This is a genomic window from Mesorhizobium sp. CA12, assembly GCF_020165255.1.
Lineage (GTDB): Bacteria > Pseudomonadota > Alphaproteobacteria > Rhizobiales > Rhizobiaceae > Mesorhizobium.
This window is the reverse complement of record NZ_JAIUHT010000003.1, coordinates 389646-445758: the sequence shown is the minus strand read 5'-3', so window position 1 is coordinate 445758 and position 56113 is coordinate 389646. Positions and strand designations below refer to the sequence as shown.

Here is a 56113-nt window from a genome sequence, read left to right as displayed (position 1 = left end):
TCGATCGGACGGCCAGCGCGCAGATGCTGGGGTAGGTTCTGTCGATATTCAGGTGAGGCCGGCCTGCGAAGGACGGCCTCCTGCGCTTCCGGTGCTCACGTACTTTAAGCACGCTCCGATCCGGTTCTCGGAAGCCGCCCTTCTCGACTCGGCTGACCCGAATCTCAACAGACCCTGCGCTGCGCCATGTTTCACCGGAGCCGCTGACCCGCTTCGGCACAGTTCGATTGTGCCGAAGAGAGAACGACCGCGACAGTCTTCAAGACTATGGTAAGCGCTTCATGAAGGTCGCGTTTCCAAGGCATTTTCGTTTACTTCCGGTTCACCTTCAGATTTGCCGAAAGTCAGCAAAAACAACGGATTAACCTCTTGTTAATCGCCTTACGGCGGCTTCTGGCCGAAATCCTGCAACGCCTCTGCCGAGCGGCACGGTGCCGCGGACAGTGGAGGCGGAAGGGATGCGGCAGTTCAGAGGTGTCGTTCGTGGGGTGGACGGCTTTGCCCGCAACCGCGAAGGCAATTTCGCGGTACTGTTCGGAGCTGCCGCATCGGTCCTCGCGCTGGGGGTGGGATTCGCGGTCAACATCTCGCAACTCTACAATGCGAGATCGAGCCTGCAGGGCGTCGTCGACGCCGCCGTGACCTCGACGGCCCGCGATCTCACCCTCGGCGTCATCACGGAAACCGATGCCAACAAAACGGTGCAGGCGTTTCTCGACGCCAACAGCACGGCCGGCATCCTGCAGGCCAACCAGATCGTGCTCGACAGGCTCACGGTCAACAGGACGGCCAACACCGTACAGGCCGATGCGCATGTCGATGTCGGCCTCTATTTTCCGCTGTTCAGCACCAGCACCATGCGCCGCGTGACTGCCTCGACCTCGGCGCTCTATTCCGACAAGACCGTCGAGGTGGCGATGATGCTCGACGTCACCGGTTCCATGCGGGCCAGAAGATCAAGGACCTGAGGACGGCGGCGAGCAACGCGGTCAATTCCTTCCTTACCGGCCAGAACGCCGCCAATCCTCGGGTGCGGGTGGCGATTGTGCCTTATGCGAATTCCGTCAATGCCGGATCGCTTGCCGCAGGTTCGGTCTTCGTCGAGACCAAGGCCAGCGAGCGCAAGCAGGCGCCGGGCAATGACGATCCGCAGTATGTTTCGGCGTCGACGCGGCCGGACAATTGCGCGACCGAGCGCAAAGGCGCCTATCAATATTCGGATGCTGGCCCCGAGGTCAGCATGGTCAACCGCGATCTCTTTTTGTCCGACTTCGCCAGGCAGAGCCGCACTCGGGCCTGTCCGGTCGCGACAATTCAGCCGCTGACCACGGATGCCTCGGCTCTGAACAACGTGATCAAAGACCTCGATGCCTCCGGCGGCACGGCGGGCCATATCGGCGTGCAGTGGGCCTGGTACATGCTGTCGGAAAACTGGGGCGGGGTGATGAAGGCCTCGGAGCGGCCGGCGAAGATGGATCCGAAGAAGGTGGCGAAATACGCGATCCTGATGACGGATGGCGAATTCAACCTGTCCTATTTCGACGCCAACGACCCGGATCAGGTCTACAACGATGCCGGCAAGGTACAGACACGCACCGCCGCGACGACACTGTGCGCGGCGATGCAAGACCAGGGCATCGAGATATTCACCATCGGCTTTGCGCTCACCGAGAAAAACGCCAAGTCGACGCTGCAGGCCTGCGCCAGTCCGGATACCGGAAACACCAAACATTTCTATCAGGCGGCCAACGGCGCCGAGCTCGATCAGGCGTTTCAGGATATCGTGCGCAACATCGACAAGCTGACGGTAACCAGATAGCGGCCGCGAGAAAATCGTACAACGAGGGTGTTCAAACGGAAAAGGCCGCCGCTTCTTGACGAAGCCGGCGGCCTTCCGTGTTTCCGTCCATGACGCGGCTTCCGGCGGCAGCCCCATCGGGCTACCTGCCGCGCGTCTCGCGCCTTAACGGGAAGACTGCTTCCCGAAAGTGCAATCCGCTGAGCTCACGTTATGGAAAACGAAATCACTCGACATCGGATCACCTCCTTTCAGTTCGTTGAACACACACAGATGATGGGGTGCGTCGCGGCAAATGGCAAGGTGCCGCAACGGAATGGCAGGCGGGAAATCCCTGCCCGCGGTGTTTTTGGGCAACAGATCGGGATTGCGCTACGCAGGCCAGTTGGATGACAGTGGCGCCCGGGAGGGCCCGCATTCGACGCATCGGGAGGTGAGAATGGACGCCGCCGACAAAGCCGCGCGGATCGCACGAACGGTCGTCGAGACGCTGAAACCGGGTTTCGCGGTCAAGCTCTGGACCGGCGAGCGCATCGGTCCCGCCGGCGGTCCGGTGCTCACCATCAACGACCAGGATATCGTCTGGCAATTGCTTCGCCGGCCGCGCTTCTCGACGCTGGTCGAGATGTGGATTTCCAAGACCATCGACATCGAAGAAGGCACGCTGTTCGATTTCTACGCGCTGCCTTCGCAAGGCAAGCTCAAGACGAAGCTCAGATCGTTGCCGAAGCTGACGATTTTGCGCGACCTGCCGGCGGTGCTTTTCTCGCGCAAACAAATGACGGCGCGCAGCGATCTTTCCGGCCGCAACCCTTATGTCAGCGGGTCGAACAAGGAGGCGATCCGGCACCATTACGACATTTCGAACGCCTTCTATCGGCTCTTCCTCGACGAGCGCATGGTCTACAGCTGCGGTTATTTCAGGGATTTCGCCAACGGCATCGATCAGGCGCAGATCGACAAGCTCGACCATATCTGCCGCAAGCTCAGGCTCAAGCCGGGCGAAACGTTGCTCGACATCGGCTGCGGCTGGGGCGCGATGCTGATCCACGCGGCGAAACATTACGGCGTCGTCGGCCACGGCGTCTCGCTGTCGCAGGCCCAGACCGAGCTTGCCCGCGAGCGCATTCGCGCCGAGGGGCTGCAGGACCGCATCACCATCGAAATAAAGTCCTATGCCGAGCTCTCTGGCAGCTTCGACAAGATCTCGTCGATCGGTATGTTTGAGCATTTGGGGATCGCCAACCACGCTGCCTATTTCTCGACTGTCCACCGCCTGCTGAAACCCGGCGGCATCTATCTGCACCACGCCATCACCCGGCGCAGCAAGGGCGACCTGAAGAAGACCCTGCGCAAGGGGCCGGAATACAAGGCCCTGATCAAATACATCTTTCCCGGCGGCGAGCTCGACACGATCGGCATGACGCTCGGCAATCTCGAGGCGCATGGCTTCCTGGTCTATGACGTGGAAAACCTGCGCGAGCATTATGCGCAAACCTGCCGCCTGTGGGCGGAGCGCCTCAGTGCACGCTTCGACGAGGCGGTCGCCGAGGTCGGCGAGCCCAAGGCGCGGCTGTGGCTGCTCTATCTGACGGGTTGCTCGATCACCTTCGAGCGCGCCTCGGCGCAGATTTTCCAGACCGTCGCCACCAGGCGCGCCCGCGGCCCGAGCGGCCTGCCGCCGACACGGGCGGATTTGTACCGGTAGACCCGACCCGCTTCAGTCCATCAAGCGCATCGGCGCGCCGAGCTCGATCCGTGCCGGCCGGTCGACCGTGCAGTAGACGCCGAGATTATGGGCATTGTGGCGTACCAAATTGCGCAGGATGCCGGGATCGGTGTCGAAACCGTCCTGGGCGATGATGGTGAAGCCGCAGCGGCGGCACGGTTCGGAGACGGTGAGCAGCAGATCGCCGACCGCGAGCTTCCTGCCGATCCATTGCGTCTCCGGAAAGGCGCTTTCGACCGGGTCCATCTCGACGACGATGTTGGGCCGGAAGCGGCGCGGATCGGGCACGCCTTCGGGATGCAGCGCCTTCAGTCTGGCCAGCGAGGCGGTGGTGAGCAGATGGATCGGCGCCTTGGCATAGCGGGCCTCGGTCAACGGGCCGGTGTAGCCGGGCGCCGCGTTCTCCGCGCCGAACGGCCGGATCGAGGCCTCGAAGCCGAGAAAGGCCGATACCGTGCGGTCGCTTTCAGGATCCGGCGCCGGCAGCCATTCGCCGCCGGGCACCGCCACTTCGAGCCGCCATTCCTTGTTCATCGGGGCCTCGCTCAGCCGGGTGCGAATCAGCGGCACCTTGTGCCACTTGGCCTCGCGGTCGGGCCTGGCGATCTCGCCGTCGGAAGCATCAACCAGTCCGAACAGCCGGTCGCCGTCGACGGTCTTCAGCCCGACGGAGATGGCGTCACGCCGCTCGCCGGCGAGCGAGCTCGCCGGATAGCGCCAGAGCTGGCTGACCGTGCCGAGGATTGCCTCGCCGGCCATCAGCCCTTCTTGTTCTGCCGGTTGGCGACGAGATCGTCGACCACGGCCGGATCGGCCAGCGTCGAGGTGTCGCCGAGCGCGCCGAAATCGTCCTCGGCGATCTTGCGCAGGATGCGCCGCATGATCTTGCCCGAACGGGTCTTCGGCAGGCCCGGCGCGAACTGGATCTTGTCGGGCGTGGCGATGGCGCCGATCTCCTTGCGGACATGCGCGACCAGCTCCTTGCGCAATTCCTCGCTCGATTGGGTGCCGGCCATCAGCGTGACATAGCAATAGATGCCCTGGCCCTTGATGTCGTGTGGGTAGCCGACGACGGCGGCTTCCGACACCTTGTCATGGCTGACCAGGGCCGATTCCACCTCGGCCGTGCCCATGCGGTGGCCGGAAACGTTGATGACATCGTCGACGCGGCCGGTGATCCAGTAATAGCCGTCGGCGTCGCGCCGGCAGCCGTCACCGGTGAAGTATTTGCCCTTGTACGTCGAGAAATAGGTCTGCACGAAGCGGTCGTGGTCACCATACACGGTGCGCATCTGGCCGGGCCAGGAATCGGCGATGCAGAGATTGCCGTCGGTGGCGCCGTCCAGCACCTTGCCTTCGCCGTCGACCAGCTGCGGCTGGACGCCGAAGAAGGGCCGCGTGGCGGAACCCGCCTTGAGGTCGGTGGCGCCGGGCAGCGGCGTGATCATGATGCCGCCGGTCTCGGTCTGCCACCAGGTGTCGACGATCGGCACCTTGGCGTTGCCGACGACGTTGTAATACCACTCCCAGGCTTCCGGATTGATCGGCTCGCCGACCGAACCCAGCACGCGCAGCGACTTGCGCGAGGTCTTCTTCACATGGCTGTCGCCGGCGCCCATCAGCGCGCGCAGCGCCGTCGGCGCGGTGTAAAAGATGTTGACCTGGTGCTTGTCGATCACCTCCCAAAAGCGCGACTGCGAGGGATAGTTCGGCACGCCCTCGAACATCAGCGTCGTGGCGCCATTGGCCAAAGGCCCGTAGACGATGTAGCTGTGGCCGGTGACCCAGCCGACATCGGCGGTGCACCAGTAGATGTCGCCGTCATGGTAGTCGAAGACATATTGGTGCGTCATCGAGACATAGACGAGATAGCCGGCGGTGGTGTGCAGCACGCCCTTCGGCTTGCCAGTCGAGCCGGAGGTGTAGAGGATGAAAAGCGGGTCTTCCGCCTTCATCTTTTCCGGCTTGCAGTCGGCCTTAACGGTCTGCGCCTCTTCATGGTACCAGACGTCGCGTCCCGGCACCCAGCCGGTCTTGCCGCCGGTGCGGCGCACCACCACGACCTTTTCGACCTTGGTGCCGGCCTTGGCGGCGATGTCGATCGCCTTGTCGGTGTTGTCCTTGAGCGGGATCGGCTTGCCGCCGCGCAGGCCCTCGTCAGCGGTGATCACGATGGTCGATTTACAGTCGTCGATACGGCCGGCCAGCGCATCGGGCGAGAAGCCGCCGAACACGACCGAGTGGATCGCGCCGATACGCGTGCAGGCGAGCATGGCATAGGCCGCTTCCGGAATCATCGGCATGTAGATGGTGACGCGGTCGCCCTTCTTGATGCCATGCTTCTTCAGCACGTTGGCGAAGCGGCAGACATGCGCGTAGAGCTCGTTATAGGTGACCTTGCGGTCGTCATAGGGGTTGTCGCCTTCCCAGATGATGGCGGTCTGGTCACCGCGCTTCTTCAAATGCCGGTCGATGCAATTATAGGAAACGTTGGTCTGGCCGTCCTCGAACCACTTGATCGAGACCTTGCCGTCGAAGGAGGTGTTCTTGACCTTGGTAAAAGGCTTGAACCAATCGATGCGCTTGCCGTGCTTGCCCCAGAACTTATCCGGATTTTTCACGCTGTCGGCATACCATTTGAGATAGGTGTCGTTGTCGATCAACGCGTTCTTCTTCCACGCCGGCTGGACGCGGTGGACATGCACATCGGACATTTCTTTGCTTTCCTCCCAAACCATCCACCGGCTTGCGCCGCCGGCGCCATCGCAGCGAAGCGGCCGCGAATTCGCGGGCATTATTAACAGTTCCGCGGTGACGGCAACATTAGACGTTGGATTCGCGTGGCGGGATGACGCAGGGGCAATTGGGCCAGCCATTAGCACTCTCGCTTCGCGGCTGCTAACCGCCTGTTTTAACGACAAAAATTTTGCAGAGTCGCGAAGAAATCCATAGACAGTTAAGCAACCGTGGGCACAATTCAGCGTTGGGAGGAAGGAGAATCAACCAAGGAAACGCAATGCGCGACAATTCCGAAATGGATCTGATGCTCAGGGGATACGGGCTGACTACGGCTAAGATCCTTTATCATTATCCCGATCACCCGCACCTGCTGCAAAGCTATGTCTGGCAGGACTATGACCTAGCTCCGGAATTCCCGGTGCTGATCCGCTTCATCGAGTTCTGGAAGACCAAGCTCGACGGCCCGCTGCATTCGGTCACCTACACGCATCAGAAGCTGATCGCGCCGAACGAGTGGCGGAAGGTGGATGGGGAGTTTCGGGTGCACTGAGGCGGCGGGTACAGCTGATCTCCCCCGCAAGGGGGGAGATTGGCAGTTTCAGCGCTGGCTTCACACCGCCGGCGGGTTCAACCGGGCGAAGCCTTCCTGGCGGCGATAGGGGAAGTACGGATAAGGCGCCGTCACCGCGCTTGCTTCATCGAGCGCCGCGATCTGCTCCGCCGTCAACGCCCAGCCGACGGCGCCGAGATTCTGGCGCAGCTGCTCCTCGTTGCGCGCGCCGATGATCACCGATGACACGGTCGGCCGCTGCAGGAGCCAGTTGATGGCGATTTGCGGCACGGTCTTGCCGGTCTCGGCGGCGACCGCCTCCAGCGCGTCGACCACCTTGAAAAGCTGCTCGTCCTCGACCGGCGGGCCGAAATCGGCGGTGCCGTGCAGCCGGCTCCTTTCCGGCAAAGGCTGGCCGCGGCGGATCTTGCCGGTGAGCCGGCCCCAACCGAGCGGGCTCCATACCAAGGCGCCGACGCCCTGGTCGAGGCCGAGCGGCATCAGCTCCCATTCATAGTCGCGCCCGATCAGCGAATAATAGACCTGATGCGCGACATAGCGCGGATAGCCGTGCCTGTCGGCCAGGCCGAGCGACTTCATCACCTGCCAGCCGGAGAAATTGGAGACGCCGACATAGCGCAGTTTGCCGGAGCGCACGAGGTGATCCAGCGTCGACAGCACCTCCTCGATCGGCGTCGAGGCGTCGAAGGCGTGGAGCTGAAGCAAGTCGATATAATCGGTGCCGAGGCGCTTCAGCGCCGCATCGACGGAGCGGATCAGGCGCGAGCGGGACGAGCCCCAGTCGGCCGGGCCATCGCCCATCGGCAGCGCGGTCTTGGTCGAGATCAGCACCGCGTCGCGGCGGCCCTTGATGGCCTCGCCCAGCACCTCCTCCGAAGCGCCGTTCGAATAGACATCGGCCGTGTCGAAGAGGTTGACGCCCGCCTCCAGGCAGATGTCGACCAGCCGGCGCGCTTCCTTCGCGTCGCTGTTGCCCCAGTGGCCGAACAGCGGGCCAGAGCCACCAAAAGTTCCAGCGCCGAAGGAAAGGGCGGGCACTTTCAGGCCGGAGGCCCCGAGAGGTCGATAATCCATGTTTTTTCTCTCCTGATTGGATGTCGAAGGATCAGCGCTCAGCACTGCGCGGTGACCGGCTTGCCGATCGCCCGGCCGCGTTCGAGACGCAGCGCCATGAACACGACGCCGAGCGCGGCGAGCGGCACCAAGCCGGCGACAAGGGGGACGGCGCCGAGGCCGGGGCCGTGGTCGATGACGAAGCCGCCAAGCCAGGCGCCGATGGCGTTGCCGAGATTGAAGGCGGCGATGTTGAAGGAGGAGGCCAGGCCCTGGCCGGCGCCCTTGGCCTTCTCCAGCACCCACATCTGCAGCGGCGCGACGGTGGCGAAGGCGGCGGCACCGAGCAGACCGACGGCGACAATCGCTGCTACCGGCTGGTGGATCGCCGCGGCCATGACGAACAGCATCGCCGATAGTGCGACCAGCGTGCCGATAACCGTCGGCACCAGATGGCGGTCGGCAAGGCGCCCGCCAAGCAGATTGCCCCCCACCAGGCCACCGCCGAAGACCAGCAGGATCGGCGACACGGCTCCCTCGGAAAAGCCGGTGACGCGGGTGAGGATGGGCGCCAGATAGGTAAAGGCCGCAAAGACGCCGACCCAGCTCAGCACCGTGGTCAACAGGCCGAGCAGCACCGGCCGGCGGCCGAGCACGGCGAGCGTGCCTTCGGAGGTCTCCTCTTCCTCCATGGTTGCGGGCTGGTCGCGCGGCACCAGCAGCGCGATCACGGCAAAGGCGATGACGCCGATAAGCGTGACGGCCAGGAAGCTCGAACGCCAGCCATAGGCCTGGCCAAGCCAGGTGCCGAAGGGCACGCCGAGGATGTTGGCGACGGTAAGGCCGGTGAACATCAGCGCGATGGCCGAGGCCTTCCGGTTGGGCGCGACAAGGCTGGTGGCCACGACGGAGCCGACACCGAAGAAGGAGGCATGGGCGAAGGCGGTCAGCACACGCGCCGCCATCAGCGTCCAGTAGTCGGGCGCCAGCGCACAGGCGAGGTTGCCGACGGTGAAGACCACCATCAGGGCAAGCAGCAAGGTCTTGCGCGGCAGGCGTCCGGTCAAGGCGCCAAGCAGCGGCGCGCCGACGACGACGCCCAGCGCATAGCCGGTAATGAGCAGGCCCGCGACCGAGATCGAGACGCCGAGATCGGCGCTGACGTCGAGCAGCAGGCCCATGATGACGAATTCGGTGACGCCGATGCCGAAGGCGCCGGCGGTGAGGGCATATAAAGCAAGAGGCATGGCTGCGGTCCGGTTGATCGGGAAGGGAACGCTCAGTCCCGCGCCCCGACACGCAAGATCGTGATCCGCCAAGCTATGAACCAGCCTTGCACCGGGCATATTTTCTGTGAAATAGATTCACGAATGGCGAGACCGGACATCAACCGCTCCGGCGAGGTCGAAGTGTTCGTCCGCGTCGTCGAGGCGGGCAGCTTCTCGGCCGCGGCGCGGGCGCTGCGCATGACGCCGTCGGCGGTGAGCAAGCTGATCGCGCGGCTGGAGGCGCGGCTTGGCGCGCGGCTGATCAGCCGCTCGACGCGCAAGCTGCAGTTGACGCCGGAAGGGGCTGCCTTCCATGGCAGCGGCCTGCGCATCCTCGCCGATCTCGACGCGGCCGAGCGCGAAGCGGCGGCGGGCGCGGCGCCGCGCGGCAGGCTGAGGGTCAACTCCTATGTGCCGTTCGGCCAGCACCGGCTGATGCCGCTCTTGCCGCTCTTCCTGGAAAAATATCCCGAGATTTTCGTCGAAGCCGTGCTGACCGACAGTGTCATCGACCTTCTGGAAGAGCGCGCCGATGTCGCCATCCGCGCCGGGCCGCTGCGCGAGTCACGCCTGGTTGCGCGCAAGCTCGGCCAGAGCCGGATGGTCCTGGTCGCGTCGCCTGCGTATCTTGCAGCGCGCGGCAGGCCACGCGCATTGTCCGACCTCGCTCGCCACAACATGCTGGCCTTCGGCTTCGCCAGGCACATAGAGGGCTGGCCGTTTGTCGATGCGACAGGCAAATCGATCATCATGCCGATTATCGGAAACATGTCGCTGACCGACGGCGAAGCGATGCGGCGAACGACGCTGGCAGGAGCCGGCATAGCGCGGCTGGCGCGTTGGCATGTCGAACCCGACATCGCCGCCGGGCTGCTCGTGCCGTTGCTTGAGGAGTTCAATCCAGGCGACGAGGAGCCGACGCATGCCGTCTATGTCGGCCAGGGCAAGCATCTGCCGGCCCGCGTCCGAGCGTTCCTCGATTTTCTCGCGGAAACCGTTCGTCTCTGAATGAGGAAAGAGCCGCGCGCCAATGGCACGCGGCTCCGACCTGTCTGCCCGAGCGGAATTACGCCTTCGGCACGAACGGCGCGGGACGCCGGCCGGCGCCTTGCCGCTCCAGCATCCAGCCGGGATACTCGGCAGGCAGCGCGCTTACCTCGTCGAGCCTCGCGAGGTCGTCGGCATCGAGCTTCACGCCGGTCGCGGCGAGGTTCTGCTCGAGCTGGTCCATGCGGCTGGCGCCGATGAGGACGCTCATGACAAAAGGTTTGGCCAGCACATAGCCCAACGCCACCGTGGCGACGCTGACATCGTGCTTCCTGGCGACCTCGCGCATGACCGCAACCGCCGCCCAGGCGCGGTCCTCATTGACCGGCGGGAAATTGAAGGAAGCACGACGGCCTTCGCCATTGCCGGGTGCGCCTGGACCGTATTTGCCGGAAAGCAGGCCGCCGGCCATCGGCGACCAGACCATCAGGCCGAGCTTTTCCTCGTTGATCAGCGGCACGATCTCACGCTCGAGATCGCGGCCGGCGATCGAGTAGTAGGATTGGATAGTCTCGAAGCGGGCATAACCATTGCGCTCCGCGATGCCCAGCGCCTTGGCGATGCGCCAGGCCTGCCAGTTGGAGACGCCGACGTAACGGACCTTGCCGCTGGCGACGAGGTCGTCGAGCGCGCGCAACGTCTCGTCGATCGGCGTGACCGTGTCGGTGCCGTGCAGCTGGTATAGATCGATATGGTCGAGCTGCAGTCGCTTAAGGCTGCCGTCCACCGAATCCATGATGTGGCCGCGCGAGGAGCCGCGCTCGTTCGGCCCGTTGCCCATGGCGCCATGCACCTTGGTGGCGATGATAACATCCGAACGTTTCACGCCGAGGTCCTTGAGCGACTGTCCCAGCAACTGCTCGGACTGGCCGAAGGAATAGACATCCGCGGTGTCGAAGAAATTGACGCCGGCGGCGATCGAGCGGCCGACGATCTCGTTGACGCCCTTCTGGTCGAGACTGGCGATCAGGCCCCATTGGGCATTCTCGCCGGCGGCGCCGAATGTCATGGTGCCGAGGCAGAGTTCGGAAACGAATAGGCCGGTGTTGCCGAGCTGATTGTAACGCATGGTGAGATTCCCCGAGAAAGGAGTGAATGTGCACCAAGCAAAATAGGAACGGTCCGTTTCGTTTCAAGTTCTGGCGCAAGCGCGGTGGTCAACTTGATGTGAAGTTGCCAATCAGCGGATCTTGAAACGTCAGACTTCCCAGGGATTGACGACCGTCACGCCCATGCCTTCGAAGTCGGCCACGTTTCGAGTGACCAGGATCAGGTCGTGCACGAGGGCGGTTGCCGCAATGAGGGTGTCGGCGTTCCCTCGCGTACGTCCGGCCGTGATACGGCCCCACGCGAGGGCGACCTCTTCCGTGATCGCCAGGATGCGGTCCGCATTGTCTCGGCGCAGTTCCCGCAGCCAGACGTCAAGCCGCGCTGCCCTGTCGGGGTCGGTCTTGCGCTGCTTGACGATCCCACGTTCGATCTCACCAATGGTGATCACACTGAGACTGATCGAGGTCGGATCAACCGAAGCCAGCCAGGCGGTTGGTTTCGGCAGTCGCCTCTGCGCGTCTGAAACAACGTTCGTATCGAGCAGATACATCAGAGGTCGACGTCCCGGATCATCGTATCCGAGCGGCGGGTGATTTCCTTATGAAACTCATCGTCCCAGCCGGGGCCGGTCAGAAGATATTCAGCGAGCGATTTCTTCTTCCCGGCCAAGCGGTCGTAGTCCTCGGCGGACAGCACGACCGCAGCCCGTTCGCCGCGAAGCGTCACGGTCTGCGGCCCTTCTGTTCGCGCGCGCTGGACCACTTTTGAAAAATTGTTCTTCGCGTCCTGAAGATGCCAGTTCATCCGCCGCTCCTAGCTAGCTTGGCTAGATATAGCGCGATGGCAGCGGATCATCAATCAACCCCAGGGAAAGATAGCGGGTGACGGCGTCACCGGTTGCCGAAGATTGCCGACCCGACCCTGACGCTGGTCGCGCCGAAGGCGATGGCGGTCTCGTAGTCGCCGGACATGCCCATCGAGAGCTTCGCGACACCGGCCTCGCGGGCGAGCTTTTCCAGCAGCGCGAAATGCGGGCCGGGGTTCTCATCGGCCGGCGGGATGCACATCAGGCCTTCGATGGCGAGACCATGCATCTCGCGGCAGCGTTTGACGAAGGCGACCGCCTCGCGCGGCTCGATGCCGGCCTTTTGCGGCTCGGAGCCGGTGTTGACCTGGACATAGAGTTTCGGCGCCCGGCCCTGCCGCGCCGTTTCTTTTGAAAGCTCGGCGGCGATCTTCTCACGGTCGACCGTCTCGATGATATCGAAAAGCGCCACCGCTTCCTTGGCCTTGTTGGATTGCAGCGGGCCAATCAGGTGCAGCTCGATACCGGCAAATGCCGCCTTCAGCGCCGGCCATTTGCCTTGCGCTTCCTGCACGCGGTTCTCGCCGAAGACGTGCTGGCCTGCCTCGATGACGGGGCGGATGTCCTCGGCCGCGAAGGTCTTCGACACCGCCACAAGCGTGACGGCGCCGGGCGCTCGCTTCGCCTCGCGCTCGGCGTTCGCGATCTTCGCCCTGACCGCGTGAAGCTGCTCTACGGCGTTCGTCATGCCACTATCCTGCCTATAGTTTTCATGGTCGGCCGGCTCGCCGCAGTTGACGGGTCCGGCAATCCATGGTGAACACCGCGACGACATTGTCTCGGCTGCCGGCCCAGGCGTGTCGATATTCAGGTGATGCCGGCCTGCAAATGCCGGTTTCCTGCGCTTCCGGTGCTCACGTACTTAAGTACGCTTCGCTCCGGTTCTCGGAACCCGCCATTTTCGGCTCGGCCTGACCTGAATATCGACACGCCTTAATCCAGCACCGCGCACCTGCTTTTTAAGTGAAAAACATCCGATGGCAACCGAACGATACAATCCGCGCACGTCAGAGCCCAAATGGCAGAAGGCCTGGGCCGAAAAGAAGCTGTTCGAGGCCCGCAACGACGACCCGAAGCCGAAATACTACGTGCTCGAGATGTTCCCCTATCCATCGGGCAAGATCCATATCGGCCACACCCGCAACTACACGATGGGCGACGTGGTGGCGCGCTATAAGCGCGCCAAGGGTTTCAACGTGCTGCACCCGATGGGCTGGGACGCGTTCGGCATGCCGGCCGAAAACGCCGCCATGCAGAACAAGGTTCATCCCAAGGACTGGACCTACGAAAACATCGCGGTCATGCGTGAGCAGCTCAAGATGATGGGCCTGTCGCTCGACTGGGCGCGCGAGTTCGCGACCTGCGACGTCGACTATTACCACCGCCAGCAGATGCTGTTCCTCGACTTCGTCGAGAAGGGCTTGGTGACGCGCAAATCCTCCAAGGTCAACTGGGACCCGGAGGACATGACGGTGCTCGCCAACGAGCAGGTCATCGACGGCCGCGGCTGGCGCTCGGGCGCGCTGGTCGAGCAGCGCGAGCTGACGCAGTGGTTCTTCAAGATCACCGACTTCGCGCAGGACCTGCTGGACTCGCTCAACGGACTCGAAGAGTGGCCGGAAAAGGTCAAGCTGATGCAGCACAACTGGATCGGCCGCTCGGAAGGGCTGCTGATCCGCTGGCCGCTGGCGGCACCGGTTGGCGACACACATGAGCTGGAAGTCTACACGACAAGGCCGGACACCATCTTCGGCGCCTCCTTCATGGCGGTCGCCGCCGACCATCCGCTGGCGAGAAAAGCCGCCGAGAGCAATGTCGAGCTGGCGAAGTTCATCGAGGAGGTCCGCCACATGGGCACCTCGGTGGCGGCGCTCGAGACGGCCGAGAAGAAGGGCTTCGACACCGGCATCCGCGTCGTTCATCCGTTCGACGAGAATTGGACGCTGCCGGTCTATGTCGCCAATTTCGTGCTGATGGAATACGGCACCGGCGCTATTTTCGGCTGCCCGTCGGGCGACCAGCGCGACCTCGACTTCGCGAACAAATACGGCCTGCCGGTGATTCCGGTGGTGATGCCGGAAGGCGAAAACCAGGGGAGCTTCCAGATCATCGAGGAGGCCTATGACGGCGACGGCGTGATGATCAATTCGCGCTTCCTTGACGGCATGAAGCCCGAGAGGGCGTTCGATGAAGTGGCGAAGCTCCTGGAGCAGAAAAGCATCGGCGGCCGGCCGATGGCGGAGCGCAAGGTGAATTTCCGCCTGCGCGACTGGGGCATTTCGCGCCAGCGCTATTGGGGCTGCCCGATCCCGATGATCCATTGCGAGGCCTGCGGCGTCGTGCCGGTGCCGAAGGCCGACCTGCCGGTCAAGCTGCCCGACGACATCGAGTTCGACCGCCCGGGCAACCCGCTCGACCGTCATCCGACCTGGCGGCATGTGAAATGCCCGCAATGCGGCCGCGATGCGCGGCGCGAGACCGACACGATGGACACCTTCGTCGATTCGTCCTGGTATTTCGCGCGCTTCACCGCGCCGTGGGCAAACGAGCCGACCGAGCCGAAAGCGGCCGACGAATGGCTGGCGGTCGACCAGTATATCGGCGGTATCGAGCACGCGATCCTGCACCTGCTCTATTCGCGCTTCTTCACCCGCGCCATGCGCGAGACCGGTCATCTCAATCTGGCCGAGCCGTTCAAGGGGCTGTTCACGCAGGGCATGGTGGTGCACGAGACCTACCGCGTCGGCGGCCCGTCCAACAATGGGCGCTGGCTGTCGCCGAGCGAGGTCAGGATCGAGGACGTGGGCGGCAAGCGCCGTGCCGTCGAGATCGCCACTGGCGAGGAGGCGACGGTCGGCGCGCTGGAGAAAATGTCGAAGTCGAAGAAGAACACGGTGAGCCCGGAAGAGATCACCGACGGTTACGGCGCCGACACGGCACGCTGGTTCATGCTGTCGGACTCGCCGCCGGAGCGCGACGTCGAATGGACCGACGAGGGTGCGGCCGGCGCGCACCGCTTCGTGCAGCGCATCTGGCGCCTGGTGCAGATCGCGGCCGAATCTCTGCCCGGCATCAAGCCCGCGGCGGCGAAGGATGGCGAGGCGGGCGTGGTTTCCAAGGCCGCGCACAAGATCCTGAAGGCGGTTGGCGAGGACATCGAGAAGCTCGGCTTCAACCGCGCGATCGCCCGCATCTATGAGCTCGCCAATGTGCTGGCTGCACCGCTCAACGACGTTACCGAGGGCAAGGCCGACCCCGCGCTGAAGGGCGCCTGCCGCGAGGCGGTGCAGATCCTGGTGCACATCATCGCCCCGGTCATGCCGCATCTGGCGGAGGAATGCTGGCAGGCGCTGGGCGGCACGGAGATGGTCGCCGAGCGGCCTTGGCCGGTCTACGATCCGGCGCTGGTGGTCGACACCGAGATCGTGCTGCCGGTGCAGGTCAACGGCAAGAAGCGCGGGGATTTGACAATTGCCCGCGACGCGGATCAAGGTGCCGTCGAAAAAGCGGTGCTGGCTCTCGACTTCGTGCAAAAAGCACTGGAAGGTAAGGCTCCGCGCAAGGTGATCATCGTCCCGCAGAGGATCGTCAATGTCGTTGCCTGATCCGGTGAAGTCACAACCGGTCCGCCTGCGCGGACGCCTGGCGCTCTGCGGCATGGCCGCCGCGCTGGCGCTGGTCTCGGCCTGCACCGTGCGGCCGCTCTATTCCAGCCAGCCGCTGTCGCCCGGATCGCTCAGCGCCTCCGCCGAGCTCGGCTCGATCTCGATCAAGCCGGTCAACACCCGCTACGCGCAGCAGGTACGCAACAATCTGATCTTCGCCTTCGGGCAGGGCTCGGGCGAGCCGGCCTCGCCGGCCTACACGCTCGATCTCGGCGTCACCGAGCTCGTCGAATCAGCGGCCATCGTGCAGGTGCAGACTCAGGAAGACGAGCCGACGGCGGGCACGGTCACGCTGACCGCCAACTACGTGCTCAGGGACACCGCGACCAACACGGTGATTGCCGTCGGCAAGCGCTCGATCCCCTCGTCCTTCGACCGCCCGCGCCAGGAATTCGCGGCCTACCGGGCGCAGATCGACGCCGAGAACCGCGCTGCGCGTGAGTTGGCCGACCTGCTGCGGCTTTCGATCGCCCAGGATTTGGCCAGGCACGGCAAAAAGGCCTAGTTCCTCGCCGGAGATTGGCTGAAGCCTTCCGAACTTCGTCATCCTAGGGCGGAGCAGCCGCGAAGCGGCGTCGCGTAGACCCTAGGATCCATTCCGTTACCTCGGCCTGAAGGTGCGGCGGAGCAGAATTCTGCACCGTTGCGACGCTCGTACGTCACGGAGTGGATCCTCGGGTCTGCGCGCGTCGCTTCGCTCCTTGCTCCGCCCTGGATGACGATCGCGATGGGCGTTCCGGCCAATCGCCAAGGCAGGTGACCTGGCAAGGCATAGGCACTTTGCCACGAAAAAAGGCCGGTGCCCGGCCTTCTTTCCTACTCAATTGCTTTTTGCCTTGCGCAATTCCCGGACGGAAAATTGTTACACTTTTCCTGGAATTGCTCCGGCCTCAGCCGATCTTCTGGCCGGTCTTCGCCCAGTCGGCGAGGAAGGCGGCGAGGCCCTTATCGGTCAGCGGATGATTGACCAGCGCCTTCAGCGTCGCCGGCGGCGCGGTGACGATATCGGCGCCGATGAGCGCGGCCTGCTTGACGTGGTTCACCGTGCGCACCGAAGCAGTCAGGATCTCGGTCTTGAAATCGTAATTGTCGTAGATGGTGCGGATTTCCGAGATCAGCTCCATGCCGTCCGAGCCGGTATCGTCGATGCGGCCGACGAAGGGCGAGATGAAGGAGGCGCCGGCCTTGGCGGCCAGCAACGCCTGGTTGGCCGAGAAGCAGAGCGTCACGTTGACCATGCGGTTCATCTCGGTGCGGATGGTCTTGCAGGCCTTCAGGCCGTCCAGCGTCAGCGGCACCTTGATGGCCACGTTCGGCGCGATCTTGGCCAACACCTCGGCCTCGGCCATCATGTCCTTGTATTCGGTGGCCACCACCTCGGCCGAGACCGGCCCTTCGACGATGTCGCAGATCTGCTTGGTGACTTCGGAAATCTTGCCGCCCGATTTCAAAATCAGCGACGGGTTGGTGGTGACGCCGTCCAGCAGCCCCAGATCGTGCAGCTCCTTAATTTCCTTGATGTCAGCGGTGTCGACAAAAAACTTCATGGCTGTCTCCTTGGGGATCGCCTGGCGCCCGCCAGGCACATGCGAGGGTCCCCTTTGATCTAGAGCAAAGTCGGGGCAAGGTCACGCCCGATGATCGAAGATTCGCCCTTTGTCGCAGCCGCGCCCGTGCTGGTGCCAATGCCCGCCGAACGGCCCTATACCTATGCCGTGCCGCCCGGCATGCGCGTGGTGCCGGGCTCGATCGTGCGCGTGCCGCTCGGGCCGCGCCAGGTCGCGGGCATCGTCTGGGACGGCGCCGTCGAAACCGTCGATACGAAGAAATTGCGGCCGATCGAGGAGGTGTTCGACTGCCCGCCGATCGACAGGGCGATGCGCCGCTTCGTCGACTGGATCGCGCAATACACGCTCTCTGCCCCCGGCATGGTGGCGCGCATGCTGCTCAGAGCTCCCGAGGCTTTCGACCCGGAGCCGTGGATCGAAGGGCTGCAGCGCACGCTGGCCGAACCGGACCGGTTGACCGACGCGCGGCGGCGCGTGTTGGAGACGGCCGAAGGCGGCCTTGCCTGGACGCGCTCGGGGCTGGCGCACGCCGCGGGCGTCTCCTCAACCGTCATCGACGGGTTGCGGGCACAGGGCGTGTTCGAGACGGTGATGATCCCGCCGCGTCCGGTGGTGGCGGCGCCCGATCCCTCTCATGCCGTGCCGGAATTGATGCCTGACCAGAAAGCGGCGGCGGACAAGCTGCGCGCCGCGGTCGCCGCCGATAGCTTTAATGTCACGCTGCTCGACGGCGTCACCGGCTCCGGCAAAACGGAAGTCTATTTCGAAGCGGTGGCAGCTGCGCTCGACCAGGGCAGACAAGTGCTGATCCTGTTGCCGGAAATCGCGCTGACGCACGCCTTCCTGGAACGTTTCCAGGACCGGTTCGGCGCCAAGCCGGCGGAGTGGCATTCCGACCTGCCGCCGCGGATGCGCGAACGCGTCTGGCGCCAGATCGCGGAGGGCGGCGTGCGCGTCGTCGCCGGCGCGCGTTCGGCGCTGTTCCTGCCGTTCAAGGAACTCGGCCTGATCGTCGTCGACGAGGAGCACGATCCCGCCTACAAGCAGGAAGACCGCGTCTTCTACAATGCGCGCGACATGGCCGTGGTGCGCGGCCATATCGGTGCTTTCCCGGTCGTGCTCGCTTCGGCGACGCCCTCGGTGGAAAGCCGGGTCAATGCCAGCCAGGGCCGCTACGATCGGGCCGTGCTGTCGTCGCGTTTCGCCGAGGCAGCGCTTCCCGACCTCAAGTCGATCGACATGCGGCGTTCCCCGCCGGCGCGGGGCGGCTTCCTGTCGCCGGTCTTGCTGGAGCAGATGCAGCGCACGCTGGAGAGGAACGAGCAGTCGCTGCTCTTCCTCAACAGGCGCGGTTATGCGCCGCTGACGCTCTGCCGCGTCTGCGGCCACCGCTTCGGCTGCCCGGTCTGCTCAGCCTGGCTGGTCGAGCACCGGTTTCGCGGCCAGCTCGTCTGCCATCATTGCGGCCATAATGAGCGGCGGCCGGAAGCCTGTCCGGAATGCGGCACGCTCGACCATCTGGTGGCCTGCGGCCCAGGCGTCGAGCGCATCGCAGAGGAAGTGGTCGGGCATTTCCCCGATGCCCGCATCATCGTGCTGTCGTCCGACCTTCTGGGCGGCGTGCGCCGGCTCAGGCTCGAACTCGAGGCGGTCGCCAATGGCGAGGCCGATATCGTCATCGGCACGCAGCTGGTCGCCAAGGGTCATAATTTTCCCGGCATGACGCTGGTCGGCGTGGTCGATGCGGATTTGGGATTGGCCAATGGCGATCCGCGCGCCGCCGAGCGCACTTTCCAACTGCTCAGCCAGGTGACGGGCCGCGCCGGCCGCACCGGCAAGAAGAGCCTCGGCCTCCTGCAGACCTACCAGCCGGACCATCCGGTGATGCGGGCGATCGTCTCGGGCGATTCGGAAGCGTTTTACGAGCGCGAGATCGCCGAGCGCGAACGGGCGGCGCTGCCGCCCTTCGGCCGGCTCGCCGGCATCATCGTCAGCGCCGCGACGCGCGGCGAGGCGGAAAGCCATGCGCGAGGGTTAAGGCGCGCGGCGCCGCAGGCTACCGATCTCTTCGTGCTCGGTCCGGCAGAGGCGCCATTGTCGCTGATCGGCGGGCGGCACCGCTTCCGGCTGCTGGTGCAAGGCGAACGGCGCGCGGACATGCAGGGTTTTATTCGGGCCATGCTGGCGGAAGGACCGAAGCTGCGCGGCTCGGTCAGGGTGCAGGTCGACATCGACCCGCAGAGCTTCTTATAACCGGGAGAGACAGTCCCAACGGAGTGTTCGTTTGTGAAAACCCTCGGCCTGATCGGCGGCATGAGTTGGGACTCGACGGCGATCTATTACCGCCTGCTCAACGAGATCGTGCGCGAGCAGCTGGGCGGGCTGCATTCGGCCAAGCTGTTGCTGTGGTCGTTCGATTTCGCCGAGATCGCCGAACGCCAGCATGCCGGCGACTGGGAAGGCGCCGGCGCTCTTCTGGTGGAAGCCGCGCGCAAGCTGGAGGCGGGCGGGGCCGAGGGCTTGGTGATCTGTACCAACACCATGCACAAGCTCGCCGACACGGTGCAGGCGGCCATATCGATCCCGCTCATCCATATCGCCGACGCCACGGCGCAGGCTGTCCTCGATGCCAGAGTGAAGCGGCCGGCGCTGCTGGCGACACGCTTCACCATGGAACAGGATTTCTACAAGGGACGGCTCGCGGAGAAATACGGGCTGCAGCCGATCGTGCCCGACCAGGGCGGCCGCGACATGGTGCATCAGGTGATCTATGACGAGCTCTGCCAGGGCATCGTCAGGTCCGAATCGAAATCCGCCTATCTCGACGAGATCGGCCGGATGCGGCGCACCGACCGGGTGGACGGCGTCATCATGGGATGCACCGAGATCACCATGTTGATCGGCCAGGGCGATTTCGACATTCCGGTCTTCGACACGACGCGCATCCATGCCGCGGCCGCGGTCGATTTCGCGCTCGCCTGATGCGCTGTACCTAATGTGCCCGCCGTCCTCTGGCGCGCCTTCATTCCCTGGCTAGAATGCCGCTGTTTCAGAACAAGAAATAAGAGGGGGATTTTATGGACTTCGCGTTTCCGTGGCCCGCCAGCCAGGGTGAGTGGCTGGCTTGGTCGAGCGCCGTCGTGACCTTGGCGCTCGGCCTATTCCTGTTCCTGGCGCCCGGGCTTGCGTTTCGCGCGCTGCGCCTGCAGCCGAGGCCCGAGAAAGCGGCGGCGATCGCCGAGGGGCGCGGCCGCATGTCGGGCTTTTATCTCGGCGTCAGCCTGTGCTGCATTCTTCTGGCGCAGCCGCTGCTTTACATGGCGCTGGGCTTCTCTTGGCTGTTCACCGCCTTCGGCCGGCTTCTGTCGATGATGTCGGACGGCGCCAACACCCCTTTCAACTGGGTGTCGATCGTGGTTGAATTGGCGCTGGCGGCGCTGCCGCTGGCCTTTGCCTTCGGCTTTGTACCGTGAATCCGGCGCTTGGGATCGGCGCCAGCCGCCTGATGCGACAAAAGTGCCTGAAAACCATGCCGGACGATGCATTGCGGTCTTAAAAAGCCTGTGCTAGACGGCAATCGACTTTCGACCGGGGATAGCGGAAGCCGCGCCTCCGTGCTTGGAAAAATGCAGTAAGGTCAAAGATTTAGCCAGAGTTCTCGCTCGCGCCAACAATCTGCGGCCTGTCAGACAAGAGAAAAGACGGTCCGTGGCCCAATCGTCATCGCCAATCTCAGCTGTCGCCGAACGCTATGCAGGCTCGCTGTTCGAGCTTGCGCTGCAGGACAATTCAGTCGCCAAGGTCGAGGCCGACCTGGCCAGCTTCGAGGCAATGCTCAACAGCAGCGACGATCTCGCGCGGCTGATCAACAGCCCGGTGTTTTCCGGCGAGGACCAGGCAAGGGCCATCGCCGCCATCGCCGACAAGGCCCAGATCACCGGCCTGGTGGGCAATTTCCTGCGCGTCGTCGCCAAGAACCGCCGCCTGTTCGCGGTACCCGGCATGATCAAGGCATTTCGCCAGATCGCAGCCGACCATCGCGGCGAGGCATCGGCCGAGGTCACCTCGGCGCATGCGCTGACGGCGGCGCAGCAGGCTGAACTCCAGGCGACGCTGAAGGGCATCGCCGGCAAGGACGTAGCCATTGCCATGACCGTCGATCCGTCACTGCTCGGCGGCCTGATCGTCAAGATGGGCTCGCGCCAGATCGATACGTCGCTCAAAACCAAACTCAATTCGCTCAAGCTTGCACTGAAAGAGGTCGGCTGATGGACATCCGCGCCGCGGAAATTTCCGCAATTCTGAAAGACCAGATCAAGAATTTCGGCAGGGAGGCCGAGGTCTCCGAAGTCGGCCAGGTTCTGTCCGTCGGTGACGGCATCGCCCGCGTCTACGGCCTCGATAACGTCCAGGCCGGCGAGATGGTCGAATTCCCGGGCGGCATCCGCGGCATGGCGCTGAACCTCGAAGCCGACAATGTCGGCGTCGTCATCTTCGGTGCCGACCGCGACATCAAGGAAGGCGACACCGTCAAGCGCACGGGCGCCATCGTCGACGCGCCTGTCGGCATGGGCCTGCTCGGCCGCGTCGTCGACGCGCTGGGCAATCCGATCGACGGCAAGGGCCCGATCAAGGCGACCGAACGCAAGCGTGTCGACGTCAAGGCGCCCGGCATCATCCCGCGCAAGTCGGTGCATGAGCCGATGTCGACCGGCCTCAAGGCCATCGATGCGCTGATCCCGGTCGGCCGCGGCCAGCGCGAGCTGGTCATCGGCGATCGCCAGACCGGCAAGACCGCCATCATCCTCGACACGATGCTGAACCAGAAGTCGGTGCACGACAACGGCCCCGAGAAGGAAAAGCTCTACTGCGTCTACGTCGCCGTCGGCCAGAAGCGCTCGACCGTCGCGCAGTTCGTCAAGGTGCTGGAAGAGCGCGGCGCGCTCGAATATTCGATCATCGTCGCCGCCACCGCGTCCGATCCGGCGCCGATGCAGTTCCTGGCGCCGTTCACCGCCTGCACCATGGGCGAATATTTCCGCGACAACGGCATGCATGCGCTGATCAGCTATGACGATCTGTCGAAGCAGGCCGTCGCCTACCGCCAGATGTCGCTCCTGCTGCGCCGTCCGCCGGGCCGCGAAGCTTATCCGGGCGACGTCTTCTACCTGCACTCGCGCCTGCTCGAGCGTGCCGCAAAGCTCAATGACGACAACGGCAACGGGTCACTGACCGCGCTGCCGATCATCGAGACGCAGGCCAACGACGTGTCCGCCTACATTCCGACCAACGTGATCTCGATCACCGACGGCCAGATCTTCCTCGAAACCAACCTGTTCTTCCAGGGCATCCGCCCTGCAGTGAACGTCGGCCTGTCTGTGTCGCGTGTCGGCTCTTCGGCGCAGATCAAGGCGATGAAGCAGGTCGCCGGCTCGATCAAGGGCGAGCTCGCGCAGTATCGCGAAATGGCTGCCTTCGCGCAGTTCGGCTCCGACCTCGACGCGGCAACGCAGCGTCTGCTCAATCGCGGTTCGCGCCTGACGGAGCTGCTCAAGCAGCCGCAATTCTCGCCGCTCAAGGTCGAGGAGCAGGTCGCGGTGATCTTCGCCGGCGTCAACGGCTATCTCGACAAGCTGGCGTTGAACCAGGTCGGCAAATTCGAGCATGGGCTGCTCAGCCACATGCGCTCGGCCGGCAAGGACGTGCTCGATGCTATCCGCAAGGAGAAGGCGCTGTCGGACGATTTGCGCGCCAAGCTCAAGGCCGAGATCGACGCCTTCGCCAAGACCTTCGCTTGAACGAAGCTGGACGGGATCAGGTTTGAAGCATGGCTTCGTTAAAAGACCTTCGTAACCGTATCGCCTCGGTCAAGGCGACGCAGAAGATCACCAAGGCGATGCAGATGGTCGCCGCGGCGAAGCTGCGTCGCGCGCAGGAAGCGGCGGAAGCAGCCAGACCCTATTCCGAGCGCATGGGCGCGGTTCTGGCCAACATCACCCAGGCGATCGGCGGCGGCGGCGATGCCCCGGCGCTGATGACGGGCACCGGCCGGGACGATGTGCATCTGCTTATCGTCTGCACGGCCGAGCGCGGCCTGTGCGGCGGCTTCAACTCGCAGATCGCGCGTCTCGCCCGCGACCACATCCGCAGGCTGCTGGCCGACGGCAAGCAGGTGAAGATCATCTGCGTCGGCAAGAAGGGCTATGACATCCTGCGCCGCGAATACGCTTCGATGATCCTCGAGCGCGTCGACCTGCGCGAAGTGAAGACGCTCGGCTTCGCCAATGCCGATGCGATCGCGCGCAAGGTCATCCATCTCTTCAACGATGGCGGCTTCGACATCTGCACGCTGTTTTATTCGCAGTTCAAGTCGGTGATCAGCCAAATCCCGACGGCGCAGCAGATCATTCCGGCGGCCGCCGGATCGACCGCTTCCGAGGTTACCAATGGCGGCAATGCCGTCTACGAATACGAGCCGGAGCCGGGCGAGATCCTCTCCGACCTCATTCCGCGCAACATCGCCGTGCAGATCTTCCGCGCGCTGCTGGAGAACGCGGCCGGCGAGATGGGCGCCAAGATGAGCGCGATGGACAATGCGACGCGCAATGCCGGCGACATGATCAACAAGCTGTCGATCACCTACAACCGCCAGCGGCAGGCGCAGATCACCAAGGAACTGATCGAGATCATATCGGGCGCCGAGGCGCTCTAGGCACGCGCGGGCGGGGTCCGAGACCTCGCAGCGGCGTGAACAACGGATAGACGAAAAGGGCAAAGACGATGGCGAAAGCAGCTACCCCGAAGACCGCGGCCAAGGAGGCACCGGCCCCGAAAGCGGCAAAGGCCCCCGCAGCAGCCGCGAAGGCCGCCGCTCCGGCGAAGAAGGCGGCCGCTCCGGCCAAGGCCGCGGCTTCCGCAGCCAGCGTTGGGGCCAAGCGCGTCGGCGCCGCCGGCAAGGTCCGCCAGGTCATCGGCGCCGTCGTCGACGTGCAGTTCGAAGATCACCTGCCGGCCATTCTGAACGCGCTGGAAACCGACAATGTCGGCAACCGCCTGGTGCTCGAGGTCGCCCAGCATCTCGGCGAAAACACCGTGCGCTGCATCGCCATGGACTCGACCGAAGGTCTCGTCCGCGGCCAGGACGTCTATGACACCGGCGCGCCGATCTCGGTTCCGGTCGGTCCCGGCATGCTCGGCCGCATCATCAACGTCATCGGCGAGCCGGTCGACGAGGAAGGCCCGGTCGACGGCGTCGAAATGCGCGCCATCCACCAGCCGGCTCCGGCCTATGTCGATCAGTCGACGGAAGCGCAGATCCTGGTCACCGGCATCAAGGTCCTCGACCTCCTGGCGCCTTATGCCCGCGGCGGCAAGATCGGCCTGTTCGGCGGCGCCGGCGTCGGCAAGACCGTGCTGATCCAGGAACTGATCAACAACGTCGCCAAGGCGCATGGCGGCTTCTCGGTGTTCGCCGGCGTCGGCGAGCGCACCCGCGAAGGCAACGACCTCTATCACGAGTTCATCGAATCGGGCGTCAACAAGAAGGGCGGCGGCCAGGGCTCGAAGGCAGCACTTGTCTACGGCCAGATGAACGAGCCGCCGGGCGCGCGCGCCCGCGTCGGCCTGACCGGCCTCACGGTCGCCGAATATTTCCGCGACCAGGGCCAGGACGTGCTGTTCTTCGTCGACAACATCTTCCGCTTCACGCAGGCGGGCTCGGAAGTGTCGGCGCTGCTCGGCCGCATTCCTTCCGCCGTGGGTTACCAGCCGACGCTGGCGACCGACATGGGCGCGCTGCAGGAGCGCATCACGACGACGACCAAGGGCTCGATCACCTCGGTGCAGGCGATCTACGTTCCGGCCGACGACTTGACCGACCCGGCGCCGGCGACCTCCTTCGCCCACCTCGACGCCACGACCGTGCTCAACCGCGCGATTTCGGAAAAGGGCATCTATCCGGCCGTCGATCCGCTGGATTCCACCTCGCGCATGCTCGACCCGATGGTCGTCGGCGAGGAGCACTATCAGGTTGCCCGCCAGGTGCAGTCGATCCTGCAGCGCTACAAGTCGCTGCAGGACATCATCGCCATCCTTGGCATGGACGAGCTTTCGGAAGAGGACAAGCAGACGGTTGCCCGCGCCCGCAAGATCGAGCGCTTCCTGTCGCAGCCGTTCTTCGTCGCCGAAGTGTTCACCGGATCGCCGGGCAAGCTGGTCGACCTCGCCGATACCATCAAGGGCTTCAAGGGCCTTTGCGCCGGCGACTACGACCACCTGCCGGAAGCCGCCTTCTACATGGTCGGCGGCATCGACGAGGCGGTCGAGAAGGCGCAGCGCCTCGCGGCTGAAGCGGCATAAGAAAGCGAATAGCGAATAGGGAGTAGCGAATAGGGAGCAACGGGTTTGGCGAGTTTCTTCACTACTCGCTACTCGCTATTCCCTACTCGCTAAATTGAACATGGCTGAAGCTTTCAAGTTCGAACTGGTCTCGCCGGAAAAGCTGGTTGTTTCCGAGCAGGTCGAGTCGGTCGTCATCCCGGGCGCCGAAGGCGAGATGACGGTGATGGCGCAGCACGCGCCGGTCATGACGACCATCAAGCCCGGCGTCGTCACGATAAAGACCGCAGGCGGCAAGGAAGAGCGCTTCGTCGTGTTCGGCGGTTTCGCCGACATCCTGCCTTCCGGCTGCACGCTTCTTGCCGAATCGGCGACGCATGTGAACGACATCGATCGCGCCGATCTGGCTCGCCGCATCCAGGAGGCCAAGGAAGACGCGGCCGACGCCAAGGACGACGAGAGCCGCAGCAAGGCTGAGCAGTTCCTCAGCCAGCTCACCACGCTGGAAGGCGCGCTGCTGCCGGCCTGATTTCGGCTGCCGGGAAGCGATTGAGAAAGGTGGGGCTTGCTTGCCCCGCCTTTTTTTGTTGGTGCTTTCCCGTTTGCGAAACAGTCCCGAATGCGAGTGGGGTCGATCATGCCCGCGCTGCAGGTAGTGAACGGGTCGGTCGGCAAACAGTGAATCCGTCCCGGCGCACCGTCGAGCCATGCCGGGCACAAACGCTATCCAACCGTTCCACTCTTGTTGCCGATGCCGAGCGCGGCGAGAGCCAGCTGCGAACCGCCCTGCTTGAAATGGACGAGATGTGTGGCGACAAATTCGATCAATTTCCGCCGTTCCGGGTGACCCTTGGCAAATCCTGCGAGATCGAACACCGCCGCCGTCATTTCTGCCGTCGGCAGATTGCGGCCGAACAGCTCGTTAAGGGCAGCATCGAGCGGGTCGGTGAAATGGCCCTCAGGCAAGCTGCTACCGCGCGCGGCGCAGGCGGCGATCCAAGCGGCGACAACCAGCGACAGATGTTCCGGCAGCAAGCCGGCCTCTAGCCGGGCGAGGGCGGATGCGACGATGCGTTGCGGCAACTTCTGGCTGCCGTCATTGGCGATCTGCGCAGTGCGGTGGGCGAGCGCCGTGTTGGAAAAGCGCTCGGCGAGCTCGGCCGTATAGGCGCTTGTGTCGAGCCCGGCCTCCTGCGGCAGGGTTGGAATGGCCTCGGCCCAGAGCCAATCGACGAACTGCCGGATCGACGGATCGGCAAAGGCGCGGTCGACGGTGGCGTGGCCGCTGAGCAGGCCAAGATAGGCAATGCCGGAATGCGCGCCGTTGAGCAGCCGCAGCTTCATGTCCTCGAAGGGGCCGACATCCTCGACCATGGTGACGCCGAATTTCTCCCAGGCAGGCCGCCCGGCGGGAAAGCGGTCCTCGATCACCCATTGCCGGAACGGCTCGGTCATCACCGGCCACGCATCATCGATGCCGAGCTCGCCAGCGATGCGGGCGCGATCGGCGTCCGTGGTCGCCGGCACGATGCGGTCGACCATGGAAGATGGAAACGCCACTTCGTCGGCGATGTGACGCGCGAGGTGGGCACCGCCTTCGCGGCTGTCTCGCAACTCGGCGAACTCGACCATCAGCCGGTGCAATGTGGCGCCGTTGGCCGGCAGGTTGTCGCAGCAGAGCACCGTGAAGGGCGGCGTGCCGGCGGCGCGGCGGCGCGCGAGCGACTCGGCGAGAAATCCATGCGCCGTCTTCGGCGATCCGGGGTTGGCGAGGTCGTGGACAATTTCGGGGTGCGCGCTGTCGAGCGTGCCGTCGGCTGCCCTGAGATAGGCCTTTTCGGTGATGGTGAGCGTGACGATGCGGATGCGCGGATCGGTGAGCGCGGCGAGCACAGCGCCAGAGTCCTCCGGGGCGACAAGCAAGGACTGGATCGAGCCGATGACCTGCAGTTGTTCGCCGGCGCTGTCCCTGATTGCCAGCGTGTAGAGCCCGTCCTGCGGCGCCAGCGCATCGCGCGTGTCAGGACTGCGCAGCGAGACGCCGGTGATGCCCCAATCCCTTTCGCCATCCGCCAGACTGGCATCGACATAGGCGGCCTGGTGGGCGCGGTGAAAGGCGCCGACGCCAAGATGGACGATGCCGGGCGCGACGGACTTGCGGTCATAGCGAGGCACCAGAACTTCGGCCTGCAGCTCCGCAAGGGTGGCGTTGGACAGACGGCCGTTCATGAAAGCTTGTCTCCGATCGGAAAACGACGGCAGCGACCTAACACCCGCTGTCGCCGTGCACAATGGCCACGTTCCTTTCGAAAGTCATCGTACAACTGCATAATATTTGTATGTTGACATTATCTCTGGCCGATCTACCAATAGCGAAGCCTGGGAGGAGCTGCGTGGCCGTATTGACCGATCCGGACCTGCTGTTCGCGCCGGAAACGCGATCATTGGCGCGCGCCCTTTACGCGGGTGTGAAGGACCTGCCGATCGTCAGTCCGCACGGCCACACCGACCCGCGCTGGTACGCGCTCAACGAACCGTTTTCCGACCCGGCGCAGCTCTTGATCGTGCCGGACCATTACATTTTCCGCATGCTGTTCAGCCAAGGCGTGCGGCTGGAGGAACTCGGCGTCCCGACGCTCGACGGCGCACCCGTCGAAACCGACGGCCGGGCGATCTGGCGGCGCTTCGCCGAGCATTATTATCTCTTCCGCGGCACGCCCACACGGCTGTGGCTCGATCATGTGCTCGAGCATCTGTTCGGCATCGGGGAGCCGCTTACCGCAGCCAGCGCCGACCGCATCTACGACACGATCGCCGCGCTGCTGCAACGCGACGACTATCGGCCGCGCGCGCTGTTCGAACGCTTCAACATCGAGGTGATCGCGACGACCGAAGGCGCGCTCGACGACCTCAAATGGCACCGGACGATCCGCGACAGCGGCTGGAAGGGCCGCGTCGTCACCGCGTATCGGCCGGACGCCGTCGTCGATCCCGATTTCGAGGGGTTCGCGGCCAATCTGGATAGGCTCGGCGAGATCACCGGATGCAACACCGGCAGCTGGTCCGGCTATCTCGAGGCGCATCGAAAGCGCCGCGCCTATTTCAAGGAGTTCGGCGCGACCTCGTCCGATCACGGCCATCCGACGGCCGAGACCGCCAATCTCTCCGACGCGGCGGCGCAGGAGCTGTTCAACCGCATCCGGCGCGGCTCCGAGGATGAGCGCGAGCGAAAACTGTTCCGAGCCCAGATGCTGACCGAGATGGCCAAGATGAGCCGCGACGACGGCCTGGCGATGCAGATCCATCCTGGATCATGGCGCAATCATTCGCCTTCCATTTTCCGGAAATTCGGCCGCGACAAGGGCTTCGATATCCCGACGCGGGCCGATTATGTGTCGGCGCTGAAGCCGCTGCTCGACTGCGTCGGGCTGGAGCGCGACCTCACGATCATCCTGTTCACGCTCGACGAGACGAGCTATGCGCGCGAGCTGGCGCCGCTCGCCGGCGTCTATCCGGCGCTCAAGCTCGGGCCGGCCTGGTGGTTCCATGACAGCCCGGAAGGCATGCGCCGCTTTCGCGAGATGACCACGGAGACGGCGGGCTTCTACAACACCGTCGGCTTCAACGACGACACGCGCGCCTTCCCGTCGATCCGGGCGCGCCACGACGTCGCGCGGCGTGTCGACTGCGCCTTTCTGGCGCGGCTGGTCGCCGAGCATCGCCTCCGGGAGGAGGAGGCGCATGAGCTGGCGCGGGAGCTTGCCTACTCGCTTGCCAAGAAGGCGTACCGACTCTGAGCCAAGGTATTCGTGATTTTTGAAGGGAGGAAAGACATGTTGCGTATTTCGAGATTGCTGGCCGCGACATTCGCCATCGGGTCCTTGGTGATCGGAGCCGCGCAGGCCGAAACCGTCCTGCGCTCTTCGGACACCCATCCGGACGGCTATCCGACAGTCGAGGCGGTCAAATACATGGGCGAGCTGATCAAGCAGCGCACCAACGGACGCTATTCGATCGAGGTCTATCATTCGGCGCAGCTCGGCGAGGAAAAGGATACGATCGAGCAGACCCAGGCCGGCGTCGTCGACCTCGATCGCGTCTCCATGGGGCCGTTCAACGGCATCGTGCCGGAAACCGCCGTGCCGTCGTTGCCCTACATCTTCCGCTCGGTCGAGCATATGCGCCATGTCATGGACGGGCCGATCGGCGACCAGATCCTGAAGGCGTTCGAGGCGCATGACCTTGTCGGACTCGCCTTCTACGATTCCGGCGCGCGCTCCTTCTACAACACCAAGAAGGACATCGCCTCGATGGCAGATATGAAGGGCATGAAGTTCCGCGTCATCCAGTCGGACGTCTTTGTCGACATGGTCAATGCGCTCGGCGCCAACGCCACGCCGATGGCCTATGGCGAGGTCTATTCGGCGCTGCAGACCGGCGTCATCGACGGCGCCGAGAACAACTGGCCGAGCTTCGAATCCGCCAAGCATTACGAGGTCGCCAAGCACTACACGCTGGATCAGCACCAGATCGTGCCGGAGGTGCTGGTGATGTCGAAGGCAAGCTGGGACAAGCTGGCGCCGGAAGACCAGGCGATCGTGCGCCAGGCGGCCAAGGACAGCGTCGTCAAGATGCGCGAGCTGTGGGACGCGCAGGAGAAGAAGTCGCGCGACATCGTCGAGAAAGCCGGCGTCAAGATCAGCGAGATCGACAAGCAGCCGCTGATCGACGCCATGAAGCCGGTCTATTACAAATATCTGTCGACGCCCGAGCTCAAGGACCTCGCCGCCCGTATCCAGGCGACGAAATGACCGGGATGAGCAACGGGCCCGGTGGCACCGAGGCTTCCGTGCTGCCATCCAGCCGGTCGGGTACGAAAGGGTTCTGGCTGCGGGTGGAACAGGCCCTTTCTGGGCTTGCGCGGTTGGCCTTATGGGTCAGCGGCACGGGGTTGACGCTGATGACCGTCATCATCTTCTGGCAGGTCTTCTCGCGCTACATGCTGAACCGCTCGCCGAGCTGGACCGAATCCTCATCCGTGCTGCTGATGGGCTGGTTCATCTTTCTCGGCGCCGCCGTCGGCGTGCGCGAGCGCACGCATCTTGGCTTCGACGTGCTGCTCTATGTCTTGCCTGCCTCGGCCAAGGCGGTGCTGCGCAGCATTTCCGATCTCGTCGTGCTGGCCTTCGGCGCCGGCATGATCGTCTATGGCGTGCAACTCGCCAGATTGACCTGGAACACGGTGATGCCGTCGCTCGCATTGCCCGGCGGCGTCAGCTTCCTGCCGGTAATCATGGGAGGCGCGCTGGTCTGCCTGTTTTCACTCGAGCGGCTGGCGGGGCGCTTTGCCGGGCTGCCGGTCGATGCCGACATCTACGCAACCGGCGAGGAGCTCTGAACCATGGCACTGATCGTGCTTTTCGGCACTTTCGTCTTCCTGCTGGTTATCGGCACGCCGATCGCGTTCTGCCTCGGCGTCGCCAGCTTCGCGACGATCCTCACGATCGGCCTGCCGCCGGTCGTTGTGTTCCAGCGGCTCAATTCCGGCGTCAGCGTCTTTTCGCTGATGGCCATCCCTTTCTTCATCTTCGCCGGCGACCTTATGGTTCGCGGCGGCATCGCCGCCCGCCTGGTGGCATTGGCCGGGTCCCTGGTCGGCCACCTGCGCGGCGGTCTGGGACAAGTCAACATTGCCGCGTCGACCATGTTCGGCGGAATTTCCGGTTCGGCGGTAGCCGATGCCTCAGCGGTCGGCGGGCTGATGATCCCGCAGATGAAGGCGCGCGGCTACGGCGTCGACTATGCCGTCAACATCACCTCCGTCGGCGCCATCATTGCGCTGCTGATCCCGCCGTCGCACAACATGATCATCTATTCGATCTCGGCCGGCGGCCGCATCTCGATCGCGGATCTTTTTACCGCCGGGGTTCTGCCGGGGCTGCTGCTGGCCCTGTCGCTGATGGTCACCGCCTATCTGGTGGCAAGCCGGCGCGGCTATCCGACGGAACCTTTTGCCGGTTTCGGCCGGGCCTTGCAGCTGCTTGTCGCTGCCATTCCCGGGCTGATCCTGATCGGCATCATCTTTGGCGGCGTCCGCTCGGGCATCTTCACTGCCACCGAAAGCTCCTGCATTGCCATCGTCTATGCTTTCCTGGTGACGTTGATCATCTACCGCTCGATGAGCTGGAACGATTTCGTCACCGCGACGACAGCGGCGGTGCGCACGACAGCGATGGTGCTGATGATCATCGGCTGCGCCGCGGCCTTCGGCTGGCTGCTGGCCTATCTCCGGGTTCCGGCAGCGCTTGTCGCGTTTTTGCAGTCCGTGTCCGACAACAAGCTGGTCATACTGCTTCTGATCAATGTCGTCCTGCTCATCCTCGGCACATTCATGGATATGTCGCCGCTCATCATCATCACCACGCCGATCTTCCTGCCGGTGGTCATGGCCTATGGCGTCGATCCCGTGCATTTCGGCGTCATCCTGATCCTCAATCTCGGCATCGGCCTCTGCACGCCGCCGGTGGGCGCGGTGCTGTTCGTCAGTTGCGCGATCGGCCGCATTCCCATCTGGACGGCAATGCGCTCGATCTGGCCGTTCTATGGAGCGGCGTTCGTGGTGCTGATGCTTGTCACTTACATACCGGAGATCTCATTGTGGCTGCCGAGCCTGTTCCATTAGGAGGGCACCACGTGTCCCAAACAGTTGCCGACCTCAGGGTCGAACGCAAACCCAAACTGTCGGAGACCGTGGTCGCGGCGATCCGCAAGCAGCTCTTGGCAGGCGAGGTTCCGCCCGGACAGAAGCTGCCAACCGAAGGCCAGCTGACGGAGACTTTCGGCGTCAGCCGCACGGTCATCCGCGAGGCGCTGGCCAAGCTTGCCGCCGATGGCCTGGTCGAAGCGCGGCAAGGCGCCGGCGTCTTCGTCAGCGAGCACATCTCGACCACCTTCGGCGTTTTGGCCGCCGACATGGGAGCCAAGGATTCGGTCGCGCTCAACGTGCTCGAGGTCCGCCTCGCGATCGAGATCGAATCGGCGGGCCTGGCCGCCATCCGCCGCAACGCCGCCCAGGAGGCCGCGATCCAGGAGGCCTTCTTCGAGTTCGAGCGGCTGCTGCTCGCCAGCCAGCCGACCGGCCCGGCCGACCTCGCCTTCCACCGCGCGATCGCCAGCGCCACCAACAACCCGTTCTATGTCGAGATGCTCGATGTGCTGGGACGCCGCGCCATTCCTTGCGACGTGACGTCGCCCTGGTCGACAGAGCTCGTCCAGTCGGACGAGTACCAGCGCGGCCTGCAGCGCGAGCATCTCGTCATCCTCAATGCGATCTCGGCGGGCGATGCCGAGGCCGCGCGCGAGGCGATGCGCACGCATCTGACCCGCAGCCAGCAGCGCTACCGCGAGCGGCTGCAGGCCAGACAGGCCTATTATGCCAATTCGCTGAAAGCCGCATCGACCGAGTGACCATCAAACAAGGCCTAGAAATGGACCATACACACACCGAATTTTCCTCGCGCTTCGCCATCGATCCCATCACCGCCGCGGCCATGGGAACAGACGAGTTGCGCCACCATTTCCACGTCGAGGGGCTTTTCCAGCCGGGCCTCGTAAGCCTGACCTACACGCATTACGACCGCATGATCGTCGGCGGCGCCATGCCTATCGACAAGATCCTGCCGCTCGAGGCGATCAAACCGACCGGAACCAAGGCTTTCCTCGACCGCCGCGAACTGATCGCCGTCAACATCGGCGGCGCCGGCACCGTCACGGCCGACGGCATGGCTTACGAATTGGCGGCGCGCGACATGGTCTATCTCGGCATGGGCGCTGAGCAGGTGTCGTTCGCCTCGGCGGAGCCCGACAAGCCGGCAAAATTCTACCTGCTTAGCGCACCGGCGCATTGGACCTATCCCAGCCAGTTAATCCGCATCGGCGACGCCAGGCGGATCGATCTCGGCAGCCAGGCGACCAGCAACGAACGCTCGATCTTCCAGTTCATCCACGCCGGCGGCGTCAAGACCTGCCAGCTCGTCGTCGGCATCACGCAGCTCGCGCCAGGCTCGGTGTGGAACACCATGCCTTGCCATGTGCATGACCGGCGCATGGAAGCCTATCTCTACTTCGATCTGCCGGAAGGGCAGCGCGTCTTCCACTTCATGGGCGAACCGGACGAGACGCGCCACATCGTCATGCGCAGCGAGGAGGCGGTGCTGTCGCCGGGCTGGTCGATCCATTCGGGCGCCGGCACATCCAACTACGCCTTCATCTGGGCGATGGCCGGAGACAATGTCGACTATACCGACGTCGATGAGGTGGCGATGGATCAATTGCGGTGAGCGATCTTTCCGCCTTCAGCCTTACCGGCAAGCGCATCCTGGTCACCGGCGCCAACACCGGCATCGGGCAAGGCATCGCCGTGTCGATCGCGCGCGCCGGCGGCCTGGTGGTCGGCGTCGGCCGATCGGCGATGGATGACACCGCCGCGAAAGTTATGGCCGCGGGCGGCAGCTTCGAAGCGGTGAAGGCCGATCTCGGCGACCCGGCCGAGGCGGCCGCGATGTTAGACCGGGTCTGGGACGAGAGCGGCCGGCTCGACGGCCTCGTCAACAATGCCGGCATCATCCGGCGCGCCGATGCGGTCGACCTTACCGAAGCCGATTGGGACGAGGTGATGGACGTCAATCTGAAGACGGTCTTTCGCCTGTGCCAGAGCTTTGCCAGGCGCGTGCTGGCGGAGCCCGGACGGCGCGGCAAGATCGTCAATATCGCCTCGGTGCTGAGTTTCCAGGGCGGCATTCGCGTCGCTTCCTATACGGCCTCGAAGCACGGCGTGCTCGGCCTCACAAGGCTGCTCGCCTGCGAATGGGCGGCGAAAGGCATCAACGTCAACGGCATCGCGCCGGGCTATATCGAGACCAACAACACCGAGGCGCTGCGCGCCGACCCGGACCGCAGCGCGGCCATCCTCGGGCGCATCCCCGCGGCGCGCTGGGGCCGGCCCGACGATATAGGCGACGCAGCCGTGTTCCTGCTGGCGCGGGCGTCGGACTATATGCATGGCGCGGTGGTGCCGGTCGATGGCGGCTGGCTGGCGCGGTGACCCGTCTCCCGCCGGAAAACCGCGCCGGACCTTTCCTGGATTTGCTTTACAAGCCGAACGGAAGCTGAGCGATGACCGATATCTTTTCCCATGCGGGCGAAAAAGCCTGGGAGCCGACGCCGGACGGCAACAGGCGGCGCGTGCTGGTGCATACCGACCAATTGATGATGGTCGAGGTCGCCTTCGACAAGGGCGGTGTCGGGGCGCTGCACTCGCATCCGCATGTCCAGGCGAGCTATGTCGCCGAGGGTCGCTTCGAGATCACTGTCGACGGCCGATCGGAGATCCTCGAAACAGGCAGCAGCTTCATCGTGCCGTCCAATCTCGTGCATGGCGTCAAGGCGCTGGAGGCCGGGCGGCTGGTCGACAGCTTTGCGCCTTGCCGGATCGATTTCCTCGGTTAGGGCAGGTCGGCGGTTCTATCGGACGCCGATTGCTCCGCAGCGGTTTCACGCCTTTCCGGAACCGCTGCGACCGCCATGTGATCGCGGCGGCCTGCCGCGAGCAGGCGATGCGCGGCATCGAGTATGGCCTCGACCGGCGCGTCGGCGACATAGGCCGAACGGCCTCGCCTTGGCGCCGTGACGACTTCGACCGCATTTGAAAGGGGGCGCCAGCGCTCCATATTGGCGCCGTTGTTGACGATCACCGCCGGCGTCATGACGGCGGCCATGAAATGCGCCAGTCCGCCCTCCATGCCGATATAGGCGACGGCCATCTCGCCCAGCGCAAGCAGGAGATCGTCGAAGCTTGCAATGTCCGGCGCCAGTTCCGGACCGGCCACCTGGAGGCGGCCTTCCCTTGCGAGGAGCGCCAGTGGCGCCGGTCCGCTGCCGGGGGTCGCCAGATACAGCACCCGGTAGCCGGCATCGATGAGATTGCCGGCAACGGCCACCACCTGATCTTCGCTCATGCACTTCCTGCCATGGGCATTGCCGCCAAGCAGGACGAGCGGACGGCCGCAACCGCCGCGCAGCTGGCGCGCCAGAGCCCGCGCGGCGTCCGGCACATCGAGCCTGTGATCGAAAGGCAGATGCCGCCCCGCCAGACGCTCGACCAGCCGGTGGTAGCGCCAGGCATTGTGTTCCGGCCGCAGCGTCAACCGCGTGCCCCAGCGCAGCGACAGAAGATGGCCGGCAAAGTTCGCTTCGTAGCGGATGCCCCGGCCTGCAAGTCGAAGAGCCGTGAGCATTAGACCCGGCACGCCGGTGCGCAGATCGACCACGATGGCTTTGCGGCCGCGCGGCGCGAATTCGGCGAGGATGGCTGAAAGCGGCGTCTTCGTCCTGAAATCGTCGACGAGATGCGCGACATGCTTGTGCAACACATGCGAGAGCGATGAGCCGCGCATGGCGCCGTAGACGACACGGCTTTGCGGAAAGGCCGTCCTCGCCGCCCGCAGGGCCGGAATCCGCAGCAAGCCGTCGCCAAGCGCGTCGTTGCGGGCATAGAAGATCAGCACGGGCGCGGATGAATCCATGGCGAAAACGGATTCCATTGCTGTGGTGTCGGAGAAGCAGGACGACTGCGGAAGAATAATATCAGCAAGCCCCCGGCTGAGTTCTGCAAGAATATGCTTGGTTTCTTTTATAAAGAAAGCGCGATCTCGTCACCCCGCCGACGCCGGCCATGCGGGCCTTCTGTCGCGAATTCAGCTATGACATGCCTGCCTGGGACCGGCGCCGCCGGGTGAAGCGTTTCAGCGCTGCTGCAGCGCCAGGCGTATGCCGAGCGCGCAATATATGCCGCCGACCACCTTGCCCTGCCATTTCAGCACCGCCGGATTGCGGCGCAGCAAGGAACCCAGGCCGCCCGCACTGACGGCGAAGACGACCGTGCTGAAGAGCCCGAGCAGGACAAAGATGATGCCAAGCTGCATCAGCTGCAGCACCACGAAACCACCTTGCGGGTGCACGAATTGCGGCAGAAAGGCCAGGAAGAACAGCGCGGTCTTGGGATTGAGCACTTCGGTCAGGATCGCCTGCCGGAAGGCCCGGCCCGCGGAAATGGGGAGCGTCGTGGCCGCCAGATCTGCCGGCGCCTTTTCGAAAATGGCGCGGATGCCGAGATAAACGAGATAGGCCGCGCCGATATATTTGACGATGCTGAACAGCATCGCCGAAGCGGCGATGACGGCCGAGATGCCGACGATGGCCATGATGGTGTGGATCACGTCACCCGCAGCGACACCGGCGCCCGTGGCGATGCCGACCTTCGTGCCCGAGCTCGTCGCCCGCGCGACCGTGAGCAGCGTCGCCGGCCCCGGGATGAAGACGAAGCCGAACACGACCGCGATGTAGGTGACGAGCGTCGCGGGATCGATCATGCCAGGGCTCCTTTTGCGTCGGGCGCCGCCCTTCATCGGAGCGGCTCGGCGTTATAGCACCGCAGAACGGGCCGGGGGAACTCTCGGGCGGCGAAGTCGGCGGTCGCAGCGATTCGAGCGGAATGTCGTGACGGCCTTCCAGGCTTCGATGATTTCGTCGCAAGCGTACGCTGTCCCCACAGCCCTGTCGTTCGAAGCCGCCGGGAATGGACCGCGGCATTGCTTTGACCTTTCGTTTCAATGCACGTCGTTGTATCGAACGACAAGGCCGAACGATGCCGGATCGGCAATCGAGCCAAGGCGCCTGCCCCAGGCGGCGGCAAGATCAAGGGGGCTGGCTTGGAAGAGCAAGCGACATGTGAGACCCGGCGATGCCGGGCTGGAACGCGCAGGCTCCACGACAGGCGCTCTTGTCGCCAGGATGGAATCGGCGACCGGAAGCAGCCTGCCGCATGATCGCGCCACCCATTCTCACCGCGAGCCGGCTTGGGCTTATTGTGACGCCGGACATGTTGCCCGGCGGTGATGGGATCAACATCAACGGGCCGTCGCTGATCGGCATGCCGGACTGGGCGCCGGGGCGGCTGGGCGCCTACTATCTCTATTTCGCCGACCACGGGGGTTCCTATATCCGCCTCGTCTACGCCGATTCGATCGAAGGCCCGTGGCGCATCCATCCCGGCGGGGTACTGTCTCTCGCTCAATGTCCGTTCATCAAAGGCCACATCGCGTCTCCCGACGTTCATGTCGATCAGCGGAATCGCCGCTTCGTTATGTATTTTCACGGACCGGCAAAAGGCGGAGAAGGCCAGACGACCTTTGCCGCGACATCCGGTGACGGCCTTCATTTCAATCCGCTTTCCGAGCCGCTCGGGCCTTCCTATGCCCGGTTCTTCCGCCACGATCAGTGGTGGTACGGTCTTCTCGGGACAGAAGCCATCACCGTCTTCCGCTCTAGGACCGGCATCTCCGATTTCGAACGGGGTGCGGTCGTTCTGTCCGGCATGAAGCATCTTCCCACCCCGAGGCATCTTGCACTGCAGAAATCCGGTCGCTGGCTGCGGGTCTTTTACACGCGCAGAGGCGACGCGCCGGAACGGATACTTCACGGCACGATCGATCTCGCCGAGGACTGGCGAGGCTGGGCGGTTAAAGGCGAGACCGAATTGCTGCGGCCGCAGACGGACTTCGAAGGCGCGGGCTTGCCGGTTTGCCCCAGCCGGGACGGGCCGGCCGAAGGCGCGGAGAACGCGTTGCGCGATCCTGCGATTTTCGAGGAGAGCGGCCGCACCTGGCTGCTCTACGCCGTTGCCGGAGAGAGCGGCATCGCCTTGGCCGAGATCACGTCGAGGGACGTTCCTGGCAAAGCAGCCCGGATGCCGGCGACCACTCTACGCCGTGGCGCAAGACGACTGTTCTGGCGATTGCGCAAGGCTGCGCCCCGGCTGCCCTCTGCAATGACGTTTCGCAAAAGAATCTTCATTGCCGGCTGTGCTCGCAGCGGAACCACGCTAAGCCGTCGTTTGATGGCGTGTTTCGACGATATCTATGTTCATAGGGACGAAGCGCCGTATCAGGCGCTGCTCGAACTGGATCGCCCCGAAGTCAATCTGGTCGTCAAACGCACCTATGAGAGCCATAAGGACATCGAGCATCTGCCTGGCTCGGTCGGATTGATCTATTGCGTGCGGCATCCTTTCGACGTGCTCACAAGCTCCCATCCAGAGACGGTGAACGAACGGCGTTTTCACGTAACGACCGAGCGCTGGGAGGCGGAGTATGACGGGTTGACGCGCCTTAGAAAGGCTCAACCCGAAAGAGCCGTTTTCTATCTGCGCTATGAGGAATTGATCGCCGAACCCGATATCGTCCAGGGCAGGATCGCCCGGTCGTTCGGTCTGTCACCGGTCACGCTTTACAGCCGCGATGCGGACAATCCGATACGGCCGACGTCGCTGAGAAAATGGGAGCGCAATGAAGAATTCCAGACCTACCTGCATGGCCTGCCAGCGGCGTTCCTCGCCCGCGTGGAGAGCTTCTGCCACGAATTCGGCTACGAAATGCCGGCCTACACCTTGAACGCGGGAACGGCGCGGTGATGCCGGCGCAGGCAGTGAGCATCCGGGCCGAGGATCACAAGCGGCGCGTCCTGAAGGATGTGTTCGGCTTCGACGATTTTCGCCCCGGGCAGGCGACCGTGATCGAGGCGTTGCTGTCCGGGCGGCATGTGCTGGCGGTGATGCCGACAGGCGCCGGCAAATCGCTCTGCTATCAGGTTCCGGCGCTGGTCAAAGGCGGGCTTACCATCGTGGTGTCGCCGCTGGTGGCGCTGATGCAGGACCAGGTCGCCGCCTTGCGCCTTGCCGGCGTGGCCGCCGACACCATCAATTCCTCGCTCGACCGCGACGCCAATGTCGCTGCCTGGCGCCGCGTGGCGTCCGGGCAGACGCGGCTGCTCTATATGGCGCCGGAGCGGCTGATGACAGAGCGGATGCTCGAAGCCCTGTCCCGGCTCGATGTCGGCCTGATCGCCATCGACGAGGCGCATTGCATCTCGCAATGGGGACCGGCCTTCCGGCGCGAATATGAAGACCTGTCGCAGTTGCGCGGCGTGTTTCCGCAGGTGCCCATCATCGCGCTGACGGCGACGGCGGACGAGGCCACGCGCGCCGACATCGAAGCGCGGCTGTTTGCCGGGCGCGCCGAAACCCTGGTGCTGGGCTTCGACCGGCCCAATATCAAGCTGGCGATAGAGCCCAAGCAGGACAGCAAGCGCCAGCTGCTGCGCTTCATCGAGCGTCACCAGGGCAAGAGCGGCATCATCTATTGCCTGTCGCGCCGCAAGACGGAAGAAATGGCGGCTTTCCTGGAGAAGAACGGCGTGCGCGCGCTCGCCTACCATGCCGGCATGAGCAAGGACGCGCGGGAGGCGAACCAGAACACCTTCATGAGCCTGTCGGGCGTCGTCATGGTGGCGACCATCGCCTTCGGCATGGGCATCGACAAGCCCGACGTCGCCTATGTCTTCCACACCGACCTGCCCGGCAGCCTCGAGGCGTATTACCAGGAGATCGGCCGCGCCGGCCGCGATGGCCGGGCGGCGGAAGCGCACATGCTCTACGGCGCCGGCGACATCCGCACGCGTCGGATGTTCATCGACGACGAGGATACCTCGCCCGAGCACAAAAGGCGGGCGCATCGCCGGCTCGACACGCTGATCGGCTATTGCGAGACGGCGCAGTGCCGGCGCCAGGTGCTGCTCGGCTATTTCGGCGAGGAGGCGCAAGCCTGCGGCAATTGCGACAACTGCCTCGACCAGGCGCCGCGCGCCGATGGCGGGACGGAGGCGCGGATCATCCTCGCGGCCATCGCGCAAAGCGGCGAGCGCTTCGGCGCCGCCCATGTCATCGATATCCTGCTCGGCCATGAGACCGAAAAGGTGCTGGCCAGAGGCCATCAGCAGCTCGCCAGCTTCAGGACCGGCATCATGCACCGGAAGCCGGTCTGGCTGTCGCTCATCCGGCAACTTGTCGCCGGCGGCTTCCTGGTGCCGGATCCCGACGGCCATGGCGGCCTCGCCATCTCGGAAAGCGGCCGCGCGCTCGGCCGCGGCGAGGTTGCGTTCGAGTATCGTGTCGAAGGTCGGGACCGTCTGGCGCGCGGCAGGAAGCGTGCCGCGCAAGGCTCTGCCACGGGCGAGGGCGTGGACACTTCCTTGCTGGCCGCGCTCAAGACGCTGCGGCTGCGGCTCGCCAAGGAACGCCAGGTGCCGGCCTATGTGGTGTTTTCCGACCGCACCCTGATCGACATGGCCGAGCGCCGTCCGCGCGACCTCGACGACTTCGCCGAGGTGAACGGCGTGGGTGCAGCGAAGCTCAAGGAGTTCGGGGAGGCGTTTTTGAGTGCGATCGCGGCGCACCCGTCAGAAAGCTGACAAGCCGTATATCTCAGCCTCAACCCACGCCTTGGACGGCCTGAACCATGGCATTTGCGGCTTCAACGGGCTGCAGGCCAGCTTCGCGCACCAGCGTGCGCCAGGTGAAGAAGCTCAGCGCCACGCGCAGCATCGCTCGCTGGCTGCCGCCAAGGCCTTCGCCGAGCACCCCCTGGCAGGTCGCGAAATACGGGCCGATGCTCGTCTCGACAGCCTCCCGGGTTGGCGGGTGATGTTCGGCGTCGCGCAACACGCTGGCCACCACGCTTTCATTGCGCCCGTACCATTCGTAGAGCGCCAGCAGCGCGATCCGCATCCGTTCGCCTGGGTCGGCCACAACTCGCCACGGCTCCGGGCTCGGCAGCGGATGCGTCTCGATGTGCGTGCTCGAGCAGGCCTGCAGCAGGCTGCGCTCGTCGGGGAAGTGGGCGTAGAGCGTGTGTCGCTGAACGCCGGCACGCTCGGCGACCAAGCTGAAGGTCGTTGCTGCGGGACCAACGCTACCGTGCAGGTCGATCGCAGCTTCGACGATGCGCCGCCGGGTTTCCGCCTGCTGCTCGGCACGGCGTTTAAGGGTGTATTTGCGGGTCATGTATTTAAATGCACACGCATGTGCACCCATTGTTGACAGGGTTCTAATATTTCGCTACACACATATGTACTTCGATTTTGGTCGAAGTCCAGCCCTGGGTAACCGGGAGAGGGAACGCAACCATTGTTTTGGAGGAGATTCCATGGAAACGAAAATCGATGAAATCGCCGAGGGCATCTACCGCCTATCGACCTATGTACCGGATATTGCTCCGCCCGTCGGCTTCACCTTCAACCAGTTCCTGGTCATGGGCGATGAGCCGCTCATGTTCCACACCGGTCTGCGGAAGATGTTCGCGCTCAACCGCGACGCGCTTGCCCGCATCATCCCGCCGGAGCGTCTTCGCTGGATTGGATTTGGCCATTTCGAATCCGACGAATGCGGCGCCATGAACGAATGGCTCACCGTTGCGCCGCAAGCAACGGCCGCGCACGGACAGACAGGCGTCTACGTGTCGCTCAACGATTTCGCGGATCGTGCGCCGCGGGTGCTGAAGGATGGCGAGGTGATCGACATGGGCGGCGGCAAGCGCGTGCGCTTCATCGATACACCGCACACGCCGCATGGTTGGGACGCCGGCGTCATGTACGAGGAATCGACCGGCACCCTGCTCTGCGGCGATCTGTTCACCCAACTCGGCAACGACCGCGCGCTGACCGACGGCGATGTTGTCGGCCCCGCGATCGCCGCCGAGGATCTGTTCAAATATTCGGCACTCAATCCCGGCATGGGCACGACCATCCGCGAGCTTGCCAAGCTCGCGCCGCGCACGCTGGCGCTCATGCATGGCCCATCGTTTGCCGGCGACGGTGCTTTGGCCCTGCAGGCGCTTGCCGACGACTACGACCGCCGCGTCTCGGACCGGATGCTCGAAACCATGCAAAGCCTGGCAGCATGAATACGCTCCTGGCGTTAGCGGTTGTTGCAGCTAGGGCCCTTCAGTACGATCAGAGTGGAAGATCACGGCCATGATCATCACCCAGATCATCGTGCTGCGCGAAAACCAGACCCGGCGCGGCTTGCGCGCCGGCTTCACGTTCTTGCGCCAGCGATCAGCCTGATCAGCCCCAATATTGAGTTGCATCAGCCATCCTCCGCGCTGGACAACAGTATGTCGCTGAAAGTCCGTTGAGCGCAAGCAGGTGCTAATATAGAGGTGACCGCCTTGAGCCCGCTAATGCCAAAGGCAGACCTTGACGTCCTTCCCGACATAGCAAGCGCCTTCGCGGCGAAGGTCTTCCCATCTTTCGTCGCCGTGGGTCGCCTCAATATCTGAGTTCGAATAGCCTGCCCAAGAATCTCCGTCCTTGTAGACAGCCGCCCAGTAATCCTTCGACATCTCACCGGCCCCGCTATGCGTGTCGGGATAGTCGATACCGGCGAAAACCTGCTTTGGTCCCTGGATGTTGGTGCTCAACCACAGCTCGGGCGGTACGATCGGCTCCTACAGCCTCAACGCCCGCTGCGCCGCCGGCTCGGCGACGATCGACGTCCGGAACAATACCGGCGGCTCCCTCTCGGAAGCCATCGTCATCCAGTTCGCGCTCGTCAAAGCAGTGAACGCGCAAGCAGCCAGGCGCAAAGCCCGGCCATGATAAGCGAGGCGGTCATTCCGATCAGATCGCCTTGCTTCCACCTCCAAAGCGCGCTGGCGAGGCAGGCAAGGCCGACAGCGCCGATGTAGAACGCAACCAACCTAGCCGCCGCGGCGGAGGGCCTCTCTAAAACGCTTTAGACCGAGGGCTGTGACCTTGTTGCGAAGATCCCCGAGTGTGCCAGGGATCAAGTGACCGTTGGGACATTTGATCTCCGCATCGTTCGGCGCCCGCGGCTCCCAGTCGGCAAAAACCTCACCACATTCCTTGCAGGTATATTCGTCCGCTATTTTGGCCTCTTCGGTGCCTTCTGGGGCCTTTCTAATTCGATCTGTCACTGTTTCCTCCTTCAATGGCCGCGCGCTATCCTGACGTGCTCATACAGCGTCGGTACAGCATCCCAATGATAGACGCTGCCCGACTTGGTGGTGATGAACGCTCCCGGCCTGTGCTTTTCTTCGAGCGTTTCCATCACGAATGTAAGAGCGGCCGACAGGCGATCGAATGCGCGCGTCTCCTTAGCCTCCAAGGAGCCTGATCTCCTGCCTTCTCCAAACGCTACGTTGGCGGACTCGTCGAGGTCGACGGGCTCAAGTCTCTCGGCCATATACCTGTTCCTTCTTTCTCAAAGCAACTATTGCGGTGTCGGCGTAAGGCCTGCGGGGAAGCGCTCGAAGTCCCGGATATCGAGCACAACTCCGGTCAGACCAGCCCAACCCCACGCCGCGCTCTGAACTTCTGGCATGCCGCGCTCGAGCTCGCGCCACATGTCTCGGCCGAGTTGGCGAAGATCGGGGTTGTTCGCGGCGCGCACAGTGTGCAGCCAAACAAAATAACCAGCCGCGAGTTCCGGCCGGCCGTCCTTCTGCAGCGTCTTGATAATTTGCCCGATCTGCAACGTCAGTGTCGGGTTCGCCATCTCCGCTAGGCCAGGCTCCATCAGATCCCATTTAAAACGCTCTGCCGCATGGTGGCGGTGATGCGTGGCGGTGGCGAGGATCATGCCAAGCTCCTCGCTATCTATAGCGCGCAACCGGCTGACGAACTCTTGCAATTCTCTTGCTTGGGTGTTTGTCGCCCATTTTTGGACCTTGCCCGATAGCCAGCCCATGGTCAGTACCTCCCCGTTTCTAGAAACTCCGAGAGAACCCAGCCTTTTCCTGGTCGACAAAGATGAGAAACTCCCGGCCCAATTCGGTGATGTTGACTGAGGTGCCAATGTTCTCTGCCACGCCGGTGGTTTGCAGAAAGCGGAACCACTGCTGAAATTCGATGTCGCTGTAGAATTGAGGGTAGCGGGCTTTTACGCTTTCAAAGTAGAGCGTCGCTTGGTCAAGCGAAGTCTGACCGCCATTGTCGCGTAGCCGCTTCAGCCCTTCGACTTGGCTTCCGAAAATGGACGCGAACACTCCTTCGAAATGCCTCGCCAGCCGAGCGACCACCAAATGTTTCACCAAAATTTCCATGCGGTGGTCGGGCTCGATCTTCTTCAGGTCATTTAAGATCGTTTCCTCGACGGCGCGCTGAGCGGGCGTAAGTGTCGAGGGCACCAGTTGCAGTTCCTTCAGTTTGCCGGGCGTTTCCACATCCTGAACACGGAACGTGACACCGGTCGGCCCCGCGGAAATGATCTCCCTGAACTTGCTTCGTATCTCCTGCCGGAAGATGAACGCTACCAATACGATCGCCACGGGCCAGCCGAGACCAACCAGCAGATCGATGAACATCCTCAGCGCGTCCTGCCACGCACATGCAGGAGTGTGCTGGCTCCAGGGGAACGTCCACGTCAATGTGCTTTTTCCTCTATTGGCCGTTTGGAGGAGTGAACATGCGTTCCTCACTGTGGCCGCATTTGTCACACTTGAGGGTGCGCATCTGTTTGCCTGCCCATCCAAAATGCTCGTGAGGTCGGGAAGACGCTACCTTGAGCCGGCCGCCATCGCAGATCGGACAAGCATCTCCTGACAAGAAAGTCGCGACCCTTTCCTCAAGCCTTTTGATCTGCTGTTCCTGCTCATGGATGGTCTCTCTAGCGTCTGACAGCGCTATCTTCACATCGGCTAATGTGCCGTAGAGATCCGCCATCTGTGCTTTCAGTGACGCCTGATCGAACCCCTTATCGATGTCTCGAAGGTCTTTTACGATCCCCGTTGCTTGGCCCAAAAATGTAAGGCCCGTCGCAATATCCATTGTTGTTTCCTCCCAGCCTCGCTCAAATGAGCACCTCGGAAGAACAAACACAAGCCGCACCCCCGCACGGGGCGGTGCTTGTTTTTTAACCTTGATGAGCGCATGCTGTCCGTGGGTGTGGAAACCCGGACTAGGACTGTGCCGCACATTCCCTGGCAGGAATTGCCCTGACGCCTGGCAGCGTTGGGCAGCGGCGAGAGTGCACCGGTTTGGTGCACAACGGACGTGCTTGGCGGCACGGCTCCGAACCCGACCTTTATGGCCGGGGGCGAGCGTGCTGTCCAGAGGGAAACCTTAAAAGCGTTCGACCTGTCGTCCTGGCAGGTTTCCACCCCCCGGCTTTCGGTCCGTCACCGATGCTGGCGAAGCTGCCCATGTGCAGTTTTTCGCCGCCGGGTGTGGAAACCCGGTTCCAACCAGGATGAAGAACCAATGGAAACCATCCAACTATCGCTCAACCCGCGCGATCGGCTTGAGCTTTCCACCACCATCGAAAACCTCATCAACATGCTCGATGCGCTGGAGCCGGATCCAGATCTCGAGCCGTCGGTCGGCTGGGCCGAAAATGCCGGCAAGGGCATCACCGAGGGCCAGAACCTTGACGATCGCGAGAGCAATGTTGCGGGCGATGGGCATTATATCCCCGGCCGCTATGGCTCCGGCTCCGAACTGGAACTCGACAACTCGGACTATGAGGACGGTACTGACGCCGAGAGCGGCAACTGGGTGGAACACTGCAGCCAAGGGGCCGATGAATACCGTCGACGGTATTGGAGAGGCGCCGGGCTATGAGCACGCTCGACTGGATGTTCCTCGGGACGGTGCTCGCCGGCTGGCTGGCGCAACGCCTCATCGCCGGTTGAACGTCTGAATGTCTTGTCGACACGACATGGCCCGCTGCCGATGGTGGCGGGCTTTTTGTTGGCCTGCTATCTAGCGCTCATGGTCAAGAACAAGCAGCCGGCCGACCATCACTTCGTGCCGCAACTCCTTCTCCGGAATTTTGTCGACCATGCTGGCGACTTACACGTCTATGACCGCCGTACGCCTCAGAGAGGTGTGTTCTACAACCCGCCTCAAAAGGTTTTCTTCGAAAGCCAGCTTTACACCGCTTATGAACGAGACCTGTCTAAGAACGTCGATCTTGAGTTGGCCTTTGCGAGCCTGGAGGGCGTTCTCGCACCGGTAGTTGAACGCATCGTCGAGGGAGCAAGGCAGGGCGAGATCGTGGCGCCCCATCCTGGCGAGCGTCAGTTATTAGCCCTCTACACATACTACCAGTGGAAGCGCGTACCGGACAATTTTAAGCAATATGCAAGCCTGGCAACGATCCGCGTGGACGGCGAGGAGGCGCTCCGCCGGTTTGAGGCCGAGTTTGGGACATTGGACGACCAAGAGAGAGAACATTTCCAAAGGGACGAGACTTGGCGGCGTATGCTCCAAAATGTGCGAAGGGACGTAATTGCGAGAGGCAACCCGGCGATCGTTGAGGCCATCAACAACAAGAACCTGTGCATCGTTCGCGCTTCCAACCCGAAACATGCTTTCGTCATTTCGAGCTACCCAGTCTACAAACTACACCACCCAGGCCGAGCGAACCTAGACGATCCTGAACTCGAAATGTGGTTTCCTATCGCCTCCGAGGTGTCTCTCGTCTGGGTAGGGCATGGTGGTGATACCCTTTTCAAGCCGCTATCTGACGGCGTCGAGATACGGAGGCTCAATAAGTGCGCCGCGGCGAAAGCGAACATGATCGCCTCCCGCTCGCCTGAACTTACAGCATCACTTGCAAGCTCTGTTGGGAGTCAAATGTAGGCTGGCCTCGTCTGGAGGCTCGTTCACGTCGCGTGCTGCTCGGCTTGCTCTGCTGCCTTGATCCCACGATCGATCTTGGCTGTCAGCACAAACAGGAAATTTCCCAAAGCCTCGGCAAACTCAACCGACTGCTTAGCCTCATCAGGCGAGACGTGTGGCTTCTCCGCGTCCGCATGCCGAGGGCGGTTCGACCCTAGCCTCACCGAATGCGCCCATTTGGCCATGCCTTCGGTTAGCAGATGCTGTTTTAGTGCCTCATCAATGCGCGCATAGAGACTGCCATCAACTAGCTTATGGAATTTCAGCATCGCATCCACCGCGCTTCCCGCCATGACGGCAGCAGCGTCGGGTGCGTGGAGCGTTTCGAACGCTTGCTGCAAAAACGACCTCGCCGGTTGCGGGATATCGTCGTGCGCACGTTTGGCGTCGGGAAACAGTTCAAGGACAGGCATTTGCCCGTTATTTTGGAGCGTCATGGTCGCTGAGACCACGCCGCTGCAGCTGTTGCAACGGTAAGTAGCCCAACCTTCTTGACCGCCTGCGAGCCAGACATCCGACCATATTTTGTAAAAGTTCGGGCTAGCAATGGCGCAATGTGGACACCTGCCAACCTCAAGCAATTTATCGCCCGGTCCCATCCCTTCCTTAAAATGGACCACTGTGCTGTAAGCCAACTTAGTCTCCCGTCCGATGTAGGTAATTTTGTACGCAAGACCGAAAAAAGAGGAAAATCGAGTAAATTCAACTCGATATGGCGGAGAGGGAGTCCGCCCAACTATTATCCACGATTGCACTCTATTGTCCTTCAACCTATTGCAAATAGGTGATTTTTCTTTACATATCGGCTTCTACTATCTACCATTGTTCGCCGTTATCCCCACTCGAAAATGGGGAAGGAATTGGGGAAGCAATGGCCCGTACTCTTCAAAAGCTCTCTGACGCCAAAGCTAAGTCAGACTCGCTCAAGCATGGCCGCCACAGCGACGGTGGCGGGCTCTACCTCAATGTCTCGCCGTCGGGTTCGAAATCCTGGCTTTTCATGTGGGTCAGGAACGGCAAACGGCGGGAAATGGGTTTTGGTGCATATCCGGCTATTACGCTGGCCAGCGCCCGAAAAAGAGCTGGCGAATACCGGGCTGCGGTCGCGGAAGGTCGCGATCCGATTGCCGAGAAGGCCAAGGAAGCGGAACCGACTTTCGGCGAATGCGCCGACAAGTTTCTTGCTTCGATGGAACCTTCTTGGCGGAACGATAAGCATCGCGCTCAATGGCGAATGACGTTGACTGAGTACTGCGAGACCATTCGCTCGAAACGAGTCTCGGAAGTCGGCACGGACGAGGTGCTGGAAGTCCTTCTGCCGATCTGGAGCAGCAAACCCGAGACGGCATCTCGGCTTCGTGGCAGGATTGAGCGGGTTCTTGACTATGCCAAAGCGAAGGGATGGCGCATAGGCGAAAACCCTGCCTTGTGGCGGGGGCATCTCAAGAACGTCCTCCCGGCCCGTCAAAGGCTTTCAAGGGGGCACCATGCAGCCATGCCGTATGTCGATGTTCCGGCTTTCGTGCAGCGTCTTCGCGATTCCGACGCCATGGCGGCAAGGGCGCTTGAATTTCTCATCCTGACGGCGGCCCGGTCCGGTGAAGTCTACGGTGCCGAATGGTCGGAATTTGATCTCGACAAAGCCACCTGGGTCATCCCGGCAGATCGGATGAAGGCTGCTACGGAACACCGAGTGCCGCTCTCGAAGTCGGCATTGGCCATCGTCAAATCACTGTACGAAAGCCGGGTGTCCAAGTTTATCTTTCCGGGGCAGCGTGCAACCGATCAGCGGACAGACTGGCCGCTGTCCTCCTCGGCAATGGAAATGCTGATGCGGCGCATGAAGGTTGACGCATATACCGTTCACGGGTTCCGATCCGCATTCCGGGATTGGGCGGGCGACGAGACGGGGTTCCCCCGTGAGATAGCGGAGGCGGCACTGGCTCATCGTGTCGGCGATGCGACCGAAAGAGCATATCGACGCGCCGATGCCGTGGAGAGACGGCGGAAACTGATGACGGCCTGGGCAGAATTTCTGAACAAGCGCGCCGTCGCCAAAATGTGACCTGCCAAACTGCGCTGATGCGCTCATAACCCGGCTCGTTTTGCACGGTGCCTAATTATTGTCGTCCCGTCGGCACTGAGAAGCGTCGTGCCTAGATGGGGCACGGGCCTACCTCGGCGTCGCCAAGGAGGCAAACCCAGGATCGCAGGCCATAACATCAGATTACTATTTCTGGAAAAGAAGAATAGATTAGGCCGACCGCTTGTCGGCCTCCACTTTTTGTATTTTCAGACTTTGCAGTCCGTCAATTGGTCTGATAGTGTACTATTGAACAGGGTTGATCCTAAGCAAAAGATCGAACCTTTCCCGCCTGGCTGACCTCGTTGTCGTCCAGACGCGCAGCCAATGCCGAATGTTTCATGGAAAACAATCGCGCTTGGCCTCTTAATTCCGGCAAACGAAATGTAGATTTGCCCGGAGAAATCAGTCACTCCCTTAGTTCTGGAGTATTCCATGCTTTCCGTGGAAAGTTGGCGGCACGCCTATACCATAAAGGAATTTTCCCGCATTTACGGCGTCAGCCGTTCCTTCATCTACAAGGAGGTCGCGCGAGGGAATCTCGAAGTCAGGAAGGCCGGTCGGCGCACCCTTATCCTATCGGATGTGGCGGATAGGTGGCTTCAGTCCTTGCCTGTCGGCGCCGTACGGCAGTATGGCGAGCACTTAAAAGACGAGAACGATCCCTATCATTCTGGCGATCAAGCACAGTCGCCCTCTGGAGGTAGGAGGCGCTGATGATCGACTTTGATCGCATCAACGCCGCCTCGCTGACGGCACTGCCTTCCTTGCTGGCAAGGTGGCTCCCGGACGGCCGGCGCAGCGGCCACGAATGGGTCGCCCTGAATCCCACGCGTGCTGACGGTCATCCAGGTTCGTTCAAGGTGAACATGAACACGGGCAAATGGGCCGACTTCGCTGTCGGTGAAAAAGGTCGCGACCCGATTAGCCTGGCGGCCTATCTCTTCGGCCAGTCGCAGGCCGAGGCAGCCCGCAACGTCGCCAGGATGGTCGGCCTTTCCGAGACGGGCGCAACGGTGGGCATGAACGAAACCTTCGCGCCTCGGGACGCAGAGTCTCGCGCCAGCGCCGATGCCGTCGGCCACAGTGACGATCAGTGGCGTCCGATTCTCCCGGTGCCGGCGGATGCGCCGGCGCTCAGCACCGATACGACCGGCCGCTTCGCCCCGACCGGTTTCGTCTTCACAGCCCACTGGCGCTATCTCGACGGCGAGGGTCGGCTTCTCGGCTACGTCGTCCGCTACGACCGTCCGGCCAACGGCCAGCCCGCCGACAAGCAGGTTAAGCCTTTCACCTTCTGCGAAGGGCCAGCTGGCAAGCGGGAATGGCGGTGCAAGGGCTTCTCCGAACCTCGCCCACTCTATGGCCTCGACCGTCTCGCCGTCCGCCCTGAAGCTCCGGTGCTCGTGGTCGAAGGCGAAAAGACCGCCGACGCTGCCGAGAAGATCTACAAGCACTTTGTGGTGGTGACATCGCCCGGCGGATCGAATGCGGCCGACAAGGTTGACTGGTCGCATCTCAAGGGTCGCAAGGTAACGATCTGGCCGGACAATGACGAGTCGGGAGAGGCTTACAGCGGGTGTGTCGGGCGTCTGGCAGTGGATGCGGGTGCGCAGCTCGTGTCGGTCGTCCAGCTGCCGGCTCAGTTTCCCGAAAGCTGGGACCTAGCCGACCCGATCCCTGCCGGTTATTCGTTAGACAGCCTCGTTGAACTGATAAAGACGGCGAGGCCGACAGACACTTCCGGGTCCGACTGGCCCGCTCACGATGGTCGCTATCTGCACCCCGGATTGCCTGAGCCGCCGACGCCGCCCCTGGACGACGTGTTTTTGCCCGCGTGGGTAAAGTGGATGCGCAATGCCGCCGAAGCGAAAGGCGCACCCACTGACTATATCGTGGCCGCTACTCTGACCGTCTGCGGTTCCCTGATCGGCAACACGCGGTGGTCGCAGCCTTGGAGCGGCTGGAGCGAACCGCCTGTGTTGTGGGCCGTCACGATCGGTAACCCGTCCGCCGGCAAGTCGCCGGCACTCGACGCAGTTCTCACACCCTTGAGGAAGGTCGAGCGGCGTCTCGGGGAGAAGGCACGAGTCGAACTCGACGATTGGAACGTAAGAGCCGATCTGGCGAAACTGGCCGAAAGTGAATGGAAGGACTCCATAAGGGCGGCATTGAAGGCCGGCGAGGAACCGCCTCCGCGCCCGGCCAGCGCGAGCCCCGGACCGGCTCCGGTCTTGCCCCGGCTTGCCGTTTCCGACGCCACCGTCGAGCGGGTTGCTGTTATCCTGGCTGCACAGCCACGCGGGTTGTTGCTCGCCCGCGACGAACTGGCAGGATGGCTGGAGAGCATGAAGCGGTATACCAGCTCGTCCGATCAGCCGTTCTGGTTGGAAGCGTATGGCGGCAGAGCCTACACGGTTGAACGTATTAACCGCGAGTCGATTTCCGTTGACCGGCTGTCCGTTGGCGTGATCGGTGGAATCCAGCCCGACCGCATCCGCAATCTTATCCTCAGAACAGATAACGACGGCTTGCTCGCGCGTCTTCTCCCGATCTGGCCGAACCCTGTCCCGGCGAAGCGGCCGGGTGCTCAGTACGATGAAGCATTCATCGAAAACGTAGTCCATCGGCTCCTGTCGCTCGACATGCCGGACGACAGCGAGGGTCGCAAGTTGCCGTCGTCCATCCCCTTTACAGAAGATGCAGCAAACCTTCTCGTTGAATTTCGGCAGACCGTCCAGATGTGGGAAAAAGGAGTCGAAGGACTGCTCCTGTCTTTCATCGGCAAACTGCCGGGAATGGCGGTTCGGCTGTCTCTGATCCTTGCATTTATGGACTGGGCATCCAGTGAGGCCGATCAGCCTAGCTGTATCGACACGGAACATTTCGGTAGGGCTGCTCATCTGATTGAAGCTTATCTGCTTCCGATGGCGCGCCGCTCCTATGCCGACGCTTCAATTTCGAAGGAGGAGAGGTCAGCGCGCGAGTTGGTGGCGCTGATACGCAGCAGAGGTTGGCGGGAATTCTCCTCCCGGGACGTGCAACGGTCGGGGCATGCGGGACTGACATGTGCGGAGAACATAAACTCTGCGCTCAGGATTCTTGAAGACGCCGACCTCATCCGCCCCATCACCGCCGCCTCCGGTCCGCTAGGTGGTCGGCCAATACGCCGCTTCGGCGTCAATCCGGCCATGTTCGCAAGCGCAACATGACACGCTGGCTGGAAGCCGTTCTTAGGGCCCGGGCCGCTTCAGACAAAACCGACATAACCGACAATACCGGCGCCGAGATTGCACCCGACGCCTTTCAGCATAGCGAGAAGAAGGTTTTGTCAGTTTTGTCGGTTGTGTCTGGCAGAGACATACTTGGCGAAGATACTACCGAGCCTGCGGCCCATCTACCACACTCCGACCCTGACCTGTATGCCAATGCCCTGCGCCGCTACGGGCCAATGTCCTACGGCATGGCGATGCAGCGAATGGGCTGGGGTGGCACTCGGGCCGGAGAGGCGGAGTCGGCGCTTCGGCAAGCCGGGCGCATTAGCTTCAATGAACAAGGCCGAGCCGTGCTACTGGAGGTAGCAATAGCTAGCGAGGTTGGGGTGGTTCCGCTCGGCGGCACGGCCGAAAAGGCACGAAAGAGCGAGAACTCAAAAATAGGCGAGATGACGGTCCGCGCCTCTGAAATTCTATTGCGCTAGCCAAAACGCGGCCCGGCCTGACCGCCGTGTAACCGACAGGACGTCGCATTGTGGAGGAGCACCGCTTTCCGTTCTGACAGCGTTCCGGCGCGCATTGTGGCTCCCCACGGCTTGCCGGGCCCAGTCCTCCCCGACTGCAGCTGCCGACCTTTGGGCGATCTAAGGGTTGCTAGACAGGAACATTGCAGCGCCTTTACGGTGAAAAAGTCAATAAATTCCAAAACTTATTCCGCGCGTGCGTCACGGCGAGCTAGCGGCGGTTGCTTCAGGTACTTGTCTTTGTCCTTGAGAATGTACTTACAGCTGAAACCAGGTCGCGGACATTGCACCGAATTTGAGCGTGTGTATGGACTTCGTACTCTCCATTCTGCACCCGGCGGCGCGCAAGCGGACCGCAGACGGACCCTGCTGGCAAGAACGGCTCGGCTAATCGTGTACGCCTCGCCCTACGGCACCGATGAAGCAACGCGGCTGTCTCCCCGCCGCCTTGCGCATCCTATTGCTCGGGATATGGCGACAGAAGGGCGGCAACTTCGTCATGGTAGACGATGAGATCGAAGGTGCGGTGAGTGCGATCCCACTGGAGGCCCCGGCCGCAGACTATAGCTGTCATGAAGTCGTCGTGGCGTGGCACGGTTCTTGGACGTGTGGACGGAGTGGCCCAGCAGGCAGCGCGCCTAGGGTAAGACTCTGCCTGCCCTACATGTAAGACTGATCCAGGCGGTTTGATCTCAATGTGGAGTCCCAGGCGGTAGCCAGATGCAAGCTCGAAAATAAGTAGGATATCCGTCTCGATCCCGCTTCCTATCTTGCATCCACATCGTGAATCTTTTCCGCAAAAGCAGTTGAACCAAAACGGATTCTTTATGGTCGGGCTTCGTAGATTGCGATGTTCGTCGACCAGAATGCAGGCATCTCGCGCGTCGTTCGAGTACCGTGTTTGACGGAAAAACCAATGGCGGAATTCCTGACCACCGATTAGAGCGTTTGCGATCGGACGTGCGTATTTGAGTTCTGCGTCTGAATAAGGGGCCATTTACAGACAACTCCTAATCGCCAGCGCTATGGCACTGGCCTTCTCCTCGTACGATCGTCCGCGTGCGCTTGGATGGCAGGTGCTGATCGCCTTCACGCCATGCCGGTAGCAGGCGTTGGCTGCTGCGTCTCCGAGTGCTATCACCTTCCTGCCCGCGAGCTCGTATTTCGTTACGGCATCGAACGAGATGTCCAGGTATCTAGCGGAGATACCTTGAGAGCGTGTAGTCGGCAGCAACTGGAATGCCTGCGTCACATAGAAATCTGACCTCCTCCTCCGAAGCATCTTAGACAACGCGATTTCGAGCACTTCATTGAAGGCCATCCCGGGCAGGAAACCGCATTGTCTCAAGATGGGCTGGTTCAGCCTCGCCGACGGAGCGTCCAACCAGTTGTAGGCAAGTAGGACGGGGCCGGTCATCGACCGAGATGAGATTTGATATGGACTGACCCAGTCTCCTTCCATGCCGACATCTGCCAGGTTGCAGAAGCCATCGATACGGAGGTTTCGGCGTCTCTGGACGATTTCGTCGTATCTCATGATCCACCCTTCGTTCAACACAACCTCTCGCACGCCACGCCGTCGCCGTCCCGATCGAGCTTCCCGCCCCACGAGCAGTTCTGCAGATACCAGTTCGCCTCATCGCACGAGCTGATCTGCCTGCATGTCCGCCGCGGTTCGCACGAATAGCCGCTCTGCGCGACCAGCTTGCGGCTGACGATGCCGAATGGCTGGCTTGTCGGCGCCCCGTGGTCGGCGTGCGACACGCGCCAATCCCAAGGGGTTTCGAACTTGCCGACCCATATACCGACCTTCGCCGCTTCCGCTTTCGCCTGTTGCTGCGCATAGGCGCCGTGGCTGTAGCGCGACCAATCGAGCGCTTGGCCGTGCTCGACCATCCAAGCTGCCACGCTCGCGCCGTCCGCGCGCCGGCAGTCGCCGACGAAGCGGTGATAGCGGTCCCAGGTCACGAACGTGCACTGCACCGGCTTCGAGGTCGCCAGGAACGCGTCGAGCGCTTCGGCCGACCGCCGGCCGCAGGGATATTCGAAGCCCTTGGCGTCGTCGCAATACTGGCGGCTTTCAGGTGCATCGATGCCGTCGAAGCGGATTCGCTGACCGTGGACCTCGATTGTGTCGCCATCTATGACCGTTGCGATGCCAATGATAGGGTCCGGCTTGCTGCCGACCAAATTCTCCAGGTTGATCTCGTGCAGGCTGTGGCTGTGCTGCATGGCAGTCAGGAAGGCCAGGGCGCCGGCTGCTGCAATGGTTGCGAAGATCAGTCGCCCCGGCACGCTCGCCCATCGAAGTGCCCATGAACGCTTCGCGCCGGTGCGCTTACGCCACTGGTCAGACCGATTTTCGTACCGAGAGCGCTCTACCATCGGTCAACGCTCACAACCGATGCCGTCGTGATCGCGATCAAGTCGATTTGGATCCGACTCACCAGTGGGAACTGGCCCTTGCACGACTGGATTGTTTCCAGTGCCGCCTGCACAATCCAAGTCGCGGCCGCCGGAAGAACCCCTGCGGTAGCGCTGGACCACGGCAACGCTACGCGCCCCGTCACCCTCAATGTGGGTGTTGTTGCTGTTCGGATTGAACGGATCGACCGTCTGCAAAAGATGGTTGGTATTGTTGGCGTCCCCGGAAGCCAACGTCATCGTGTCGTAGTTGTTCAGATAGTCGGCGGCGCAGCCAGATACTGCGATCAGAACCGCAAGGCACAATAAAGTTCGCCGATACATTCTCCCCGCTCCCGAGCGGGAGGATGGCACGAGACGCTATCTTTTGCAAACTTGCTAATTTCGTAAGAATCAAAGCTGACAATCAGCTTGGTCACGAAGAACAGTGAACAGCTCAATCAGATGCTCGACACGTCCATAGCTTGACGGCATGATGCCTTCTCTCGGGAGGGGACATGCGCAAAATCATAGCAATCTCAACGGCCATACTTTTGGCCGCCTGCACGACGACGCAGCAGGCAAATACAGCTCTATCGACAAA

57 protein-coding genes (2 of these 57 only partly in view) are annotated in these 56113 nt (G+C 62.9%); 35 read left to right on the top strand and 22 right to left on the bottom strand.

Annotation, left to right across the window (positions count from 1 at the left end):
* The 4 genes from LB520_RS08730 to LB520_RS08720 all read left to right on the top strand — a co-directional run.
* On the top strand, window positions 1-35 hold the 3' portion of the coding sequence (locus tag LB520_RS08730) for a transglutaminase-like domain-containing protein (protein WP_224637200.1). Its footprint begins 835 nt before the window's first position; the window shows 35 of its 870 coding nt (coding positions 836-870); its start codon lies off the left edge, out of view; it ends in the stop codon at window positions 33-35.
* Window positions 36-458: 423 nt separating this feature from the next.
* Window positions 459-968, top strand: a complete 510-nt coding sequence (locus LB520_RS29265; protein ID WP_318012083.1) for a TadE/TadG family type IV pilus assembly protein — start codon at window positions 459-461, stop codon at window positions 966-968.
* Window positions 969-1045: 77 nt separating this feature from the next.
* Entirely contained in the window at window positions 1046-1819 is a 774-nt protein-coding gene (locus LB520_RS29260; RefSeq protein ID WP_318012082.1) for a VWA domain-containing protein, read from the top strand.
* A 418-nt stretch (window positions 1820-2237) separates the two neighbouring features.
* Window positions 2238-3506: an SAM-dependent methyltransferase gene (locus LB520_RS08720; RefSeq protein WP_224637199.1), complete on the top strand. Its 1269-nt coding sequence runs from the start codon at window positions 2238-2240 to the stop codon at window positions 3504-3506.
* Window positions 3507-3518: 12 nt separating this feature from the next.
* Here the strand turns inward: LB520_RS08720 and LB520_RS08715 are convergent, their stop codons facing one another.
* Together LB520_RS08715 and acs are read right to left on the bottom strand one after the other, a co-directional pair.
* Window positions 3519-4286, bottom strand: coding sequence for an MOSC domain-containing protein (locus LB520_RS08715; RefSeq protein WP_224637198.1), 768 nt, complete (start codon window positions 4284-4286; stop codon window positions 3519-3521).
* Window positions 4286-6241 carry an acetate--CoA ligase gene (acs, locus tag LB520_RS08710; protein ID WP_224637197.1) on the bottom strand — a complete coding sequence of 652 codons (1956 nt, stop codon included), beginning with the start codon at window positions 6239-6241 and terminating at the stop codon, window positions 4286-4288. Before acs ends, LB520_RS08715 begins: the two co-directional genes overlap by 1 nt.
* Before the next feature lie 302 nt (window positions 6242-6543).
* Here acs and LB520_RS08705 point away from each other — a divergent pair, with 302 nt between their 5' ends.
* The gene (locus LB520_RS08705; RefSeq protein ID WP_095769745.1) at window positions 6544-6816 is read left to right on the top strand and encodes an usg protein; all 273 of its coding nucleotides are present in this window, start codon (window positions 6544-6546) and stop codon (window positions 6814-6816) included.
* Window positions 6817-6876: 60 nt separating this feature from the next.
* Here LB520_RS08705 and LB520_RS08700 read toward each other — a convergent pair whose 3' ends face one another.
* Both LB520_RS08700 and LB520_RS08695 read right to left on the bottom strand, forming a co-directional pair.
* Window positions 6877-7911 (bottom strand): aldo/keto reductase, encoded by a 1035-nt coding sequence (locus LB520_RS08700; protein WP_224637196.1) that lies wholly within the window; start codon window positions 7909-7911, stop codon window positions 6877-6879.
* 38 nt (window positions 7912-7949) lie between these two features.
* Window positions 7950-9137 carry an MFS transporter gene (locus LB520_RS08695; protein WP_224637195.1) on the bottom strand — a complete coding sequence of 396 codons (1188 nt, stop codon included), beginning with the start codon at window positions 9135-9137 and terminating at the stop codon, window positions 7950-7952.
* 123 nt (window positions 9138-9260) lie between these two features.
* On the opposite strand from LB520_RS08695, the gene LB520_RS08690 reads away from it, so the two are divergent.
* Entirely contained in the window at window positions 9261-10166 is a 906-nt protein-coding gene (locus LB520_RS08690; protein ID WP_224637194.1) for a LysR family transcriptional regulator, read from the top strand.
* A gap of 58 nt (window positions 10167-10224) precedes the next feature.
* Here LB520_RS08690 and LB520_RS08685 read toward each other — a convergent pair whose 3' ends face one another.
* The 4 genes from LB520_RS08685 to LB520_RS08670 all read right to left on the bottom strand — a co-directional run bounded on the left by LB520_RS08685 (window position 10225) and on the right by LB520_RS08670 (window position 12808).
* Window positions 10225-11274, bottom strand: a complete 1050-nt coding sequence (locus LB520_RS08685; RefSeq protein WP_224637192.1) for an aldo/keto reductase — start codon at window positions 11272-11274, stop codon at window positions 10225-10227.
* A 129-nt stretch (window positions 11275-11403) separates the two neighbouring features.
* Window positions 11404-11805, bottom strand: a complete 402-nt coding sequence (locus LB520_RS08680) for a type II toxin-antitoxin system VapC family toxin (protein WP_224637191.1) — start codon at window positions 11803-11805, stop codon at window positions 11404-11406.
* Window positions 11805-12059: a type II toxin-antitoxin system Phd/YefM family antitoxin gene (locus LB520_RS08675; RefSeq protein ID WP_095769739.1), complete on the bottom strand. Its 255-nt coding sequence runs from the start codon at window positions 12057-12059 to the stop codon at window positions 11805-11807. The genes LB520_RS08680 and LB520_RS08675 overlap by 1 nt, the downstream gene beginning before the upstream one ends.
* An 86-nt stretch (window positions 12060-12145) precedes the next feature.
* Window positions 12146-12808, bottom strand: a complete 663-nt coding sequence (locus tag LB520_RS08670; RefSeq protein ID WP_224637189.1) for a YggS family pyridoxal phosphate-dependent enzyme — start codon at window positions 12806-12808, stop codon at window positions 12146-12148.
* A 289-nt stretch (window positions 12809-13097) separates the two neighbouring features.
* On the opposite strand from LB520_RS08670, the gene leuS reads away from it, so the two are divergent.
* Both leuS and lptE read left to right on the top strand, forming a co-directional pair.
* Complete coding sequence (gene leuS / locus LB520_RS08665; protein ID WP_224637187.1) at window positions 13098-15725, top strand: leucine--tRNA ligase; 2628 nt, start codon at window positions 13098-13100, stop codon at window positions 15723-15725.
* Window positions 15712-16290, top strand: coding sequence for an LPS assembly lipoprotein LptE (gene lptE, locus LB520_RS08660; RefSeq protein WP_224547353.1), 579 nt, complete (start codon window positions 15712-15714; stop codon window positions 16288-16290). The genes leuS and lptE overlap by 14 nt, the downstream gene beginning before the upstream one ends.
* Before the next feature lie 385 nt (window positions 16291-16675).
* Here lptE and fsa read toward each other — a convergent pair whose 3' ends face one another.
* Window positions 16676-17332: a fructose-6-phosphate aldolase gene (gene fsa / locus LB520_RS08655; RefSeq protein WP_095769735.1), complete on the bottom strand. Its 657-nt coding sequence runs from the start codon at window positions 17330-17332 to the stop codon at window positions 16676-16678.
* Window positions 17333-17422: 90 nt separating this feature from the next.
* Here fsa and LB520_RS08650 point away from each other — a divergent pair, with 90 nt between their 5' ends.
* The 8 genes from LB520_RS08650 to LB520_RS08615 all read left to right on the top strand — a co-directional run bounded on the left by LB520_RS08650 (window position 17423) and on the right by LB520_RS08615 (window position 26219).
* On the top strand, window positions 17423-19606 hold the full coding sequence (locus LB520_RS08650) for a primosomal protein N' (RefSeq protein ID WP_224637186.1): 2184 nt from the start codon (window positions 17423-17425) through the stop codon (window positions 19604-19606).
* Between the two features lie 33 nt (window positions 19607-19639).
* A complete protein-coding gene (locus LB520_RS08645) occupies window positions 19640-20335 on the top strand; it encodes an aspartate/glutamate racemase family protein (RefSeq protein WP_224637185.1) in 696 nt (231 codons plus the stop codon).
* A gap of 95 nt (window positions 20336-20430) precedes the next feature.
* Entirely contained in the window at window positions 20431-20826 is a 396-nt protein-coding gene (locus tag LB520_RS08640; RefSeq protein WP_140546140.1) for a DUF4345 family protein, read from the top strand.
* A gap of 235 nt (window positions 20827-21061) precedes the next feature.
* Window positions 21062-21622, top strand: coding sequence for a F0F1 ATP synthase subunit delta (locus LB520_RS08635; RefSeq protein ID WP_095769731.1), 561 nt, complete (start codon window positions 21062-21064; stop codon window positions 21620-21622).
* A complete protein-coding gene (gene atpA / locus LB520_RS08630) occupies window positions 21622-23151 on the top strand; it encodes a F0F1 ATP synthase subunit alpha (protein WP_224627961.1) in 1530 nt (509 codons plus the stop codon). The genes LB520_RS08635 and atpA overlap by 1 nt, the downstream gene beginning before the upstream one ends.
* Window positions 23152-23180: 29 nt before the next feature.
* Complete coding sequence (locus LB520_RS08625) at window positions 23181-24065, top strand: F0F1 ATP synthase subunit gamma (RefSeq protein WP_224637184.1); 885 nt, start codon at window positions 23181-23183, stop codon at window positions 24063-24065.
* Window positions 24066-24133: 68 nt separating this feature from the next.
* Window positions 24134-25711, top strand: coding sequence for a F0F1 ATP synthase subunit beta (atpD, locus tag LB520_RS08620; protein ID WP_224637183.1), 1578 nt, complete (start codon window positions 24134-24136; stop codon window positions 25709-25711).
* Window positions 25712-25811: 100 nt separating this feature from the next.
* Window positions 25812-26219 (top strand): F0F1 ATP synthase subunit epsilon, encoded by a 408-nt coding sequence (locus tag LB520_RS08615; RefSeq protein WP_224637182.1) that lies wholly within the window; start codon window positions 25812-25814, stop codon window positions 26217-26219.
* A 194-nt stretch (window positions 26220-26413) separates the two neighbouring features.
* On the opposite strand, the gene LB520_RS08610 is transcribed toward LB520_RS08615, so the two are convergent.
* Window positions 26414-27919 (bottom strand): mannitol dehydrogenase family protein, encoded by a 1506-nt coding sequence (locus LB520_RS08610; protein ID WP_224637181.1) that lies wholly within the window; start codon window positions 27917-27919, stop codon window positions 26414-26416.
* A 164-nt stretch (window positions 27920-28083) separates the two neighbouring features.
* Between LB520_RS08610 and uxaC the strand changes: the two genes are divergently transcribed.
* From uxaC to LB520_RS08570, 8 genes are all read left to right on the top strand, one after another.
* Entirely contained in the window at window positions 28084-29487 is a 1404-nt protein-coding gene (gene uxaC, locus LB520_RS08605) for a glucuronate isomerase (protein WP_224637180.1), read from the top strand.
* A gap of 36 nt (window positions 29488-29523) precedes the next feature.
* On the top strand, window positions 29524-30501 hold the full coding sequence (locus LB520_RS08600) for a TRAP transporter substrate-binding protein (RefSeq protein WP_224637179.1): 978 nt from the start codon (window positions 29524-29526) through the stop codon (window positions 30499-30501).
* A gap of 5 nt (window positions 30502-30506) precedes the next feature.
* A complete protein-coding gene (locus LB520_RS08595) occupies window positions 30507-31088 on the top strand; it encodes a TRAP transporter small permease (RefSeq protein WP_224637225.1) in 582 nt (193 codons plus the stop codon).
* A 3-nt stretch (window positions 31089-31091) separates the two neighbouring features.
* Window positions 31092-32372 carry a TRAP transporter large permease gene (locus LB520_RS08590; RefSeq protein ID WP_224637178.1) on the top strand — a complete coding sequence of 427 codons (1281 nt, stop codon included), beginning with the start codon at window positions 31092-31094 and terminating at the stop codon, window positions 32370-32372.
* 11 nt (window positions 32373-32383) lie between these two features.
* Window positions 32384-33157, top strand: a complete 774-nt coding sequence (locus LB520_RS08585) for a FadR/GntR family transcriptional regulator (RefSeq protein ID WP_095769722.1) — start codon at window positions 32384-32386, stop codon at window positions 33155-33157.
* Window positions 33158-33177: 20 nt separating this feature from the next.
* Window positions 33178-34029: a 5-dehydro-4-deoxy-D-glucuronate isomerase gene (gene kduI, locus LB520_RS08580; protein WP_224637177.1), complete on the top strand. Its 852-nt coding sequence runs from the start codon at window positions 33178-33180 to the stop codon at window positions 34027-34029.
* Window positions 34026-34793: a 2-dehydro-3-deoxy-D-gluconate 5-dehydrogenase KduD gene (kduD, locus tag LB520_RS08575; protein ID WP_224637174.1), complete on the top strand. Its 768-nt coding sequence runs from the start codon at window positions 34026-34028 to the stop codon at window positions 34791-34793. Before kduI ends, kduD begins: the two co-directional genes overlap by 4 nt.
* Window positions 34794-34864: 71 nt before the next feature.
* Window positions 34865-35197: a cupin domain-containing protein gene (locus LB520_RS08570; RefSeq protein WP_224637173.1), complete on the top strand. Its 333-nt coding sequence runs from the start codon at window positions 34865-34867 to the stop codon at window positions 35195-35197.
* Here LB520_RS08570 and LB520_RS08565 read toward each other — a convergent pair.
* Complete coding sequence (locus LB520_RS08565; RefSeq protein ID WP_224637171.1) at window positions 35194-36273, bottom strand: glycosyltransferase family 9 protein; 1080 nt, start codon at window positions 36271-36273, stop codon at window positions 35194-35196. The two genes, LB520_RS08570 and LB520_RS08565, sit on opposite strands and share 4 nt — an antisense overlap.
* Before the next feature lie 219 nt (window positions 36274-36492).
* Window positions 36493-37119, bottom strand: a complete 627-nt coding sequence (locus LB520_RS08560; protein ID WP_224637169.1) for a LysE family translocator — start codon at window positions 37117-37119, stop codon at window positions 36493-36495.
* Window positions 37120-37571: 452 nt separating this feature from the next.
* On the opposite strand from LB520_RS08560, the gene LB520_RS08555 reads away from it, so the two are divergent.
* The gene (locus LB520_RS08555; protein ID WP_224637167.1) at window positions 37572-39218 is read left to right on the top strand and encodes a hypothetical protein; all 1647 of its coding nucleotides are present in this window, start codon (window positions 37572-37574) and stop codon (window positions 39216-39218) included.
* Window positions 39218-41053, top strand: coding sequence for a DNA helicase RecQ (gene recQ / locus LB520_RS08550; protein WP_224637166.1), 1836 nt, complete (start codon window positions 39218-39220; stop codon window positions 41051-41053). Before LB520_RS08555 ends, recQ begins: the two co-directional genes overlap by 1 nt.
* A 19-nt stretch (window positions 41054-41072) precedes the next feature.
* Here recQ and LB520_RS08545 read toward each other — a convergent pair whose 3' ends face one another.
* Entirely contained in the window at window positions 41073-41645 is a 573-nt protein-coding gene (locus LB520_RS08545; protein WP_224637165.1) for a TetR/AcrR family transcriptional regulator, read from the bottom strand.
* 142 nt (window positions 41646-41787) lie between these two features.
* Between LB520_RS08545 and LB520_RS08540 the strand changes: the two genes are divergently transcribed.
* A complete protein-coding gene (locus tag LB520_RS08540; protein WP_224637164.1) occupies window positions 41788-42543 on the top strand; it encodes an MBL fold metallo-hydrolase in 756 nt (251 codons plus the stop codon).
* A 276-nt stretch (window positions 42544-42819) separates the two neighbouring features.
* On the opposite strand, the gene LB520_RS08535 is transcribed toward LB520_RS08540, so the two are convergent.
* Complete coding sequence (locus LB520_RS08535) at window positions 42820-43062, bottom strand: hypothetical protein (RefSeq protein WP_224637163.1); 243 nt, start codon at window positions 43060-43062, stop codon at window positions 42820-42822.
* On the opposite strand from LB520_RS08535, the gene LB520_RS08530 reads away from it, so the two are divergent.
* Window positions 43055-43240, top strand: a complete 186-nt coding sequence (locus tag LB520_RS08530) for a hypothetical protein (RefSeq protein WP_224637162.1) — start codon at window positions 43055-43057, stop codon at window positions 43238-43240. The genes LB520_RS08535 and LB520_RS08530 overlap by 8 nt on opposite strands.
* A 349-nt stretch (window positions 43241-43589) precedes the next feature.
* Here LB520_RS08530 and LB520_RS08525 read toward each other — a convergent pair whose 3' ends face one another.
* From LB520_RS08525 to LB520_RS08510, 4 genes are all read right to left on the bottom strand, one after another.
* On the bottom strand, window positions 43590-43847 hold the full coding sequence (locus tag LB520_RS08525; RefSeq protein WP_224637161.1) for a hypothetical protein: 258 nt from the start codon (window positions 43845-43847) through the stop codon (window positions 43590-43592).
* Window positions 43848-43874: 27 nt separating this feature from the next.
* The gene (locus tag LB520_RS08520; protein WP_224637160.1) at window positions 43875-44351 is read right to left on the bottom strand and encodes a hypothetical protein; all 477 of its coding nucleotides are present in this window, start codon (window positions 44349-44351) and stop codon (window positions 43875-43877) included.
* Between the two features lie 19 nt (window positions 44352-44370).
* Window positions 44371-44967 (bottom strand): hypothetical protein, encoded by a 597-nt coding sequence (locus LB520_RS08515; RefSeq protein ID WP_224637159.1) that lies wholly within the window; start codon window positions 44965-44967, stop codon window positions 44371-44373.
* Between the two features lie 76 nt (window positions 44968-45043).
* Complete coding sequence (locus LB520_RS08510; RefSeq protein ID WP_224637157.1) at window positions 45044-45430, bottom strand: hypothetical protein; 387 nt, start codon at window positions 45428-45430, stop codon at window positions 45044-45046.
* Between the two features lie 432 nt (window positions 45431-45862).
* Between LB520_RS08510 and LB520_RS08505 the strand changes: the two genes are divergently transcribed.
* Both LB520_RS08505 and LB520_RS08500 read left to right on the top strand, forming a co-directional pair.
* Window positions 45863-46222 (top strand): hypothetical protein, encoded by a 360-nt coding sequence (locus LB520_RS08505; RefSeq protein WP_224637156.1) that lies wholly within the window; start codon window positions 45863-45865, stop codon window positions 46220-46222.
* Window positions 46223-46306: 84 nt separating this feature from the next.
* On the top strand, window positions 46307-47245 hold the full coding sequence (locus tag LB520_RS08500; RefSeq protein WP_224637155.1) for a DUF4238 domain-containing protein: 939 nt from the start codon (window positions 46307-46309) through the stop codon (window positions 47243-47245).
* Between the two features lie 23 nt (window positions 47246-47268).
* Here LB520_RS08500 and LB520_RS08495 read toward each other — a convergent pair whose 3' ends face one another.
* Window positions 47269-47919 carry a DUF4145 domain-containing protein gene (locus LB520_RS08495; RefSeq protein ID WP_224637154.1) on the bottom strand — a complete coding sequence of 217 codons (651 nt, stop codon included), beginning with the start codon at window positions 47917-47919 and terminating at the stop codon, window positions 47269-47271.
* Window positions 47920-48155: 236 nt separating this feature from the next.
* On the opposite strand from LB520_RS08495, the gene LB520_RS08490 reads away from it, so the two are divergent.
* From LB520_RS08490 to LB520_RS08470, 4 genes are all read left to right on the top strand, one after another.
* Window positions 48156-49349, top strand: a complete 1194-nt coding sequence (locus LB520_RS08490; protein ID WP_224637153.1) for a tyrosine-type recombinase/integrase — start codon at window positions 48156-48158, stop codon at window positions 49347-49349.
* A gap of 453 nt (window positions 49350-49802) precedes the next feature.
* Complete coding sequence (locus tag LB520_RS29345) at window positions 49803-50084, top strand: helix-turn-helix domain-containing protein (protein WP_224637152.1); 282 nt, start codon at window positions 49803-49805, stop codon at window positions 50082-50084.
* A complete protein-coding gene (locus tag LB520_RS08475) occupies window positions 50084-52579 on the top strand; it encodes a DUF3987 domain-containing protein (protein WP_318012081.1) in 2496 nt (831 codons plus the stop codon). Before LB520_RS29345 ends, LB520_RS08475 begins: the two co-directional genes overlap by 1 nt.
* The gene (locus LB520_RS08470; RefSeq protein WP_224637151.1) at window positions 52576-53067 is read left to right on the top strand and encodes a hypothetical protein; all 492 of its coding nucleotides are present in this window, start codon (window positions 52576-52578) and stop codon (window positions 53065-53067) included. Before LB520_RS08475 ends, LB520_RS08470 begins: the two co-directional genes overlap by 4 nt.
* A 1036-nt stretch (window positions 53068-54103) precedes the next feature.
* On the opposite strand, the gene LB520_RS08465 is transcribed toward LB520_RS08470, so the two are convergent.
* The 3 genes from LB520_RS08465 to LB520_RS08455 form a co-directional block, all read right to left on the bottom strand.
* Window positions 54104-54643 (bottom strand): hypothetical protein, encoded by a 540-nt coding sequence (locus LB520_RS08465; protein ID WP_224637150.1) that lies wholly within the window; start codon window positions 54641-54643, stop codon window positions 54104-54106.
* 14 nt (window positions 54644-54657) lie between these two features.
* Entirely contained in the window at window positions 54658-55401 is a 744-nt protein-coding gene (locus LB520_RS08460; RefSeq protein ID WP_224637149.1) for a thermonuclease family protein, read from the bottom strand.
* Window positions 55402-55494: 93 nt separating this feature from the next.
* The gene (locus LB520_RS08455; protein WP_224637148.1) at window positions 55495-55854 is read right to left on the bottom strand and encodes an excalibur calcium-binding domain-containing protein; all 360 of its coding nucleotides are present in this window, start codon (window positions 55852-55854) and stop codon (window positions 55495-55497) included.
* Window positions 55855-56027: 173 nt separating this feature from the next.
* On the opposite strand from LB520_RS08455, the gene LB520_RS08450 reads away from it, so the two are divergent.
* A protein-coding gene (locus LB520_RS08450; RefSeq protein ID WP_224637147.1) for a hypothetical protein crosses the window boundary here: on the top strand, window positions 56028-56113 show its beginning. Its footprint extends 325 nt past the window's final position; the window shows 86 of its 411 coding nt (coding positions 1-86); it begins with the start codon at window positions 56028-56030; its stop codon lies beyond the right edge, outside the window.

Bases quoted from the DNA above. Each gene is read 5' to 3' on its own strand.
- LB520_RS29265 (WP_318012083.1), top strand. From the start codon at position 459: ATGCGGCAGTTCAGAGGTGTCGTTCGTGGGGTGGACGGCTTTGCCCGC.
- LB520_RS08720 (WP_224637199.1), top strand. From the start codon at position 2,238: ATGGACGCCGCCGACAAAGCCGCGCGGATCGCACGAACGGTCGTCGAG.
- LB520_RS08715 (WP_224637198.1), bottom strand. From the start codon at position 4,286: ATGGCCGGCGAGGCAATCCTCGGCACGGTCAGCCAGCTCTGGCGCTAT.
- acs (WP_224637197.1), bottom strand. From the start codon at position 6,241: ATGTCCGATGTGCATGTCCACCGCGTCCAGCCGGCGTGGAAGAAGAAC.
- LB520_RS08705 (WP_095769745.1), top strand. From the start codon at position 6,544: ATGCGCGACAATTCCGAAATGGATCTGATGCTCAGGGGATACGGGCTG.
- LB520_RS08700 (WP_224637196.1), bottom strand. From the start codon at position 7,911: ATGGATTATCGACCTCTCGGGGCCTCCGGCCTGAAAGTGCCCGCCCTT.
- LB520_RS08695 (WP_224637195.1), bottom strand. From the start codon at position 9,137: ATGCCTCTTGCTTTATATGCCCTCACCGCCGGCGCCTTCGGCATCGGC.
- LB520_RS08690 (WP_224637194.1), top strand. From the start codon at position 9,261: ATGGCGAGACCGGACATCAACCGCTCCGGCGAGGTCGAAGTGTTCGTC.
- LB520_RS08685 (WP_224637192.1), bottom strand. From the start codon at position 11,274: ATGCGTTACAATCAGCTCGGCAACACCGGCCTATTCGTTTCCGAACTC.
- LB520_RS08680 (WP_224637191.1), bottom strand. From the start codon at position 11,805: ATGTATCTGCTCGATACGAACGTTGTTTCAGACGCGCAGAGGCGACTG.
- LB520_RS08675 (WP_095769739.1), bottom strand. From the start codon at position 12,059: ATGAACTGGCATCTTCAGGACGCGAAGAACAATTTTTCAAAAGTGGTC.
- LB520_RS08670 (WP_224637189.1), bottom strand. From the start codon at position 12,808: ATGACGAACGCCGTAGAGCAGCTTCACGCGGTCAGGGCGAAGATCGCG.
- leuS (WP_224637187.1), top strand. From the start codon at position 13,098: ATGGCAACCGAACGATACAATCCGCGCACGTCAGAGCCCAAATGGCAG.
- lptE (WP_224547353.1), top strand. From the start codon at position 15,712: ATGTCGTTGCCTGATCCGGTGAAGTCACAACCGGTCCGCCTGCGCGGA.
- fsa (WP_095769735.1), bottom strand. From the start codon at position 17,332: ATGAAGTTTTTTGTCGACACCGCTGACATCAAGGAAATTAAGGAGCTG.
- LB520_RS08650 (WP_224637186.1), top strand. From the start codon at position 17,423: ATGATCGAAGATTCGCCCTTTGTCGCAGCCGCGCCCGTGCTGGTGCCA.
- LB520_RS08640 (WP_140546140.1), top strand. From the start codon at position 20,431: ATGGACTTCGCGTTTCCGTGGCCCGCCAGCCAGGGTGAGTGGCTGGCT.
- atpA (WP_224627961.1), top strand. From the start codon at position 21,622: ATGGACATCCGCGCCGCGGAAATTTCCGCAATTCTGAAAGACCAGATC.
- LB520_RS08625 (WP_224637184.1), top strand. From the start codon at position 23,181: ATGGCTTCGTTAAAAGACCTTCGTAACCGTATCGCCTCGGTCAAGGCG.
- atpD (WP_224637183.1), top strand. From the start codon at position 24,134: ATGGCGAAAGCAGCTACCCCGAAGACCGCGGCCAAGGAGGCACCGGCC.
- LB520_RS08615 (WP_224637182.1), top strand. From the start codon at position 25,812: ATGGCTGAAGCTTTCAAGTTCGAACTGGTCTCGCCGGAAAAGCTGGTT.
- LB520_RS08610 (WP_224637181.1), bottom strand. From the start codon at position 27,919: ATGAACGGCCGTCTGTCCAACGCCACCCTTGCGGAGCTGCAGGCCGAA.
- LB520_RS08600 (WP_224637179.1), top strand. From the start codon at position 29,524: ATGTTGCGTATTTCGAGATTGCTGGCCGCGACATTCGCCATCGGGTCC.
- LB520_RS08595 (WP_224637225.1), top strand. From the start codon at position 30,507: ATGAGCAACGGGCCCGGTGGCACCGAGGCTTCCGTGCTGCCATCCAGC.
- LB520_RS08590 (WP_224637178.1), top strand. From the start codon at position 31,092: ATGGCACTGATCGTGCTTTTCGGCACTTTCGTCTTCCTGCTGGTTATC.
- kduI (WP_224637177.1), top strand. From the start codon at position 33,178: ATGGACCATACACACACCGAATTTTCCTCGCGCTTCGCCATCGATCCC.
- LB520_RS08570 (WP_224637173.1), top strand. From the start codon at position 34,865: ATGACCGATATCTTTTCCCATGCGGGCGAAAAAGCCTGGGAGCCGACG.
- LB520_RS08565 (WP_224637171.1), bottom strand. From the start codon at position 36,273: ATGGATTCATCCGCGCCCGTGCTGATCTTCTATGCCCGCAACGACGCG.
- LB520_RS08560 (WP_224637169.1), bottom strand. From the start codon at position 37,119: ATGATCGATCCCGCGACGCTCGTCACCTACATCGCGGTCGTGTTCGGC.
- LB520_RS08555 (WP_224637167.1), top strand. From the start codon at position 37,572: ATGATCGCGCCACCCATTCTCACCGCGAGCCGGCTTGGGCTTATTGTG.
- recQ (WP_224637166.1), top strand. From the start codon at position 39,218: ATGCCGGCGCAGGCAGTGAGCATCCGGGCCGAGGATCACAAGCGGCGC.
- LB520_RS08545 (WP_224637165.1), bottom strand. From the start codon at position 41,645: ATGACCCGCAAATACACCCTTAAACGCCGTGCCGAGCAGCAGGCGGAA.
- LB520_RS08540 (WP_224637164.1), top strand. From the start codon at position 41,788: ATGGAAACGAAAATCGATGAAATCGCCGAGGGCATCTACCGCCTATCG.
- LB520_RS08525 (WP_224637161.1), bottom strand. From the start codon at position 43,847: ATGGCCGAGAGACTTGAGCCCGTCGACCTCGACGAGTCCGCCAACGTA.
- LB520_RS08520 (WP_224637160.1), bottom strand. From the start codon at position 44,351: ATGGGCTGGCTATCGGGCAAGGTCCAAAAATGGGCGACAAACACCCAA.
- LB520_RS08515 (WP_224637159.1), bottom strand. From the start codon at position 44,967: ATGTTCATCGATCTGCTGGTTGGTCTCGGCTGGCCCGTGGCGATCGTA.
- LB520_RS08510 (WP_224637157.1), bottom strand. From the start codon at position 45,430: ATGGATATTGCGACGGGCCTTACATTTTTGGGCCAAGCAACGGGGATC.
- LB520_RS08505 (WP_224637156.1), top strand. From the start codon at position 45,863: ATGGAAACCATCCAACTATCGCTCAACCCGCGCGATCGGCTTGAGCTT.
- LB520_RS08490 (WP_224637153.1), top strand. From the start codon at position 48,156: ATGGCCCGTACTCTTCAAAAGCTCTCTGACGCCAAAGCTAAGTCAGAC.
- LB520_RS29345 (WP_224637152.1), top strand. From the start codon at position 49,803: ATGCTTTCCGTGGAAAGTTGGCGGCACGCCTATACCATAAAGGAATTT.
- LB520_RS08475 (WP_318012081.1), top strand. From the start codon at position 50,084: ATGATCGACTTTGATCGCATCAACGCCGCCTCGCTGACGGCACTGCCT.
- LB520_RS08470 (WP_224637151.1), top strand. From the start codon at position 52,576: ATGACACGCTGGCTGGAAGCCGTTCTTAGGGCCCGGGCCGCTTCAGAC.
- LB520_RS08465 (WP_224637150.1), bottom strand. From the start codon at position 54,643: ATGAGATACGACGAAATCGTCCAGAGACGCCGAAACCTCCGTATCGAT.
- LB520_RS08455 (WP_224637148.1), bottom strand. From the start codon at position 55,854: ATGTATCGGCGAACTTTATTGTGCCTTGCGGTTCTGATCGCAGTATCT.